General features: G+C 62.7%; 59 protein-coding genes (1 of these 59 only partly in view). 37 read left to right on the top strand and 22 right to left on the bottom strand.

Going from position 1 to position 54,876, the window contains the following annotated elements:
- The 7 genes from RGQ15_RS00295 to cysE all read left to right on the top strand — a co-directional run.
- Positions 1-236 carry the 3' end of a phage tail tape measure protein gene (locus RGQ15_RS00295; RefSeq protein WP_311158212.1) on the top strand. The gene continues 427 nt to the left of window position 1, outside the view, so the window shows 236 of its 663 coding nt (coding positions 428-663); its start codon lies beyond the left edge, outside the window; its stop codon occupies positions 234-236.
- Positions 237-239: 3 nt separating this feature from the next.
- Positions 240-872 carry a DUF2460 domain-containing protein gene (locus RGQ15_RS00290; protein ID WP_311158211.1) on the top strand — a complete coding sequence of 211 codons (633 nt, stop codon included), beginning with the start codon at positions 240-242 and terminating at the stop codon, positions 870-872.
- On the top strand, positions 869-1,693 hold the full coding sequence (locus RGQ15_RS00285; protein WP_311158210.1) for a DUF2163 domain-containing protein: 825 nt from the start codon (positions 869-871) through the stop codon (positions 1,691-1,693). The genes RGQ15_RS00290 and RGQ15_RS00285 overlap by 4 nt, the downstream gene beginning before the upstream one ends.
- Complete coding sequence (locus RGQ15_RS00280) at positions 1,690-2,118, top strand: NlpC/P60 family protein (protein ID WP_311158209.1); 429 nt, start codon at positions 1,690-1,692, stop codon at positions 2,116-2,118. The genes RGQ15_RS00285 and RGQ15_RS00280 overlap by 4 nt, the downstream gene beginning before the upstream one ends.
- 12 nt (positions 2,119-2,130) lie before the next feature.
- A complete protein-coding gene (locus tag RGQ15_RS00275) occupies positions 2,131-6,021 on the top strand; it encodes a baseplate multidomain protein megatron (RefSeq protein ID WP_311158208.1) in 3,891 nt (1,296 codons plus the stop codon).
- Positions 6,014-6,727 (top strand): DUF2793 domain-containing protein, encoded by a 714-nt coding sequence (locus RGQ15_RS00270; RefSeq protein WP_311158207.1) that lies wholly within the window; start codon positions 6,014-6,016, stop codon positions 6,725-6,727. Before RGQ15_RS00275 ends, RGQ15_RS00270 begins: the two co-directional genes overlap by 8 nt.
- Positions 6,728-6,837: 110 nt before the next feature.
- On the top strand, positions 6,838-7,638 hold the full coding sequence (gene cysE / locus RGQ15_RS00265) for a serine O-acetyltransferase (protein ID WP_311161000.1): 801 nt from the start codon (positions 6,838-6,840) through the stop codon (positions 7,636-7,638).
- Positions 7,639-7,649: 11 nt separating this feature from the next.
- Here cysE and RGQ15_RS00260 read toward each other — a convergent pair whose 3' ends face one another.
- Positions 7,650-8,720, bottom strand: coding sequence for a quinone-dependent dihydroorotate dehydrogenase (locus tag RGQ15_RS00260; protein WP_311158206.1), 1,071 nt, complete (start codon positions 8,718-8,720; stop codon positions 7,650-7,652).
- Positions 8,717-9,073 (bottom strand): DUF952 domain-containing protein, encoded by a 357-nt coding sequence (locus tag RGQ15_RS00255; protein WP_311158204.1) that lies wholly within the window; start codon positions 9,071-9,073, stop codon positions 8,717-8,719. Before RGQ15_RS00255 ends, RGQ15_RS00260 begins: the two co-directional genes overlap by 4 nt.
- A gap of 110 nt (positions 9,074-9,183) precedes the next feature.
- Between RGQ15_RS00255 and RGQ15_RS00250 the strand changes: the two genes are divergently transcribed.
- A complete protein-coding gene (locus RGQ15_RS00250; protein WP_311158203.1) occupies positions 9,184-10,785 on the top strand; it encodes a bifunctional metallophosphatase/5'-nucleotidase in 1,602 nt (533 codons plus the stop codon).
- A 105-nt stretch (positions 10,786-10,890) separates the two neighbouring features.
- Here the strand turns inward: RGQ15_RS00250 and RGQ15_RS00245 are convergent, their stop codons facing one another.
- Entirely contained in the window at positions 10,891-11,250 is a 360-nt protein-coding gene (locus RGQ15_RS00245; RefSeq protein WP_311158202.1) for an ArsR/SmtB family transcription factor, read from the bottom strand.
- Between the two features lie 187 nt (positions 11,251-11,437).
- On the opposite strand from RGQ15_RS00245, the gene RGQ15_RS00240 reads away from it, so the two are divergent.
- The 5 genes from RGQ15_RS00240 to RGQ15_RS00220 all read left to right on the top strand — a co-directional run bounded on the left by RGQ15_RS00240 (position 11,438) and on the right by RGQ15_RS00220 (position 14,094).
- Positions 11,438-11,782, top strand: coding sequence for an AtpZ/AtpI family protein (locus RGQ15_RS00240; protein ID WP_311158201.1), 345 nt, complete (start codon positions 11,438-11,440; stop codon positions 11,780-11,782).
- A gap of 2 nt (positions 11,783-11,784) precedes the next feature.
- Positions 11,785-12,534 carry a F0F1 ATP synthase subunit A gene (locus RGQ15_RS00235; RefSeq protein WP_311160999.1) on the top strand — a complete coding sequence of 250 codons (750 nt, stop codon included), beginning with the start codon at positions 11,785-11,787 and terminating at the stop codon, positions 12,532-12,534.
- Positions 12,535-12,593: 59 nt separating this feature from the next.
- Entirely contained in the window at positions 12,594-12,827 is a 234-nt protein-coding gene (locus tag RGQ15_RS00230) for a F0F1 ATP synthase subunit C (protein WP_114348568.1), read from the top strand.
- Positions 12,828-12,904: 77 nt separating this feature from the next.
- Positions 12,905-13,543 (top strand): F0F1 ATP synthase subunit B', encoded by a 639-nt coding sequence (locus RGQ15_RS00225; protein ID WP_311158200.1) that lies wholly within the window; start codon positions 12,905-12,907, stop codon positions 13,541-13,543.
- On the top strand, positions 13,540-14,094 hold the full coding sequence (locus RGQ15_RS00220) for a F0F1 ATP synthase subunit B (protein WP_311158199.1): 555 nt from the start codon (positions 13,540-13,542) through the stop codon (positions 14,092-14,094). Before RGQ15_RS00225 ends, RGQ15_RS00220 begins: the two co-directional genes overlap by 4 nt.
- 143 nt (positions 14,095-14,237) lie before the next feature.
- Here the strand turns inward: RGQ15_RS00220 and RGQ15_RS00215 are convergent, their stop codons facing one another.
- Entirely contained in the window at positions 14,238-14,891 is a 654-nt protein-coding gene (locus RGQ15_RS00215) for an OmpA family protein (protein WP_311158198.1), read from the bottom strand.
- 256 nt (positions 14,892-15,147) lie between these two features.
- On the opposite strand from RGQ15_RS00215, the gene nth reads away from it, so the two are divergent.
- Positions 15,148-15,816 carry an endonuclease III gene (gene nth / locus RGQ15_RS00210; protein WP_311160998.1) on the top strand — a complete coding sequence of 223 codons (669 nt, stop codon included), beginning with the start codon at positions 15,148-15,150 and terminating at the stop codon, positions 15,814-15,816.
- Positions 15,813-16,820, top strand: a complete 1,008-nt coding sequence (locus tag RGQ15_RS00205) for an adenosine kinase (protein WP_311158197.1) — start codon at positions 15,813-15,815, stop codon at positions 16,818-16,820. Before nth ends, RGQ15_RS00205 begins: the two co-directional genes overlap by 4 nt.
- 76 nt (positions 16,821-16,896) lie before the next feature.
- Here RGQ15_RS00205 and RGQ15_RS00200 read toward each other — a convergent pair whose 3' ends face one another.
- The 7 genes from RGQ15_RS00200 to RGQ15_RS00170 form a co-directional block, all read right to left on the bottom strand.
- Positions 16,897-19,080 carry a 3-hydroxyacyl-CoA dehydrogenase NAD-binding domain-containing protein gene (locus RGQ15_RS00200; protein WP_311158196.1) on the bottom strand — a complete coding sequence of 728 codons (2,184 nt, stop codon included), beginning with the start codon at positions 19,078-19,080 and terminating at the stop codon, positions 16,897-16,899.
- Positions 19,077-19,574, bottom strand: a complete 498-nt coding sequence (locus RGQ15_RS00195) for a cupin domain-containing protein (RefSeq protein ID WP_311158195.1) — start codon at positions 19,572-19,574, stop codon at positions 19,077-19,079. The genes RGQ15_RS00200 and RGQ15_RS00195 overlap by 4 nt, the downstream gene beginning before the upstream one ends.
- A gap of 2 nt (positions 19,575-19,576) precedes the next feature.
- Positions 19,577-20,788, bottom strand: a complete 1,212-nt coding sequence (locus tag RGQ15_RS00190; RefSeq protein WP_311158194.1) for an acetyl-CoA C-acetyltransferase — start codon at positions 20,786-20,788, stop codon at positions 19,577-19,579.
- On the bottom strand, positions 20,785-21,426 hold the full coding sequence (locus RGQ15_RS00185; protein WP_311158193.1) for a glutathione S-transferase family protein: 642 nt from the start codon (positions 21,424-21,426) through the stop codon (positions 20,785-20,787). The genes RGQ15_RS00190 and RGQ15_RS00185 overlap by 4 nt, the downstream gene beginning before the upstream one ends.
- A 250-nt stretch (positions 21,427-21,676) precedes the next feature.
- Complete coding sequence (locus RGQ15_RS00180) at positions 21,677-23,455, bottom strand: acyl-CoA dehydrogenase C-terminal domain-containing protein (RefSeq protein WP_311158192.1); 1,779 nt, start codon at positions 23,453-23,455, stop codon at positions 21,677-21,679.
- Positions 23,456-23,470: 15 nt separating this feature from the next.
- On the bottom strand, positions 23,471-23,872 hold the full coding sequence (locus RGQ15_RS00175; protein WP_311158191.1) for a MerR family transcriptional regulator: 402 nt from the start codon (positions 23,870-23,872) through the stop codon (positions 23,471-23,473).
- A 175-nt stretch (positions 23,873-24,047) separates the two neighbouring features.
- Complete coding sequence (locus tag RGQ15_RS00170) at positions 24,048-24,455, bottom strand: MerR family transcriptional regulator (RefSeq protein ID WP_311158190.1); 408 nt, start codon at positions 24,453-24,455, stop codon at positions 24,048-24,050.
- A 135-nt stretch (positions 24,456-24,590) separates the two neighbouring features.
- Between RGQ15_RS00170 and RGQ15_RS00165 the strand changes: the two genes are divergently transcribed.
- From RGQ15_RS00165 to RGQ15_RS00155, 3 genes are read left to right on the top strand one after another with little or no spacing between them, the layout of a single operon-like run.
- Positions 24,591-25,031: a PaaI family thioesterase gene (locus RGQ15_RS00165; RefSeq protein WP_311158189.1), complete on the top strand. Its 441-nt coding sequence runs from the start codon at positions 24,591-24,593 to the stop codon at positions 25,029-25,031.
- Positions 25,032-25,033: 2 nt separating this feature from the next.
- On the top strand, positions 25,034-25,537 hold the full coding sequence (locus RGQ15_RS00160; RefSeq protein ID WP_409201290.1) for a PaaI family thioesterase: 504 nt from the start codon (positions 25,034-25,036) through the stop codon (positions 25,535-25,537).
- Positions 25,530-26,846, top strand: coding sequence for an MATE family efflux transporter (locus RGQ15_RS00155; RefSeq protein ID WP_311158188.1), 1,317 nt, complete (start codon positions 25,530-25,532; stop codon positions 26,844-26,846). Before RGQ15_RS00160 ends, RGQ15_RS00155 begins: the two co-directional genes overlap by 8 nt.
- 57 nt (positions 26,847-26,903) lie before the next feature.
- Here RGQ15_RS00155 and RGQ15_RS00150 read toward each other — a convergent pair whose 3' ends face one another.
- The gene (locus RGQ15_RS00150; RefSeq protein WP_311158187.1) at positions 26,904-27,218 is read right to left on the bottom strand and encodes a DUF1476 domain-containing protein; all 315 of its coding nucleotides are present in this window, start codon (positions 27,216-27,218) and stop codon (positions 26,904-26,906) included.
- A gap of 146 nt (positions 27,219-27,364) precedes the next feature.
- Between RGQ15_RS00150 and purC the strand changes: the two genes are divergently transcribed.
- The 9 genes from purC to rnr all read left to right on the top strand — a co-directional run bounded on the left by purC (position 27,365) and on the right by rnr (position 37,645).
- Positions 27,365-28,129 (top strand): phosphoribosylaminoimidazolesuccinocarboxamide synthase, encoded by a 765-nt coding sequence (purC, locus tag RGQ15_RS00145; RefSeq protein ID WP_311158185.1) that lies wholly within the window; start codon positions 27,365-27,367, stop codon positions 28,127-28,129.
- 11 nt (positions 28,130-28,140) lie between these two features.
- On the top strand, positions 28,141-28,380 hold the full coding sequence (purS, locus tag RGQ15_RS00140; RefSeq protein ID WP_311158184.1) for a phosphoribosylformylglycinamidine synthase subunit PurS: 240 nt from the start codon (positions 28,141-28,143) through the stop codon (positions 28,378-28,380).
- 82 nt (positions 28,381-28,462) lie between these two features.
- The gene (locus RGQ15_RS00135; protein WP_311158183.1) at positions 28,463-29,335 is read left to right on the top strand and encodes a LysR family transcriptional regulator; all 873 of its coding nucleotides are present in this window, start codon (positions 28,463-28,465) and stop codon (positions 29,333-29,335) included.
- 78 nt (positions 29,336-29,413) lie between these two features.
- Positions 29,414-29,893, top strand: a complete 480-nt coding sequence (locus RGQ15_RS00130; protein ID WP_311158182.1) for a formate dehydrogenase subunit gamma — start codon at positions 29,414-29,416, stop codon at positions 29,891-29,893.
- The gene (locus RGQ15_RS00125) at positions 29,890-31,416 is read left to right on the top strand and encodes a formate dehydrogenase beta subunit (protein ID WP_311158181.1); all 1,527 of its coding nucleotides are present in this window, start codon (positions 29,890-29,892) and stop codon (positions 31,414-31,416) included. The genes RGQ15_RS00130 and RGQ15_RS00125 overlap by 4 nt, the downstream gene beginning before the upstream one ends.
- On the top strand, positions 31,413-34,292 hold the full coding sequence (gene fdhF / locus RGQ15_RS00120) for a formate dehydrogenase subunit alpha (RefSeq protein ID WP_311158180.1): 2,880 nt from the start codon (positions 31,413-31,415) through the stop codon (positions 34,290-34,292). The genes RGQ15_RS00125 and fdhF overlap by 4 nt, the downstream gene beginning before the upstream one ends.
- 7 nt (positions 34,293-34,299) lie before the next feature.
- Positions 34,300-35,118: a formate dehydrogenase accessory sulfurtransferase FdhD gene (gene fdhD, locus RGQ15_RS00115; RefSeq protein ID WP_311158179.1), complete on the top strand. Its 819-nt coding sequence runs from the start codon at positions 34,300-34,302 to the stop codon at positions 35,116-35,118.
- Positions 35,108-35,332 carry a formate dehydrogenase subunit delta gene (locus RGQ15_RS00110; protein ID WP_311158178.1) on the top strand — a complete coding sequence of 75 codons (225 nt, stop codon included), beginning with the start codon at positions 35,108-35,110 and terminating at the stop codon, positions 35,330-35,332. Before fdhD ends, RGQ15_RS00110 begins: the two co-directional genes overlap by 11 nt.
- A gap of 51 nt (positions 35,333-35,383) precedes the next feature.
- Positions 35,384-37,645, top strand: a complete 2,262-nt coding sequence (gene rnr / locus RGQ15_RS00105; protein WP_311158177.1) for a ribonuclease R — start codon at positions 35,384-35,386, stop codon at positions 37,643-37,645.
- A gap of 117 nt (positions 37,646-37,762) precedes the next feature.
- Here rnr and RGQ15_RS00100 read toward each other — a convergent pair whose 3' ends face one another.
- Positions 37,763-39,361: a phosphoenolpyruvate carboxykinase gene (locus RGQ15_RS00100; RefSeq protein WP_311158176.1), complete on the bottom strand. Its 1,599-nt coding sequence runs from the start codon at positions 39,359-39,361 to the stop codon at positions 37,763-37,765.
- Positions 39,362-39,578: 217 nt separating this feature from the next.
- Between RGQ15_RS00100 and RGQ15_RS00095 the strand changes: the two genes are divergently transcribed.
- The 7 genes from RGQ15_RS00095 (at position 39,579) to RGQ15_RS00065 (ending at position 43,232) form a co-directional block, all read left to right on the top strand.
- On the top strand, positions 39,579-40,001 hold the full coding sequence (locus tag RGQ15_RS00095) for an HPr kinase/phosphorylase (RefSeq protein ID WP_311158175.1): 423 nt from the start codon (positions 39,579-39,581) through the stop codon (positions 39,999-40,001).
- 51 nt (positions 40,002-40,052) lie between these two features.
- Positions 40,053-41,000 (top strand): RNase adapter RapZ, encoded by a 948-nt coding sequence (rapZ, locus tag RGQ15_RS00090; protein WP_311158174.1) that lies wholly within the window; start codon positions 40,053-40,055, stop codon positions 40,998-41,000.
- Positions 41,001-41,025: 25 nt separating this feature from the next.
- Positions 41,026-41,451, top strand: coding sequence for a PTS sugar transporter subunit IIA (locus RGQ15_RS00085; protein WP_311158173.1), 426 nt, complete (start codon positions 41,026-41,028; stop codon positions 41,449-41,451).
- Positions 41,448-41,738, top strand: coding sequence for an HPr family phosphocarrier protein (locus RGQ15_RS00080; protein WP_311158172.1), 291 nt, complete (start codon positions 41,448-41,450; stop codon positions 41,736-41,738). The genes RGQ15_RS00085 and RGQ15_RS00080 overlap by 4 nt, the downstream gene beginning before the upstream one ends.
- A 10-nt stretch (positions 41,739-41,748) precedes the next feature.
- On the top strand, positions 41,749-42,357 hold the full coding sequence (locus tag RGQ15_RS00075; protein WP_311158171.1) for a TetR/AcrR family transcriptional regulator: 609 nt from the start codon (positions 41,749-41,751) through the stop codon (positions 42,355-42,357).
- 86 nt (positions 42,358-42,443) lie between these two features.
- Positions 42,444-42,869 carry a DUF2852 domain-containing protein gene (locus RGQ15_RS00070; RefSeq protein WP_311158170.1) on the top strand — a complete coding sequence of 142 codons (426 nt, stop codon included), beginning with the start codon at positions 42,444-42,446 and terminating at the stop codon, positions 42,867-42,869.
- A gap of 135 nt (positions 42,870-43,004) precedes the next feature.
- Positions 43,005-43,232 carry a hypothetical protein gene (locus tag RGQ15_RS00065; protein ID WP_311158169.1) on the top strand — a complete coding sequence of 76 codons (228 nt, stop codon included), beginning with the start codon at positions 43,005-43,007 and terminating at the stop codon, positions 43,230-43,232.
- Positions 43,233-43,278: 46 nt separating this feature from the next.
- Here the strand turns inward: RGQ15_RS00065 and RGQ15_RS00060 are convergent, their stop codons facing one another.
- From RGQ15_RS00060 to RGQ15_RS00040, 5 genes are read right to left on the bottom strand one after another with little or no spacing between them, the layout of a single operon-like run.
- The gene (locus RGQ15_RS00060) at positions 43,279-44,658 is read right to left on the bottom strand and encodes a glutamate--cysteine ligase (RefSeq protein ID WP_311158168.1); all 1,380 of its coding nucleotides are present in this window, start codon (positions 44,656-44,658) and stop codon (positions 43,279-43,281) included.
- Between the two features lie 48 nt (positions 44,659-44,706).
- A complete protein-coding gene (locus RGQ15_RS00055) occupies positions 44,707-45,222 on the bottom strand; it encodes a hypothetical protein (RefSeq protein WP_311158167.1) in 516 nt (171 codons plus the stop codon).
- Entirely contained in the window at positions 45,223-45,639 is a 417-nt protein-coding gene (locus RGQ15_RS00050; RefSeq protein ID WP_311158165.1) for a GNAT family N-acetyltransferase, read from the bottom strand. It lies immediately after the preceding gene.
- Entirely contained in the window at positions 45,636-46,784 is a 1,149-nt protein-coding gene (gene dapE, locus RGQ15_RS00045) for a succinyl-diaminopimelate desuccinylase (RefSeq protein WP_311158164.1), read from the bottom strand. The genes RGQ15_RS00050 and dapE overlap by 4 nt, the downstream gene beginning before the upstream one ends.
- A gap of 26 nt (positions 46,785-46,810) precedes the next feature.
- Entirely contained in the window at positions 46,811-47,584 is a 774-nt protein-coding gene (locus RGQ15_RS00040) for a sulfite exporter TauE/SafE family protein (protein ID WP_311158163.1), read from the bottom strand.
- 302 nt (positions 47,585-47,886) lie between these two features.
- Here RGQ15_RS00040 and RGQ15_RS00035 point away from each other — a divergent pair, with 302 nt between their 5' ends.
- Together RGQ15_RS00035 and RGQ15_RS00030 are read left to right on the top strand one after the other, a co-directional pair.
- Positions 47,887-48,306, top strand: coding sequence for an META domain-containing protein (locus RGQ15_RS00035; protein WP_311158162.1), 420 nt, complete (start codon positions 47,887-47,889; stop codon positions 48,304-48,306).
- 3 nt (positions 48,307-48,309) lie between these two features.
- The gene (locus RGQ15_RS00030) at positions 48,310-48,690 is read left to right on the top strand and encodes an META domain-containing protein (protein ID WP_311158161.1); all 381 of its coding nucleotides are present in this window, start codon (positions 48,310-48,312) and stop codon (positions 48,688-48,690) included.
- Here RGQ15_RS00030 and recO read toward each other — a convergent pair.
- Positions 48,662-49,387, bottom strand: a complete 726-nt coding sequence (gene recO / locus RGQ15_RS00025) for a DNA repair protein RecO (protein WP_311160996.1) — start codon at positions 49,385-49,387, stop codon at positions 48,662-48,664. The two genes, RGQ15_RS00030 and recO, sit on opposite strands and share 29 nt — an antisense overlap.
- A 63-nt stretch (positions 49,388-49,450) precedes the next feature.
- Between recO and RGQ15_RS00020 the strand changes: the two genes are divergently transcribed.
- Entirely contained in the window at positions 49,451-51,226 is a 1,776-nt protein-coding gene (locus RGQ15_RS00020; protein ID WP_311158160.1) for an adenine deaminase, read from the top strand.
- Here the strand turns inward: RGQ15_RS00020 and recF are convergent.
- The 3 genes from recF to dnaA form a co-directional block, all read right to left on the bottom strand.
- Positions 51,223-52,293 carry a DNA replication/repair protein RecF gene (gene recF / locus RGQ15_RS00015; RefSeq protein ID WP_311158159.1) on the bottom strand — a complete coding sequence of 357 codons (1,071 nt, stop codon included), beginning with the start codon at positions 52,291-52,293 and terminating at the stop codon, positions 51,223-51,225. The genes RGQ15_RS00020 and recF overlap by 4 nt on opposite strands.
- The gene (dnaN, locus tag RGQ15_RS00010; protein ID WP_311158158.1) at positions 52,290-53,408 is read right to left on the bottom strand and encodes a DNA polymerase III subunit beta; all 1,119 of its coding nucleotides are present in this window, start codon (positions 53,406-53,408) and stop codon (positions 52,290-52,292) included. The genes recF and dnaN overlap by 4 nt, the downstream gene beginning before the upstream one ends.
- A gap of 106 nt (positions 53,409-53,514) precedes the next feature.
- A complete protein-coding gene (gene dnaA, locus RGQ15_RS00005; protein WP_311158157.1) occupies positions 53,515-54,876 on the bottom strand; it encodes a chromosomal replication initiator protein DnaA in 1,362 nt (453 codons plus the stop codon).

Raw genomic sequence — 54,876 nt, 5'->3', positions numbered from 1 at the left:
CGCATTTTCCCATGCGCGGCGCGACCGGGCTGATGGGGGAGGCCGGGCCAGAGGCAATCATGCCGCTGACCCGTGGTGCCGATGGCAGGTTAGGGGTCGCCGCCTCGGGCGGAGCAAGGCCCGTCAACGTGACCTTCAATGTTTCGACCCCCGATGTGGCCGGATTCCAGCGGTCGCAAGGACAGATCGCTGCGCAACTGGGGCGGGTCATCGCGCGCGGCGACAGGAACGGGTGAATTATGGCGTTTCACGAGATTAGATTTCCCACCAACCTTTCCTTCGGTTCGGTCGGCGGGCCCGAGCGGCGGACCGAAATCGTTGCCCTGACGAGTGGTCACGAAGAGCGGCGGACGCCATGGCAGCATTCCCGCCGCCGCTACGATGCCGGAATGGGGCTTCGCTCGCTGGACGACATCGCAGCCCTGATCGCTTTCTTCGAAGCCCGTGCAGGCCAGCTTCACGGCTTCCGATGGAAGGATTGGGCCGATTACAAATCCTGCTTTCCTGGCGGGACAATCAGTTCGGCCGATCAGATCATTGGGACCGGAGATGGCGTGAGAAAGGCTTTCGCGCTGAGAAAATCCTATCAGTCCGGGCCTGCACGTTATTGGAGGCCTGTCGTCAAACCCGTGGCGGGCACTGTCCGCGCTGCAGTGGGAAAGGTGGAGCAGCATGAAGCAAGGGATTTCACGCTAGATTCAACGCAAGGCACCATCTCCTTCGAAGTTCCACCCCCGGTTGGCGCAGAGGTGACCGCAGGCTTCGAGTTCGATGTACCGGTTCGGTTCGACACGGATCGGATTGCCGTTTCGGTTGCCTCCTTCCAGGCAGGTGACCTGCCACAAATCCCCGTCATCGAGGTCAGGTTATGATCAGCGAAACAGTAGCCCGGGCCTGGGCTGTCACACGCAGGGACGGTCTTGTTCTGGGGTTCACCGATCATGACCAGAGCATGGTTTTCGAGACTATCTCGTTCAGGCCGGAAAACGGTCTGAGCGCCAGTGCATTGGTGCAATCATCAGGGCTCGCGGTCGACAACTCTGAGGCGACAGGTGCCCTTTCTGACGACGCCATCACCGAGGTTGACATCATGGCGGGCCGTTGGGACGGGGCCGATGTGCGGCTTTGGGACGTGGATTGGACGGACCCACAGCGACGTCATCTGATTTTTCGGGGGTCGTTGGGTGAGATTTCGCACGAGGGGGGTGCGTTCCGCGCCGAGCTGCGCGGCCTATCCGTGCCATTGGGCAGAAGCTTTGGAAGAGTCTTTCACCCACGATGCTCGGCCAATCTGGGGGATGCTAAGTGCACGTTCGACCTTTCGCGGCTTGGCTACACGGCAGAAGGCAAGATCCTGCAAGAGCGCGAAGGTCAGTTTTTTTCGATTTCCGATATTTCAGACAGTGAGACTGGTTGGTTCGAACATGGCAGCTTCATCGTGGTGGCCGGCAAGGCCACCGGATTACAGGGCGTGATCAAATTTGACCGGCGAGACGAAGGCAGATCGCGCGAGGTCGAACTCTGGACGGCTTTGGGTCAGCGACCTGCGATCGGCGATCTCGTGCAGCTTGTGGCAGGCTGCGACAAACGGATGCAAACCTGCCGTGGAAAGTTTGTCAATTCTCTCAATTTCCGTGGCTTTCCACATCTTCCATCGGAAGACTGGCTGCTTTCGCCAGCGGTGAAAAGATGAGCTTGCCAATCGTAGAGTCGGCCCGATCCTGGATCGGAACCCCGTATGTCCATCAGGCTTCGTGCAAAGGGGCAGGGACAGATTGTCTCGGTCTGGTGCGCGGAATCTGGAGAGAGCTTTTCGGGACCGAGCCGGCCATGCTTCCCCATTACACGGCCGATTGGGGGGAGCTTGGAGGCGATGAGCTTTTGCTGAATGCAGCGCGGACGTTCCTGTGGTCTTCCCCTGTCGAGGCGGCGGGGGATGTTCTCGTTTTCAGGATGAAGGTCGGCTGCGTCGCCAAGCACATGGGGATAGTCGCCGCAGCCGGTCCCGAGCCGAGCTTTGTTCACGCCTATGAGCGCCACGGGGTCGTGGAAAGTCCTCTTTCAGGGCCATGGCGTGCGCGGATTGCCGGGCGTTTCCGGTTTCCTCCACTCAACTGACAAGGATGCATCATGGCGACGATCTTGCTCGCGGCTGCCGGCGCGTCACTGGGAGCCGGGTTCGGCGGCACGGTGATGGGCCTTTCGGGTGCCGTCATTGGCCGTGCAATCGGCGCGACTGTCGGAAATGCGCTGGACCAACGCCTTTTGGGGGGCGGATCCAAAGCGGTCGCAACGGGGCGGATCGACCGGCTGCGAATTCAGTCGGCAGGAGAAGGAACCCCTATCCCGCAGATTTGGGGGCAGATGCGGGTTTCTGGACATGTGATCTGGGCTGGAGAGCTGATCGAGACGAGCGAGCGCCGAGGCGGAGGCAAGGGAACCGCGCCAAGTGTGACGGAATACGGCTATCGCCTGAGCTTTGCCTTGGCCTTGTGCGAAGGGCCGATCCTGGGAATAGGTCGGGTCTGGGCGGACGGCGAAGAAGTGTCGCCAGACGATCTGAACTTGCGCGTCTACCTGGGTCGCGAAGACCAGCTTCCTGATCCGGTGATCGTTGCGGAAGAGGGTGACGACGCGCCCGCCTATCGCGGCATCGCGTATGTCGTTTTGGAGAACCTGTTGCTTGAACGTTGGGGCAATCGCGTTCCGCAATTGTCCTTCGAGGTCACACGTGCGGCGGATCAGGGGCGGGGATTGTCTCGACAGGTCGAAGCGGTGGCAATGATACCTGGCACGGGAGAGTATTCTTTGGCGACCACTCCGGTGACCTATGACTTCGGTCTGGGAGAGACCCGCGTCGTCAACCGAAACACGCCATCCGCGAAGACAGACTTCAGCGCATCGATGCGTACGCTGGCCTGCGAATTGCCAAATGTGAGATCCATTTCTTTGGTCGTGTCATGGTTCGGCGATGACCTTCGAGCGGGCGATTGCTCGATCAAGCCAAAGGTCGAGGACAGATCTCGTGACGGAGACGAGATGCCCTGGCGGGCAGGAGGCATCGGCAGGGACCAGGCGGAGGAAGTCGCGAGGTCGCAAGAGCGTCCGATATACGGTGGAACGCCAGCGGATGGATCGGTAATTGAGGCAATCCGAGAAATCGCGGCAAGTGGTCGAAGGGCCGTCTTCTATCCGTTCATCCTCATGGAACAGCAACAGGGGAATGGCAAAGCTGACCCCTGGACCGGGGCGAAAGATCAACCTGTCATGCCTTGGCGCGGGAGAATTACCTCGAACATTGCAGCGGGGCGGGAAGGCAGCTCCGCCGGCACCCAATCGGCGACGGAAGAGGTCGCGAGGTTTTTTGGAGCGGCCGAGGTCGATGATTTCGTACAAGCTGGTGACACCATCAGTTTTGTCGGCGCCGAGGAGTGGTCATATCGCCGCTTTATCCTGCATTACGCTCATCTTTGCGCCATTGCCGGAGGAATTGACGCATTTCTGATCGGTTCGGAAATGGTCGGACTGACACAGATCCGGGGTGAGGGACTGTCCTTTCCTGCGGTCGTGGCGTTGAGAAAGCTGGCAGCAGATGTCCGTCATATCCTGGGGGACGATGTGAAGATCGGCTATGCCGCCGATTGGTCCGAGTACTTCGGCTATCATCCGGGCAATGGCGACGTCTATTTTCATCTGGACCCGCTCTGGGCCGATGAGAACATCGATTTCATCGGCATCGACAATTACATGCCGCTTTCGGATTGGCGGGACGGAGATACGCATTTGGACGCACATTGGCGGCGTCCCGACAATCCCGACTATCTGCGAGCCAATGTCGCAGGTGGGGAAGGGTATGACTGGTATTATGCGCGGGAAGTCGACCGGCAAGAGCAGATCAGGCTGCCGATCCGCGACGGGCTTTTCGACGAGCATTGGATATGGCGATACAAGGATATCAGGAACTGGTGGCTGAACGAACATCACGACCGCATTGCAGGCATTCGTCAAGCCAAGCCTAGCCCGTGGGTGCCTAGATCCAAACCGATCTGGTTTACCGAGATGGGCTGCGCATCCCTCGATAAGGGTACCAATCAACCCAACAAGTTCCTGGATGCCGCAAGCTCTGAATCAGCGCTGCCCTATTTTTCGAATGGCGGGCGCGACGATGCGATACAGGCTGCCTACATTCGCGCGGTGACCGAGCATTGGGGCAACCCCAAGAACAACCCTCCGCGAGACGAATACGGTCGCATGGCGGCCGGGCGAATGATCGACATGAGCCGTGCCCATGTCTGGTGCTGGGATGCACGGCCTTTCCCGGCTTTTCCCTCGCTGACCGAACTATGGTCGGACGGACCGGCTTGGCAGCGGGGCCATTGGCTGAACGGGCGGGCGGGTGCCGTTCCTTTGGCGGACGTTGTGGCCGAGATCTGCCGAGGAACGGGTGTTGCTTCCTTTGATGCCGAGGGCCTTTCCGGTCTGGTGCGAGGTTATTCGATCTTGGGGTCTGATAGCGGAAGGTCGGCCCTGCAGCCACTGATGCTGGCCCATGGCTTCGATGCGGTGGAAAGAGACGGGGTTCTGCAGTTTCGAATGCGCGACGGCTATGTCGATTTCGTTGTGCAGCGGGAAAACATGGCAGTTGATGAGGATATCTCGGGGCTTGAGGTTGCCCGGGCAGGAGACGCCGATTTCGCCGGTCGGATCCGGCTGACGCATATAGAATCTGGTGGAGACTATTCCGTTCGAACCGCGGAGACGGTTCTTCCTGGCGGTGAGTTTCGAGCTTCGTCGGATAGTGAACTGCCGATGCTTTTGACCAAGCCAGAGGCCCGCGCCATCGCCGAACGCTGGATGGGCGAGACCGTCATCGCCAAGGACACGGTTCGTTTTGCCTTGCCTGCTTCCATGTCGGCGCTCGGTCCTGGGGATATCGTGCAGGTGACAGAGGGTTCAGGGGATCCTAAACGCTGGCGGGTCGACAGGGTCGAGAAGGCTGGAGCGATTCAGATCGATGCCGTCCGTGTGGAGCCCGGGGTTTACAGATCCCCGCGCTTGCTCGAGGACGAGACAGTTGCGCGAGCATACGCGCCTCCAACTCCTTTGTGGTCGACCTTTCTGGACCTTCCCTTGCTTCGTGGCGATGAAAGGCCACATGCGCCCCATATCGCGGTATCAGCGACCCCATGGCCAGGATCGGCTACCGTCTGGGGATCCGCCCAGATCGACGCAGGTTATTCGCGCAATGTCGTCGTGCCATCACGATCTGTCATTGGGACGACGCTCACGCCTCTCGCAAAGGCGAGATCGGGGGTTTGGGATTTGGGTCCTGCGCTGCGGATGCGTGTCAAAGGCGGAAACCTTGAGTCCGTTTCCGCAACAGCCCTGCTTGAAGGCAAGAACTTACTGGCGATCGGTGACGGCTCTGCCGAGGGTTGGGAGCTTGTTCAGTTCCGAGACGCAAAGCTCGTTTCGTCGGGTGTCTGGGAGGTGAGTGTCAGGTTGCGCGGATTGGCAGGCACCGAGGCAATGATGCCTGATGTCTGGCCGGCGGGAAGTTTGGTGGTTCTGATGGATGGCGCTGCCGTCCAGCTAGATATTCCGCCTAGTGCGCGAAATCAGCAGCGACATTGGCGCGTCGGGCCGGGCACGCATGGCCCCGATGATCCCAGTTACCGCACCTTGACCGCGGCTTTTCGGGGCGCGGGGCTAAGGCCCTTCTCGCCTTGTCATATTGCAGTGAATGGCTCGACCATAACTTGGATTCGCAGAACTCGCATTCAAGGAGATGGATGGGAGGGTCTCGACGTTCCTCTCGGCGAAACTCGAGAGGAATACCTTGCCCGCCTTGTCCAGAACGGTTCCATCATTGAACAAGCGATCGTCTCGGAACCGAGATGGGATGTGCCCATCCAGGTCTGGTCCCAGCTGCGCGCGGCGGGAGCATTCGAAGTCGAAATTGCCCAAATGTCCGATGAGTTCGGCGCGGGCCCGTTTGCAAGGAAGGTGATCAATGTCTGACAGCGCGACCGCCAATCTGGAATTGCCGCTGCTTCTTCCAGCCCAGGCGCAGAAGCACGTGACCGTCAATGATGCGATGATGCGTCTCGACGGAGCTATCGATCTTGTCTTGCAGAGCCTCTCTCGCGCGATGCCCCCAGATACGGTCGAAGACGGTCAGTGCTGGGGGGTGCCCATGGGGGCGAGCAACGCATGGGAAGGTCAGGGCGGCAAGATCGCCATCGGATCAAACGGAGGATGGATCTTCGCGCGACCGAAACTTGGCCGTCGGGCGCTGGTCGCGGATCGGGGTGTCCAGGCGATCCATGACGGATCGCAATGGGTGCTCGGGGCTGTCACGCTCGGATCGCACGGGTCTGGTCTGTTGACGGGGCAGGCGACAGAGGATGTCGTGCTCGGACCGGGCAGTTCAGCGACCACGTCACTTGTGATTCCGTCCGGCGTGATGGTCATTGGCGTCACCGCCCGGGTTTTGACGGCGATCAACGGCACGTTGGCTTCGTGGTCCCTGGGGCATTCCGATGCGACGAACCGCTTCGGCGAAGGGTTGGGAAAAGGCGCGGGATCGTGGTCTCGCGGCCTTCTTGGAACCCCCATGAGCTACTGGGAGCCGACGCCGCTGCAACTTACGGCAACTGGCGGCCAGTTCGGTGGCGGAAAAGTGCGTGTCGTGGCGCATTGGCTTGAACTGCGACTGCCGGACTAGACTGCCCTTTCGGTCGTAACCGGTTTGGGATAATAATCGGGTAAATGAACCAACAAAGCTTCGGTGCCATGAACCTGAGCAAGGACATCGTCGAACCGCTGCCACAGGAAATGCGCGACGAAACGCGCATTTCTGTCTGGTCGCGAATTCAGAGAGAGGCCCGCATTGCCGTGCGGGACGAGCCATTGCTGGGCGCGCTGATCCATGCGGGCCTGCTGCATCATGCGACATTTGAGGCGGCTCTTGCCTACCGGTTTTCGCTGAAGCTCGCTTCAAGGGAAATGAGCGAACAGATCCTCCGCGAAATCGCGGATGACGCATTCGCGCGTTCTCCGGAACTTGCACTGGCAGGGCAAGCCGACCTCATTGCCGTTTACGACCGTGACCCCGCGACGCACAGGCTCATGCAGCCCATCCTGTTCTTCAAAGGTTATCAGGCGCTTCAATCCTATAGGATCGGGCATTGGTTGTGGGAGCAGGGCCGCCACGACATGGCCTATTTCGTGCAGATGCGTTGCTCGGAAGTGTTCGGTGTCGACATTCATCCCGCCGCGCGCATCGGTACCGGCGTCATGATCGACCACGCCCATTCGATCGTCATTGGCGAAACGGCAGTGGTCGGCAATGACGTCTCGATGCTGCATTCGGTTACCCTTGGCGGCACCGGCAAGGAAGACGGAGATAGGCATCCCAAGATTGGCAACGGGGTGATGATCGGGGCGGGCGCAAAGGTCCTTGGCAATATCAAGGTGGGCCATCATTCGCGCATCGCAGCAGGATCGGTCGTGCTGAGCGAGGTGCCGCCCTGCAAGACCGTAGCCGGGGTGCCCGCGCGGATTGTCGGCGATGCGGGGTGCAGCGATCCGTCAAGTGCCATGAACCAGCTCTTGGGGCACGAGGGCCCCTTTTAGATCCTTCTAGATCAGAGCCATTCCTCGCGTCCGCTGCCTGTCAGCTCGGCCAAGGAAACCTTCTCGCGCTCGAGTCTTTGATCGAGTTCTTGGACGATCTGGTCCGCGAAAGAAAAGCCCTTGTAGATCAGGGCGGAATAGATCTGGACGGCAGAGGCCCCCGCGCGGATTTTCTGCCACGCATCCTCGGTCGAGGAAATTCCGCCGACACCAATGATCGGAAGCCTGCCGTCGATGAGTTGGCTGAGCTTGGCAAGGATGCGTGTCGATCTTTGCATGATCGGGGTACCGGAAAGCCCGCCCGTTTCGCTTGCACGAGGCGACGAAAGACCGTCGCGAGATAGTGTGGTGTTCGTCGCAATGATTCCGTCGACGGATGCCGAGACTGCGACCGAAGCGATGTCGGCGAGACCGGCGTCGTCGAGGTCGGGTGCAATCTTGACAAAAACTGGGGGGCGGCTTGCGAGGCCGTCGCGGGTTGTAATGACGCCGTCGAGCAATGCGGCGAGCGCATCCGGCCCCTGAAGGTCTCTCAGTTTCTCGGTATTGGGCGACGAGACATTGACCGTCAGGAAATCCGCGGCCTCGCCCGCGACACGCACGACCTGTGAAAAATCCGCGCTCTTGTCCTGACTGTCCTTGTTCGCTCCGATGTTCAGCCCAACCGGGATGCCCTTCGGGTAGCCGGAAGGGCGGCGAGCCAGGCGCTCGGCGATTGCCTCTGCACCTTCATTGTTGAAGCCAAAGCGATTGATGATTGCTTGGTCCTCGGTAAGGCGGAACAGTCGGGGCTTCGGATTTCCGGGCTGAGGACGCGGAGTAGCCGCGCCCACTTCGATGAACCCAAAGCCCGCGCGCATAAGGGACGGGACCACCCGCGCATTCTTGTCGAAGCCGGCAGCCAGTCCGACGGGATTGGGGAGATCGAGCCCGGCAATCGAAACGCGCAGCCGGCTGGACGTCCTGATTGCTTTCGGCATTGGTACAAGGCCGCGCTCGAGCGCGAAGATCGAAAGATCATGAGCGCGCTCTGGATCGAACGAGTGAAGCGCTGCAAGCCCAAGGCGTTCGATCAGGTTCATTCCAGTTCTCCTGTGATATGCCCGTCGGGACCGATGCCGATGTCACGAGTCCAGACGATATCCGCAACGCGCAGTACACGGTAGAGATGTGGAAAGAGATCTCCTCCACGGGATGGCTCCCATTTCAGAGGGGCAAGCAATTCCGTTTCGACCGCGAGCAATCTTAGTCCCGTCTCGCCGGCAAAGTGCTTGGTGAGCGTACCGGCAAGCTGCGATGCCGTGGACAGATGGATATACCCGTCCGCGAGATCGACGGGCGAACCAGCGCTTTCACCATCGCGCAGCAACTGTTCGTATTCCGGGGCTCTGAAGATCTTATAGGCACGCATGGTCAGGTTCTTGCGCTGCGCCATTGGGCGCGTCAAGGCAGAACCACCCGATGCGGCCCGATCCCCGGTTGACGCATACCCAAGCATCTCCGAAGCTGCCTTCCAGTCCCATCACCGGTGACGAGAGGAAACGGATGAAACGCTTGTTTTTGGTGTCTGCGGCGACTGCCGTGATTGGGGCGGGTGCCGCCCAGGCCGACTTCACCCTGCATATTCTCCACATCAACGACTTTCATAGCCGCATCGAGCCGATCAACAAGTACGACGCCACTTGCGACGCCGAAACCGAGGCCAAGAACGAATGTTTCGGAGGGGTGGCGCGGCTGACCACCAAGATCAGGGAACTGCGAGACGAGTTCAGGGCCAATGGCGAGAATGTCGTCGTGCTCGACGCCGGAGATCAATACCAGGGAAGCCTTTTCTACACGACCTACAAGGGCAAAGACACGGTCGAGTTCATGAACGAGATCGGATTCGATGCCATGGCCGTCGGAAACCACGAATTCGATGATGGGCCGGGGGGGCTTCAGACCTTGGCTGACGGCGTCTCGTTCCCGGTCATTTCGGGCAATCTTGATCTGTCCCAGTCTCCAGAGCTCAAAGGCAAGGTGGCGGATTTTGTGACCCTGGACGTAGGCGGAGAAAAACTGGGTATTGTTTCGGCGCTTGCGATGGATACGCCCGAAACCTCTTCTCCGGGCGATAAGGTCATTTTCCAGGACGATCTGGAAAGCCTGAAGGCAGATGTCCAGGAGCTGACTGCTGCCGGTGTAAACAAGATAGTCGCGCTGACTCATGAAGGTTACAGGCGCGACCAGGAAATCGCGGCCGAGGTTGCCGGCATAGATGCGGTGATAGGCGGACATAGTCATACGCTTCTGGGGGAGATGGACGGGGCCGAAGGACCTTATCCCACGATGGTCGCGTCTGCCGATGAGGCCGATGTGCCCGTCGTTACCGCCTATGCTTATGGCAAGTATCTCGGCCATCTGAAGCTGACCTGGAATGAGGACGGTCAGATCATCAAGGCGGAGGGATCACCCATCCTTCTCGATTCATCCGTTGCGCCCGACGAGGCAATCGCGGCCCGTGTCAAGGAAATGGCGGCTCCAATCCAGGAGCTGAAGGAAAAGCTGGTGGCGGAGACCAAGGCTCCGATCGATGGCAGCCGCGACAACTGCCGTCAGCGGGAATGCGAGATGGGTGTCGTCGTGGCTGACGCCATGCTCGATCGGGTCAAGGCGCAAGGGATCACCATCGCAGTTGCGAATGGCGGCGGATTGCGGACCTCGATCGATGCCGGCCCAGTCACGATGGGCGAGGTGCTGTCGGTCCTTCCGTTCCAGAACACCCTTTCTACCTTCAAGCTGAAGGGCGAAGATCTCGTGAAGGCACTGGAAAACGGTGCAAGTCAGTATGAGGAAAAGGCAGGGCGCTTCGCACAGGTCGCGGGCCTGAAATATACCGTCGACCCGACGGCCGAACCCGGAACGCGGATATCCGATGTGCAGGTCCGCGAGGGTGGAACCTGGGCGCCGATCGACCCATCAAAACTTTACGGTGTGGTGTCGAACAATTACATGCGTGCCGGAGGGGACGGGTACAAGATCTTTGCGACGAACGCGAAGGATGCCTATGATTTCGGCCCGGATCTGGCGGACGTGCTGGCCGAATACCTCATTCGGCAGGGGCCGGGCTTCAAGCCCGCTCTCGATGGGCGCATCACCGTCAAGTAGGGTTATCATCGTACGTCGTCGGGTCATGTCCCTGTCATGACCCGATCGCTTCGCTCAGCATCGTCAACGCAAAATGACTCGATACAGACAGGCTGGTCGCGCCGATCAGGCTGGCTCGTCCTTCTGAGAACCGCCGCCTTCGAGTTCGGACTGCAGGAACCGTTCGAAATCGTCAAGATCGACCGGCTCGAATTGGCCGAAGCCCTGCATCCAAACCGAGGCGCTGCGTAGCCCTTCGGGTTCGAGCTTGCACCAGATGATCCGCCCCCTGCGTTCCTGTCTGATCAGGCCGGCACCGACCAGCACTGCAAGGTGTTTCGAGATCGCGGCCAGGCTGACTTCGAAGGGGGCGGCCACGTCGGTCACCGCCATGTCGTCTTCAAGCAGCATGGCAAGAATGGCCCGCCGCGTTGGATCCGCGAGTGCAGCGAAAATCGTGTCGAGGCTTGGGTTCTGGAGGGCCATGCGAGTTTACTTAACTGACGGGTTGAATATTGCCCATCGGGCAGCTGCGCCGCAAGTGCTGCGCCGTAGCAAATTCGGATTGATTTAAAGCGAACTATTACAAGTTCTTAGCAATTCCTCCTGCTTGCTTGACTTGCAGCGCCGCAGCACCTATCACCGCCCCAACCGATAACGGGGGTGTGAAGGCGTGGCCGATAAGCAGGACCATGATGCCGCGCGTGCCCGGGACGCGGAGCGGTTGCGCGAACTGGAAGCCCGATTGGGCCAGAAGACGGCGCAAGTACCGGGCTCACGCGGGGAAGAGCATTTCAGTCAGGCCAATATGGCCTGGCGCATGGTGACCGAACTTGTGGCCGGATTGGGCATCGGGTTCGGGATCGGATTTGGGCTGGACTATTTGTTCGGCACGACGCCGCTCCTGATGGTCGTCTTCGTGCTTCTGGGCCTTGCGGCCGGAGTGAAGACGATGATGAGAACGGCGAAGGAAATAGGCAAGGCACCGGAGCAACCCGGCGACGACGAGGGTAAATGACGATGGCGACAGAAGAACACAGTGAAGGTCTGGTTTTCCACCCGATGGACCAGTTCATCGTCAAGCCGCTGTTTGGCGGAACCGAGGTGCACTGGTACACGCCGACCAACGCCACACTGTGGATGGGTCTGGCCGCTCTGTGCATCATCGGTCTGCTGGTCTTTGGAACCCGGGGTCGCGCGATCATTCCCAATCGGCTTCAGTCGATCGCCGAACTGCTTTACGGCATGGTTCGCAAGATGGTCGAGGACGTGACCGGCAAGGACGGTCTGAAATACTTCCCCTATGTGATGACGCTGTTCTGCTTCATCCTGTTTGCGAACTTCCTGGGCCTGCTTCCGAAGTCCTTCTCGCCGACCTCGCATATTGCCGTCACTGCGGTTCTTGCCCTGTTGGTCTTCGTCGGCGTAACAGTCCTTGGCTTCGTCAAGAACGGCACCCATTTTCTTGGTCTGTTCTGGGTCAGTTCCGCGCCGCTGGCGCTGCGCCCGGTTCTCGCCATCATCGAGTTGATCTCGTATTTCGTGCGCCCGGTCAGCCATTCGATCCGACTTGCGGGCAACGTCATGGCCGGTCACGCGGTGATCAAGGTCTTTGCCGCCTTCGCCGCCGTCGCTGCCATCGCCCCGATTTCGATCCTTGCGATCACCGCCATGTATGGTCTCGAAGTGCTCGTCGCGCTGATCCAGGCCTACGTCTTCACCATCCTGACCTGCGTCTATCTGAAAGACGCCCTGCATCCGTCGCACTAAGCGACGGACCGCAGATCAGGTAATTCAAAACCCTTTCCAAAGCCTCAAGGAGCATGAATATGGAAAATCTGGGTCAACTGGGACAGTACCTCGGCGCCGGTCTGGCTTGCATCGGTATGGCCGGCGCTGCCATGGGTGTGGGCAATGTTGCTGGCAACTACCTCGCCGGCGCTCTGCGCAACCCCTCGGCCGCTGCCTCGCAAACCGCCACGCTGTTCATCGGCATGGCCTTCGCCGAAGCCCTGGGCATCTTCTCGTTCCTGGTCGCTCTGCTTCTGCTGTTCGCAGTCTGATCCTTTTGCCATCCTTGCGGTTGGGTGGGGGCACCATGCGCCCACCCGATTGTGAAACGACCGGCATGGGGTAGGAAATGTTCAGCCTGTTGCAACAGACCGCGCCTGTCGTGGTCGAACACTCAGAAACGGTGACCCACACCGAGACCGCCCAGGCGGCGGCGCACGGTGCTGATGCAGCCCATGCCGCAGCCGATGCGGCTCATGGCGCAAGCAGCGTCGGGATGCCGCAACTGGATATCAGCACCTTCGGCAACCAGATCTTCTGGCTGCTGGTCGTGCTGGCCGTGATCTACTGGGTCCTGTCTCGCGTGGCTCTGCCGCGCATCGGCGGGGTCATCAGCGATCGTCAGGGCGCCATTACGGGCGATCTGATGGCGGCCGAGGAGTTCAAGCAGAAAGCCAAGGACGCAGAAGCAGCCTATGAAAAGGCTCTTGCCGACGCCCGGGCCGAAGCGAACAAGATCATCGCCGCCAACAAGGCCGAGATGCAGAAGGAACTCGACGCAGCCATCGCTCATGCGGATGCCGAGATTTCCGCGCGTTCGGCCGAGTCTGAAAAGCGCATCGGTGAAATCCGTGCGTCGGCTGTCGAGGATGCACGCAATGTCGCCCGCGAGGTGACTTCCGCGCTCGTCGAGAATTTTGGCGGTCGTGCAGATCAGAACCTGATCGACGAAGCTGTCGACGAGCGACTGAAGGGGGCGCTGCAATGAAACGTCTGAGCCTTCTTTTCGTTGTCATGGCAAGCCCTGCATTCGCGGCTACGGGTCCGTTCTTCTCGCTGCGGAACACCGACTTCATCGTGACGCTGGCCTTCCTGCTTTTCGTCGCGATCCTGGTCTATTACCGGGTCCCGCAACTTGTCGGCGGCATGCTCGACAAGCGGGCCGAAGGCATCCGCAATGATCTGGCCGAGGCCCGTCGCCTGCGCGAGGAAGCCCAGGAGATCTATGCGAGCTATGAGCGCCGCCAGCGCGAGGTGAAGTCGCAGGCGGCGGATATCGTCGCCAATGCGAAGCGTGAAGCCACGATCGAAGCTGAAAAGGCCAAGAAGGCGCTTCAGGTATCGATCGAGCGTCGTCTCAAGGCCGCCGAAGAGCAAATTTCGGGCGCCGAGGCGGATGCGGTTCGTGCCGTGCGTGACCGTGCGATCCAGACGGCCATCGCGGCGGCGAGCGAGATTCTCGGCAAGCAGGCTTCGGCCTCCGAACGCAGCGCGGGCATCGACAACGCGATCGATGACGTCGCGCGTCGTTTGAACTGATCAGATAAGGAAAGGGCCGAAGACAATCGGCCCGCTGGGACTGTGATCTGACCCCGGGTGGCAACATCCGGGGTCTTCATTTTGCACTTGCGGAAACGAAAAAGGGCCGGCAATCGCCGGCCCTTCGCATCGATAAGCAGGGATCAGCCGTTCGGGATGATCAGGATCTCGACGCGGCGGTTCTGCGCACGGCCCGCAGTCGTATCGTTCGACGCAACAGGCGCCGACGCGCCGCGGCCCGTTGTCGTGATGCGCGAGGTCGACACGCCACCGGCCGAAAGAAGTCCCGAGACCGAGCGAGCACGGCGCTCGGACAGATCCTGATTATAGGCTGCCGAACCGGTGCTGTCGGTATGGCCGATGACCTGGACACGGCTGTTCGGGTATTGGTTGAGGTTGCGCGCGATCGTGTAGAGATCGTTTTGGCCTTGCGCACCCACGGCCGCCGAATCCGTTGCGAACAGGGTCGATTCCGGCATCACCACGGTCAGGTACTTGCCGTTGTTGACGATGCGGATGTTCGGGTTGTTCAGGGATTGCTGCAGGGCTTGCTGCTGCTGGTCAAGGATCGAACCTCCGACGGCGCCGGCGGTCGCGCCGATCACCGCGCCCTTCAGGGCATTTTCGCGGCTTTCGCCCGCGCCGATCAGTCCGCCGACCACGGCACCTGCGATTGCGCCTTGCTGGGTCTTGCTCATTCCCGAACTGGTATTGCCATATTGATCGGTCGTCGGAGCGCAGGCGCTGACTGCCAGTGCGCCTGTCGTCGCGAGCAGCAGCGAGATACGGGTTTTCATTTTCTTGTACCTTTCCTTCTGGGGCGATCCGACGTCGCCTGTCCTAACGACGCGGCCGACCCCAAATTCCAAGGTCGGCGCTGATGCCCAAACGTTGGCAACATCGCACGGGTTCCTGCGCAACTCCACAGGAATGCGTGAGAATCCGGGCGTTTCGGGATCACGAGCAGGACATTGCGCAGTGATTGCCTGGTGCGGGGCCCGGATCGGCCTCTTCGCGCTTGCACTGCAGGGCCGGTCGGGGCATCTCATCGGCATGGCCCGTTCACCCGCTTTCCGTGTTCCCCCGGCGCTGCCCTATGGCACCCAGGTGCAGATCTTTTCCCGCTTCCGCGAGGCGAATCCCGCTCCGGTAACCGAGCTTGAATTCGTCAATGCGTTCACGTTGCTGGTGGCGGTGGCGCTCTCGGCGCAGGCGACCGATGTCGGGGTGAACAAGGCGACGAAGAACCTGTTCCGGATGGTGTCGACGCCCCAGCAGATGCTCGATCTGGGCATCGAGGCGCTGACCGAGGAAATCAAGACCATCGGTCTGTTTCGGCAAAAGGCCAAGAACGTCATCGCTCTGTCGAAACGATTGGTCGACGAATATGGCGGCGAGGTGCCCCAGTCCCGCGCCGCGTTGATGAGCTTGCCCGGCGTCGGTCGCAAGACCGCGAATGTCGTGCTGAACAGCGTGTTCAACTTCCCGGCTCAGGCCGTGGATACCCATATATTTCGCGTTGGAAACCGGACGCGCCTCGCGCCCGGTCGCGATGTCGATCAGGTCGAGCGCGCGATCGAGGACAATGTCCCGGTCGAGTTCCAGCAAAACGCACATCATTGGCTGATCCTGCATGGCCGTTACGTCTGCCAGGCGCGCAGGCCGCGCTGCAAGATCTGTCCCATCGAAGATCTCTGCCCCTATGAGGAGAAGACCGAATGACGACCCCCTATGTGATCGGGATCGGCAATGCGATCATGGACGTGATCGCCCCGACCTCAGATGCGAGCCTTGCCAGGCTCGGGATCGAAAAGGGGATCATGCAGTTGATCGACCGTGACCGCGCCGAGGTTCTGACGGCGGCGCAAGCCGAGGACAACGCGGTCGAAAAGGCCCGTCTGGTTCCCGGCGGGTCGGTCGCGAACACGCTGGCCGGTCTGGGGATGATGGGGCTGCGCACGGCCTTCATCGGCCGCGTCGCGGGCGATGCGCTGGGGCTTTCCTATGCCGAACAGACCGAGGCTGCGGGCACGGTCTTTGTGAACCCTCCGATTGCCGGCAAGGTGCTGCCCACGTCGCGTTCGATCATTTTCGTCACCCCCGATGGCGAGCGGTCGATGAACACCTATCTGGGCATCTCGGCGGAACTGGGGACAGAGGACGTGAACCCAGCCACCTTCAGCGGCGCGGAATGGCTGTTCCTCGAAGGTTATCTCTTTGACAAGGACGCGGGAAAGGCGGCGTTCCTCAAGGCCGCCGATGCCTGCCACAAGGCGGGCGGGCAAGCTGGCATTGCCCTTTCAGACCCGTTCTGCGTCGATCGTCATCGCGCCGATTTCCGTCGTCTTGTGGCCGGGCCTATGGATTACGTGATCGGCAATGTCCATGAATGGACCTCACTCTACCAGGTCACCGATCTCGAAGAGGCGCTGCGCCTTGCCGCTGCCGATTGCGGCACGGTGATCTGCACCCGCTCGGGCGAGGATGCGATCCTGATCCGGGGAAATGAGCGTGTCACGGCGCCGGTTCACCGGATCGTTCCGGTGGATGCGACCGGGGCAGGGGACCAGTTCGCGGCGGGCTTGATCTACGGCCTGGCGACCAGGGCCCCCCTGGCCGTTGCGGGCCGGATGGGCTGCATCGCGGCGGCCGAGGTCATCAGCCATATCGGAGCGCGCCCCGAAGCCGATCTGCGCGCGGCCTTCCGTGCTGAAGGTCTTGTCTGAACCATCCCAGGCCGCAATGACTGAAGAAGGGGCAGAGGAGCGATCCTCTGCCCCCTTTCATTTTCAGGATGCACGATCAGGCGGCGCGTCTTTCCGAACCGAAGCGGGCATAGAAACTTTCGCCCTTTGCGGCCATGTCACGCAGCAGTTCGGGGGTGGAAAAGCGCGCGCCAAACCGCTCGGTCAGATCGTCCGCGATCGCCGCCGCGCGGGGCGCGCCCAGCATGTCGAGCCAGCTGAAGGGGCCGCCCGACCAGGGCGCAAAGCCCCATCCCAGGATCGCGCCGACATCACCTTCGCGGATGTCTTCCAGAACGCCTTCTTCCAGCGCGCGGACAGCTTCCAGCGATTGCACGAACATCAGGCGGTGCTGAATGTCCGTCAGTTCGGGCTGGTTCTCGGACTCGGGCCATTCCTGTTCCAACTCGGACCAGAAGCCTTGTCGCTTGCCGGCATCGTCATAGTCATAGAACCCGGCCTTTGCCTTGCGCCCCAGGCGCCCCTTGTCTGCCATCTTGAAAATCACCTCGTCCACGGCCCCGTCGGGATAGGCATCGCCCATCGCCGCGCGGGTCGCCTTGGCGATCTTCACACCGAGGTCGATCGAGGTTTCATCCACCAGTTGCAGCGGTCCAAGCGGCATCCCCATCATCTTGGCGGCATTCTCGATCAGCACCGGGCTGACGCCCTCGGCCACCATACGAATGCCCTCGTTGATATAGGGGATGATGCAGCGATTGGCGTAGAAGAAGCGCGCATCATTGACGACGATGGGGGTCTTGCGGATCTGGCGCACGAAATCCAGCGCCTTGGCGACGGCGCGGGGACCGGTCTCCTTGCCCTTGATGATCTCGACCAGCAGCATCTTGTCCACCGGGCTGAAGAAATGGATGCCGATGAATTGCTCGGGGCGGGCGCTGGCCCTGGCGAGGCCCGAGATCGGCAGGGTCGAGGTATTGGTGGCGAAGATCGCATCCTGCGGGATCACCGCCTCGGCGCGCTTGGTGACCTCGGCCTTGACGGCGGGATCTTCGAACACGGCTTCGACGATCAGGTCGCAGCCTTGCAGCGCGGCATAATCGGTCGTCGGCGTGATCCGGGCCAGAACCTCGACCTTTTTCTCTTCAGTGGATTTGCGGCGGCTGATTGCCTTGTCCAGAAGCCCGGTCGAATAGGACTTGCCGCGATCGGCGGCCTCCTGGCTGTTGTCGATCAGCACGACCTCGATGCCGGCCATGGCCGAGACATAGGCGATGCCTGCTCCCATCATGCCCGCCCCCAGTATGCCGACCTTTTTCACCGTCTGGTCGGGCGCCTCGGGCCGGTTCGCGCCTTTTTCAAGCGCTTCCTTGTTGATGAAAAGCGAACGGATCATCGCGGTCGAGCTGGGATTCATCAGGATGTTGGTGAACCAGCGCGCCTCGATCTTGAGGGCGGTGTCGAAGGGCACCAGTGCGCCTTCATAGACCGCCGAAAGCAGCGCCTTGGCGGCGGGATAGACGCCCAGCGTCTTGCCATGCACCATTGCGGACGCACCGACGAAGGTCATGAAGCCCGCCGGGTGATAGGGCTCGCCGCCGGGCATCTTGTAGCCCTTGGCGTCCCAAGGCTTGACCAGGTCGCCATCCGTGGCCTGCAGCACCCAGTCGCGGGCGGCGGCGACCGGATCGGCCACGACCTCGTCGATCAGCCCGGCCGATTTGGCCTTGGCGGGATCGGACAGCTTGCCTTCCAGCAGGAAAGGGGCCGCTGCCAGCGCGCCCATCTTGCGGGTCAGGCGGCTTGTGCCGCCCGCGCCAGGAAAGATCCCGACCATGATTTCCGGCAGGCCAATCTTGGCCTTGGCATTGTCGGCGGCGAAAATGCGATGCGTCGCCAGCGGCAGTTCCAGCCCGATCCCCAGCGCGGTGCCGGGCAGGGCGGCCGCGATGGGCTTTCCGCCCTTCTTCGTCTTCGGGTCCATGCCGGCAAGCTCGATCTTGCGCAGCAGCTTGTGCAGGCTCATCACACCTTCGAAGACCCCCTGCGCGCCGCCCGCCTTCATTCCGGCGATGACGTTCAGGTCCATGCCCCCGGCAAAGTCCTTCTTGCCCGAGGTGATGACCACGCCCTTGACCGCCTCATCGGCCAGCGCGTCGTCGATCAGCCCGCCCAGCGTGGCCGCACCGTCCAGCGACAGCACGTTCATCGACTTACCCGGCACGTCCCATGTGATGATCGCGACGCCATCGGCGTCCTTCTGCATCGTGAAATCGGTCATTCATTTTCTCCCTTGGGCGCGAGGTCACGCGGGCCGGTCCATTCGCTGCCGTCGTGATAGGTGAAGCGGGGCGTGCCGCCCTCTTGGTGAAGGATCATGTCCACGTCGCCATAGGTGACGACCTCACCCGGCATCTTGGAGCCCACGACAAGAAAGCGCGCGGGCGCTGTCGAGCGGTTGACAAAGCGATGGGCGTTGGCGTCTCCGGCTTTCCATGCCGCGAATTCGCCGGGATGCATGGGGGTTTCGCCTTCGTCCTCGATCAGGATCAGGTCCCCTTCCAGCACCATTGCGAATTCGTCTTCCTTCAGGTGCCAGTGACGTAGCGAGGCGACCGCACCGGGCTCAAGCGTGACGAGATTGACGCCGAATTGCGTCAAACCGGCCAGTTCGCCCAGGCGCAGCGCCGATCTGCCGGCCATCATCTCGGCATAGGGTGGCGGGTAGATCGAGCCCGTCCTTAGCGGGGCGCGTTCGGTTTCCAGTTTGGGCATTGTCAGACCCTTTCGATGATGGTGGCCGCACCCATCCCCGAGGCAATGCAGAGCGTGGCGAGGCCGACATTCTTGTCCTGCCGCTCGAGTTCGTCGAGCAGCGTGCCGATGATGATAGCACCGGTCGCGCCCAGCGGGTGGCCCATCGCGATCGAGCCGCCATTCACGTTCACGATGCCGGGATCGACCTGGAAGGCCTGCTGGAAGCGCAGCACCACCGAGGCGAAGGCCTCGTTGACCTCGAAGAGGTCGATGTCGGCAATCGACATGCCGCTGTCCTTCAGGATCTTCTCGGTCACCGGAACCGGGCCGGTCAGCATGATGGTCGGGTCGGTGCCGATCTTTGCGGTTGAACGGATGCGGGCGCGGGGCTTGAGGCCATGGGCCTTGCCGAATTCCTCGTTCCCGATCAGCACGGCCGCCGCGCCATCGACGATGCCCGAGGAGTTCCCGGCATGGTGGATATGCTCGATATGGTCGAGATGCGGATATTTCAGCATCGCCACCTTGTCGAAGCCGGGCATCATCTCGCCCATTTCCTTGAAGCTGGCCTTGAGCTTGGCAAGATCCTCGATGCTGGTGCCGGGACGCATGTATTCGTCGCGGTCGAGGATGGTCAGGCCGTTCTGGTCAAGCACCGGGACGATGGATTTCGCGAAGCGGTTCTCGGCCCAGGCCGCGGCGGCGCGGCGCTGGGATTCGACGGCCAGCGCATCGGCCTCTTCGCGGGTAAAGCCGTATTCGGTGGCGATGATGTCGGCCGAGATGCCCTGAGGCACGAAATAGCTGCCGAAGGTCAGGGCGGGATCGACGGCGATGGCGGCGCCGTCGCTGCCCATGGCGACGCGGCCCATCATCTCGACGCCGCCGGCGATATAGGCCTGGCCCGCGCCGCCCTTGACCTGGTTGGCGGCGAGGTTCACCGCCTCCATGCCGCTCGCGCAGAAGCGGTTGATGGCGAGGCCGGGGATCGACTGGTCCAGCTCCGAGGCCAGCACCGCCGAGCGCGCGAGGCAGCCGCCCTGTTCCTTGACCTGGGTGACATTGCCCCAGATCACGTCCTCGACGGCATGGCCTTCAAGCCCGTTGCGTTCCTTGACGGCGTTCAGCAACCGAGCGGACAGGGCGACCGAGGTGACCTCGTGCAGGCTACCATCGGGGCGGCCCTTGCCGCGCGGTGTCCTGGCTGCGTCGTAGATATATGCGTCGGTCATGCGTCCTCCTTCGCGGCCCGGTCGGCAGGGTTGCCGGGCATCAGGTCATAGGGGTGTTTCCAACCGGGCAGCGCTTCGATGCGCGTGAGCCAGGCGTCGATATGTGGCCATTCGGCTCGCTCGAAGCCGAAGGGTTCGGGATAGAAGAGATAGCCGCAGCACGAGAGGTCGGCGATGGTCGGAGCATCGCCGGCCAGCCAGTCGCGGCCGTCAAGATGTGCGTTCAGGGTCTTGAGCGCGGCCTTGGCGCGGCCCTGTAGCCAGGCGATGACTTCGGCCGGTTGCTTTTCCGGTGGCAGGAAGTTCATCAGAAAGCGCAGCGCGCCGAATTGCGAAGAGCCCTTGTGATTGTCCCAAAAGAGCCAGCGCAAGATCTCTTTGCGGTCGCCGTCGATAAACTTCCCGGTCTTTTCAGCCAGATGAAGCAGGATGACCGCCGATTGCGTCAGCTTGTCGCCGTCTTCGACAAAGACTGGCGCCTCGGCCATGTCGTTCAGCATGCGATATTCGGCGCTGCGGGTTTCACCGCCGAAAAAGTCGATGAAAACCGGTTTCCAGGGATAGGAAGTCAACTGCATCAGCAGCGCCACCTTGTAGGAATGTCCCGATTCTCCGAAACAATGAAGCTCAGCCGTCATCTTGATGTTCTCCCGCCATGCTGGGCTGTCCGTGCGCGTGGCCGGGAAAGGCCCCCGCGTTAACTCTTTCTTAGCGACCAGGGCCTAGCCTGTATCGGCGGAGCGGGGCCGCAGCCGCTTCGCATCTAGGAAGGCAGTGCGCGCCCCGGGCGCCGGAACTTTTTGTCCCTCAGGCAAGCCCGTTTCCCGGGGTGCGCAATTCTGATCGTCCGGAATCCGTCAGGAAGACTGGTGGATTCCGGATGCGGCATCAGAACTGATCTTCCGCCAGCGCCATGACCGGATCGGCGCCGGTTCGGACCCGCCCAAGATGCGCTGCGGTCAAGGGCAGTTGCCGGGTCATGTAGAACCGCCCGGTCGCGATCTTGCTTTCGTAGTATTCGCGATCCGAGGTGCCGTCTGCCAGCGCCTTGCGCGCCGCCGCCGCCATGCGGGTCCACATCAGACCCAGTGCGACATGGCCGAACAGGTGCATGAAGTCATATGATCCGGCCAACGCGGCATTCGGGTTCTTCATGCCCTGTTCCATGAAGAACATCACCGCCGCCTGCAGGTCCTTCGAGGCGGCCTTCAGCGGGTCAAGGAAGCTTGCCTTGAGATCGGCATCGTCCTCGTGTTGCTTGATGGTCTGCTTGATCTCTTCGAAGAAGGCCATCATCGGCTTGCCGCCCTCGGCCGCCAGCTTGCGCCCGACCAGGTCAAGCGCCTGTACACCGTTCGCGCCTTCGTAAATCATCGTGATCCGGGCGTCGCGGACGAACTGCGACATGCCATGTTCCTCGATATAGCCATGCCCGCCATAGACCTGCTGCGCCTGGACTGTCGACGCAAAGCCCATGTCGGTCAGGAAGCCCTTGACCACGGGGGTCAGCAGTGAAACCAGCCCTTCGGCCGCGGCGTCGTCCAGCCGGTGGCTGCGGTCGACCAGATATGCGCTCCAGGCGGCCAGAGCGCGCGCGCCTTCGACGAAGCTCTTCTGCTCCATCAGGTTGCGGCGGATGTCGGGATGGACGATCAGCGGATCGGCCGGGCCGGTGGGGTTTTCGGCGCCGGTCACGGCACGGCCCTGAACCCGGTCGCGGGCATAGGCGACCGCGTTCTGATAGGCGGCTTCGGCGACGGCATAGCCTTGCAGGCCCACGCCGATCCGCGCCTCGTTCATCATCGTGAACATGGCGCGCATGCCTTTGTGAAGGTCGCCCAGCAGCCAGCCTTTCGCCCCGTCATAGTTCATGACGCAGGTCGAGTTGCCGTGGATGCCCATCTTTTCTTCGATATTTCCGACGCTGACGCCATTTCGCTCGCCCAGCGAGCCATCCGCGTTCACGAGGAATTTCGGAACGATGAACAGCGAGATGCCCTTGGTCCCCTCGCCGCCGCCAGGTGCCTTGGCAAGGACGAGGTGGATGATGTTTTCGGCAAGGTCGTGATCGCCGGCCGAGATGAAGATCTTCTGGCCCGTGATCAGGTAGCTTCCGTCGTCCTGTGGTTCGGCCTTCGTGCGCAGCATGCCCAGATCGGTGCCCGCATGGGGCTCGGTCAGGTTCATCGTGCCGGTCCATTCGCAGTTGACCAGCTTGGGCAGGTAGGTCGCCTTCTGCTCGGCCGAGCCGTGGACATGGATCGCCGAATAGGCGCCGTGGGTCAGGCCCTGATACATGTTGAAGGCCATGTTGGCGGCAACGAACATCTCGTTGGTCGCAAGGCTCATGATGTAGGGCATGCCCTGTCCGCCGAAATCCGGATCGCAATCAAGGGCCGTCCAGCCCCCTTCGCGCATCTGTTCGAAAGCGTCCTTGAAGCCTTCCGGGGTCCGCACCACGCCATTTTCCAGATGGCAGCCCTGACGGTCGCCAACCGCATTCAGGGGTGCGATGATTTCAGAGGCAAGCTTGCCCGCGGCCTCGAGCACCGCCTCGGTGAATTCGGCTTCCAGATCCGAATAGCCCGGCACGTCCTGACGGGAGATATCGAGCAAGTCGTGCAGGACGAACTGGATGTCACGCACGGGGGCAGCAAAGATAGGCATTGGTCCTCCAGGGATTCAGGCCGAATGGCGGGAATCTGATTTCAGGCTGGCAAGCCAGTCCTCACCTTGGGTGATCAACTGGCGAAGTTCGATGATGGCCGCAGCAAGCTCGGCCTGCTGTCGCTCCATGTCCTGCAACCTGTCCCGCGCCGTCGACAGAGTCGCTTCGGTCTGTGTCAGGTTACGTTCGGATGGATCGTAAAGTTCCAGCAGTTGACGGATCTGTTCCAGCGAAAAGCCAAACCGCTTGCCGCGCAGGATCAGGATCAGACGCGCCCGATCCGAGCGGCCATATAGCCGGTGCTGGCCTCGTCTTTCTGGGAAAATCAGTTCCCGCGCCTCGTAGAAGCGAAGGGTCCGCGGCGTCACCTGATAGGCTTCACACATTTCGCGGATGGTCATCAACTGCTCGCTCATGGCCGCCCTCCCAGCTTTCAATCGCATCGGGTCGACTATAGGCCAAGTTGACGTTCGCGTAAGGGGCGACGTGGCGTCAGAGGTTTTGACGCCCATCGGCGGGAAAAGAAAACGCCCGGCAACAGATGCGCCGGGCGAGTAAAAAACGAGAGAGTCGAGATGGTTCGGTCGCCGCTCAGGAGCGCTGTGCGACCGGCTTGTCCTCGTCCATCTGGGCGAGAATTCTTGCGGTTTCATCGCGCAGGTCGCGCAGATCCTCGATCGCGGCGAGCACTTCGTCGCGCTGCTGGGTCAGGACCTCAAGCTGGCGATCGGCAAGGTCGATCCAGACCTTGTACTGTTCTTCGCTGCCCTTTTCGCCATAGATCAGCAACCACTGCCGGATATCCTCAAGCGAAAAGCCGAAGCGGCGGCCACGCAGGATCAGCTTCATCCGCGCGATTTCGCGCGCGCCGTAGAAGCGCGATCGGCCCTCCTTACGGGGGCTGAGCAGTTCGATATACTCGTAGTAGCGTAATGTGCGCGGGGTCACGTCGAATCTCGCGCACATCTCCTTGAAACTGATGAACTCGCTGTCTGTCATGCTGTGACCTGTCAGAATAGTCGCGAGACTAGACCAGCACGGGTGCAAACTCAACTATCTGCAACCTTGCAGACTTGTGACATCTTGACCCGGCAGATAAGCCTCATCCCGACCACCCCTCCGCAGGAAAGACAAATGTCCGAGTCCGAGGCAACTTTCACCGAACAGCGCCAAAGGATCGCGCGCCAGTTCATCGAGGCCATCCCCCATGCGCGGGCGCTTGGGATGAGGCTGGAAGAACTGACACTTGGCGGCGCCGTGATCTCGCTGCCCTGGAACGCCGATCTGGTGGGCGATCCGCGCAGCGGCGTGATCCACGGAGGTGTCATCTCGGCCTTGATGGATACCTGCTGCGGCGCCGCGGTCATGGCCCATCCCGATGGACCAAGGGTCACCGCGACCATCGACCTGCGCATCGACTACATGCGCGCGGCAACGCCGCTTCAGGGCATCAAGGCACGCGCTGAATGCTATCACGCCACCCGCTCGGTCGCGTTCGTCCGGGCCTGGGCGATGGATGAGGACGAAACCCGCCCCGTGGCCTCGGCCACCGGGGCCTTTACCTTCGAGCGTTGATCATGGTCGATCGCAACGAACCCCTGGCGGCGATCAAGTCCCGCCGGAACAGCACGCTGAACGCGCTTGTCGCCAGCGTTCCCTATATCCGCTGGCTGGGCATCCAGTTCGATCGGCGCGGGGACGAGTTGACAGCAATCCTGCCCTTTGACGAAAAGCTCATCGGTAACCCGATGCTGCCTGCGATCCATGGCGGGGTGACGGCGGCCTTTCTCGAGGTTGCGGCGATCGTCGAACTGACCTGGAGCGCGATCTGGGAAGACATGGAGCATGGCCGCATCGCCCCTGATGCGGCCGTGCCGGAAAGCCTGCCGCGCCTGCCGAAAACCATTGATTTCACGGTGGATTACCTGCGTTCTGGCCTGCCGCGTGACGCCTATGCCCGCGCGCGCGTTGTCCGGTCGGGGCGGCGCTATGCAAGCGTTCAGGTCGAGGCATGGCAGGATCAGCGCACACGCCTTTTCGCGCAGGCAACGGGCCATTTCCTGATGCCACAGAATGCATGAGCCTGACGCGGCGCGGCCCCTGACCAGCGGCCGCGTCCTTTCGATCGCGTTGCCCATCGTGATTTCGAATGCGACCGTGCCATTGCTGGGCATGGTCGATACCGGGGTCGTGGGGCAGATGGGCGAGGCCGCACCGATCGGCGCGGTCGGCATCGGCGCGGTGATCCTGTCCTCGATCTACTGGATCTTCGGCTTCCTGCGGATGGGAACATCGGGACTTGTCGCGCAGTCGCATGGCGCCGGTGACGGGGCCGAGACCGGGGCGCATCTGCTCCGCGCGCTCGTGATCGCGATTCTCGCCGGGCTGAGTTTCATTGTGCTGCAAGCGCCGCTTTTCCGGCTTGCCTTCTGGCTTGCTCCGGCCTCGGACGGGGTCGAGACCCTCGCCCGCCAATATCTGCAACTGAGGATCTGGGGCGCGCCCGCCACGATTGCCCTTTATGCGGTGACGGGGTGGCTGATCGCGCTTGAACGGACCCGCAGCGTGCTGGTCCTGCAACTGCTGATGAACGGGCTGAACGTGCTGCTCGACCTGTGGTTCGTTCTTGGTCTTGGCTGGTCGGTGCGCGGGGTCGCGCTGGCGACGCTGATTTCGGAGTGGTCGGGGATCACGCTGGGGCTCTGGTTTGCCCGCGACGCGATTCGGGGCGCCCTGCGGGTGGCGGGCCTGTTTGCGGCGGATCGGCTTAAGCGGCTTTTGCAGGTCAACGGCGACATCATGATCCGTTCGGTTCTGCTGCAGGGATCGTTTACCAGCTTCATGTTCCTGGCTGCGGGGCAGGGCGATGTCACGCTGGCTGCCAACCAGGTGCTGCTGCAATTCCTGTCCATCGTCGCCTTCGCGCTGGACGGGTTCGCCTTCGCCGCCGAATCGCTTGTCGGGCAGGCGGTCGGCGCGCGCCGGCCCGAGCGTCTGCGCCGGGCGGCCTGGCTGACGTCACAATGGGGCGTCGGGGGCTCCGTCGGGCTGGCTTTCCTGTTTGCCACGGCCGGTCCCGCGATCATCGACCTGCTGACCACTGCGCCCGAGGTCAGATCGGTCGCACGCGCATATCTACCCTGGCTGATCGCCGCACCGGTGTTGGGCATCGCGGCCTGGATGCTGGACGGCATCTTCATCGGGGCCACCCGCACACGGGAAATGCGGAACGCGATGCTGGTTTCCGTCGCGCTTTATGTGCCGGTTCTGGTGCTTCTGCCGCAGCTTTTCGGCAATCACGGCCTCTGGGCGGCCCTGATGGTCCTGAGCCTTCTTCGGGGGCTTACCCTGTGGTGGCTTTATCCGCAGGTTGAAGCCGCCGCCCGCTGATACGAGAAACGCCCCGTTGAAACGGAGCGTTTCCAATGCGTTGCGCGAGACGAAAGGTCAGATTTCCTTCACGATCTGCTCACGGGCGGTCAGCCGCAGTTCGATCATCTTGGCGCGGATGGTTTCTTCGTCGGCAAGTTCGGCCAGATCCGTTGACAGCTTGCGAAACACATCCTCATCGCCCGGCTCGTCGAAATCCGATGTCACGACCGTCAGCGCGTACGAGCGCGCATCATCGCCGGTCTTGCCCAAAAGCGCGGCTGCCCATTCGCCAAGAAGACGGTTGCGGCGTGCCTCGGCCTTGAAATTCAATTCGGCATCAAGGGCGAACTTCGCCTCATAAGACCGTTCGCGATCGTCGAAAGTTGTCATGGCGCCTCCCGGTCGCATGTCCGATACCATGATTTCACGGTATGCCCGAGCGCGGTCGGATCGCAAGCCCGTATTGCCCCTGACCCCGTTTCTGCCCTATAGCGCCAGAAGAATATCACACACCTTGCGGACGGGAGACGCGCAGCATGGCACCAAGGCGCAAGAAAATCTACGAAGGCAAGGCGAAGATCCTTTACGAAGGCACCGAGCCGGGCACGCTGATCCAATACTTCAAGGATGATGCGACCGCCTTCAACGCGCAGAAGAAGGCGACGATCGAGGGCAAGGGCGTCCTGAACAACCGCCTGTCCGAGTTCTTCATGACCGGCCTGACCAATATCGGCGTGCCGAACCACTTCATCCGTCGCATCAACATGCGCGAGCAGCTCGTCCGCCAGGTCGAGATCATTCCGCTGGAAGTGATCGTGCGCAACTTCGCCGCCGGTTCGATCGCCAAGCGTCTGGGCATGGAAGAGGGCACTGCCCTGCCGCGCCCGATCGTCGAGTACAGCTTCAAGAACGATGAGCTGGGCGACCCCTTCGTGTCGGAAGAATACATCATCGCCTTCGGCTGGGCCTCGCAGCAGGATCTCGACGATATCGTCAGCCTCGCGCTGCGGGTGAACGACTTCCTGTCGGGCGTGTTCTTCGGCGCGGGTATCAAGCTGATCGACTTCAAGATCGAGATCGGCCGCATCTGGGACGGTGATTTCATGCGTCTTGTCGTCGCAGACGAGATCAGTCCCGACAGCTGCCGGCTGTGGGACGTCAAGACCGGGCAGAAGCTCGACAAGGACGTGTTCCGCCGCGATCTTGGCAGCCTGACCGATGCCTATACCGAGGTGGCGCGTCGGCTGGGGCTCATGCCCGCCAACACGACCAGCCTGTCCAAGCCTACCCTGATCAACTGAAAGGCCTGCCGATGAAAGCCCGTGTCACCATCATGCTCAAGGATGGCGTTCTTGACCCCCAGGGCGAGGCGATCCGTCATGCCCTTGGCGGTCTCGGTTTTCAGGGTGTCGAAGGCGTGCGTCAGGGCAAGGTGATCGAACTTGATCTGGTCTCGGCCGATGCCGAGGCCGCCAAGGCCGAAGTCGCCCGGATGTGCGAAGGTCTGCTGGCCAATACCGTGATCGAGAAATACGCCGTCGAGATCGTCTGATCCGTGGGGCCGGGGGCTTTGCTCCCGGACTTCCCGTTCTGCCGGCGATCTCTGAGCGCGAGTGCCGGGAGGAGGGCATCTTGTGATCGACAAGCTGTCCATGTTCATGGTTTTGGCGCGCGAGGCCCATTTCGGCCGCGCGGCCGAAGCGCTTGGAATTACCCAGCCGACATTGTCATCCGCCATCAAGTCCCTCGAGGACCAGTTGGGCGTGCAGCTTGTCCGGCGCGGCTCGCGCTATCAGGGACTGACCCCGGAAGGCGAGCGCGTCCTGGTCTGGGCCCGGCGCATCGTCGGCGACGCGCGCACCATGCAGGCCGAGATGCAGGCCAGTCGCAAGGGTGTCACCGGGCTTCTGCGCCTGGGCGTGATTCCGACCGCCATGCCGCGCGTCGCCGAACTCACCGGACCTTTCCTGCGTCGCCATCCCAATGCACGGGTCTCGATCCTGTCGCGCTCCTCGGATGAGATCCGCGACCAGATCGAGGCGCTGGAGCTGGATGCCGGCGTCACCTATCTCGACAGCGAGCCGTTGGGCCGGGTGCATAGCCAGCCCCTGTATCGCGAAACCTATTGCCTGATCGCGCGGGGCGAGATGCCGGGCCCAGTCGGCTGGTCCGACGCGGCGGCCCTGCCGCTTTGCCTGCTGACGCCCGATATGCAGAACCGCCGCATCGTGACCCGGCACCTGCTGGATGCCGGATCCGAGGCCATGCCGCGGGTCGAATCGACCTCGATGCTGGCGATCCTGTCGCATGTCGTGACCGGCGACTGGGCCGCGATCCTGCCGCGCAGCGTCGCCCGCGCGCTGCCCTTGCCTCAGGGGGTCGCAGCACATGACCTCGCCGGCGAGGGGCATCTGGTGGGCCTGGTGACAGGGCGCAGCGAGCCGCATCCTCCGCTGGTCGAGGCGTTGCTGAAAACGGTCGAATTGATAGAAGAGTTCAATCAATAGACGGGACATCGTGATTGTTATGGCTATTGCCGGGTTTTAAACTGGTTTCGATAGAATAGAGCCCGGATCGACCCAGCTATGACGACAAGTGCGATTTCCGCTGATTTTTCAGCACGCCTTTCCGCGATCATCGACTGCCACAAGGATCGCGAAGGACCGCTGCTGCCGATCCTGCACGATATTCAGTCGGAATGGGGATATGTCCCCGAAGAGGCGCAGCCCGTCATCGCCGCCGCACTGAGTCTGACCCGCGCCGAGGTGCATGGCGTGGTCAGCTTCTACCATGATTTCCGCGACCATCCTTCGGGACGGCATGTGCTGCGCCTGTGCCGGGCCGAGGCCTGCCAGTCGATGGGGGCTGATGCCTTGGCCGAACAGGTCCGCGCAGCGTTGGGGATCGATTTCCACGAAACGACTCCTGACGGGCGGCTGACGCTTGAACCGGTCTTCTGCCTTGGGCTTTGCGCCTGCGGACCGTCCGCGCAGATGGGCGACAGGCTGGTGGGGCGCGCCAGTTTTGCGAAGGTCCAGAGGCTGGTGACGGAGGCGGGGGCATGAGGATCTGGGTTCCACTTGATGCTGCGGCCAAGGCCCTTGGTGCCGATGAGGTTGCCGAAGCCCTTGCGCAGGAATTCGAAGTCACGCGGAACGGTACGCGGGGCATGATCTGGCTGGAACCGCTGGTCGAGGTCGAGCGTGACGGTGTTCGTCATGGCTATGGGCCGGTCGAGGTCGACGACGTGGCCGGGCTGATCAGTGCGATCCGCGACGGGTCGGATCATGCGCTTGCCTTGGGGCCGGTTGACGAACTGCCCTGGATGAAGGCGCAGAAGCGGCTGACCTTTGAACGCGTCGGCGTGATCGACCCGCTGTCAGTGTTGGAATATGAGGCGAATGGCGGGCTGGTTGGATTGCGTCGTGCCATCGGGATGGGGCCCGAAGCCATCGTCGAGGAAGTAACCCAATCCGGTCTGCGCGGCCGTGGTGGCGCGGGTTTCCCGACCGGCATCAAGTGGAAGACCGTCGCGGGCGCGAAGGCTGATCAGAAATATATCGTTTGCAATGCCGATGAGGGCGACAGCGGCAGCTTTGCCGACCGCATGCTGATGGAAGGCGATCCACTGACCCTGATCGAGGGCATGGCGATCGCCGGCATCGCGGTCGGGGCGACGCGCGGCTATTGCTATATCCGCAGCGAATATCCCGATGCGATCCGCATCACCGAAGCCGCGATCGACCTGGCGCGTGAAGCGGGGATTCTGGGTGCCTCGGTGCTTGGCTCTGGCTATGCCTTCGACATGGAGGTCCGCGTCGGCGCCGGGGCCTATGTCTGTGGCGAGGAAACTAGCCTTCTGAACAGCCTTGAAGGCAAGCGCGGCACGGTCCGCGCCAAGCCCCCGATCCCGGCGCTGGAGGGTTTTCTGGGCAAGCCCACGGTCGTCAACAACCTGATCTCGCTGGGAACGATCCCTTGGATCATGGCGCATGGCGGGGCGGAATATGCGAGGCTGGGCATAGGTCGTTCGAAGGGGACGATCCCGATCCAGATCGCGGGCAACGTCAAGCATGGCGGGCTGTTCGAAGCAGCCTTCGGCCTGACGCTGGGCCAGATCATCAACGAGATTGGTGGTGGCTCGGCCTCGGGGCGGCCGGTCAAGGCGGCGCAGGTCGGCGGGCCTCTGGGGGCCTATATCCCGGCCAAGGATTTCGACGTGCCCTTCGGATATGAGGAACTTGCCGGGCGCGAGGGGCTCTTGGGCCATGCCGGTATCACCGTCTTCGATGACAGCGCCGACATGCTGAAGCTTGCCCGGTTCGCGATGGAATTCTGCGCGGTGGAAAGCTGCGGGAAATGCACGCCCTGCCGGATCGGCTCGGTCCGGGGCGTCGAGACGATCGACCGAATTGCCGCTGGCGATGACGAGGGCGTCCCGATCCTCAAGGATCTTTGCAACACGATGAAATGGGGCTCGCTTTGCGCGCTGGGGGGCTTCGCGCCATTCCCCGTCCTGTCCGCCTTGACCCATTTCCCAGAAGAATTCAGCGGGCGGGGCACGCCCCGCAAGGAGGCCGCAGAATGAAGGATTTCATCATTCCCGATCGCGATTTCGGCACACCTGCCGCGAAATCCGACGTCACCGTGAACCTGCTGGTGGACGGCATCGCCGTCAGCGTTCCGGCGGGCACCAGCGTCATGCGCGCGGCGGCGGTCGCCGGGATCACGGTTCCGAAGCTTTGCGCGACCGATCATGTCACGGCCTTCGGTTCCTGCCGGCTTTGCGTCGTGCAGATCGACGGCATGCGCGGCACGCCAGCCTCTTGCACGACGCCCGTGGCCGAGGGCATGGTCGTCCACACCCAGACCGAGGATGTCGCCCGGATCCGCAAGGGCGTGATGGAGCTTTACATCTCGGACCACCCGCTGGACTGCCTGACCTGCGCCGCCAATGGCGATTGCGAATTGCAGGACATGGCCGGCGCCGTGGGCCTGCGCGAGGTCCGCTATGAGCCGGGCGCGAACCATTTCGCCCGCCGCGATGCCGAGGGCCCGAACCCGGAATATCGGCCCAAGGACCAGTCGAACCCCTATTTCACCTTCGATCCGGCGAAATGCATCGTCTGCTCGCGCTGCGTGCGGGCTTGCGAAGAAGTGCAGGGCACTTTCGCGCTGACCATCGAGGGGCGGGGCTTCGACAGCCGCGTCTCGGCCGGGATGGAATCGGACAGCTTCCTCAGCTCCGATTGCGTCAGTTGCGGGGCTTGCGTGCAGGTCTGCCCGACCGCGACCCTGATCGAGAACAAGGTGATCGAGATCGGCACGCCTGAACGGATCGTCAAGACGACCTGCGCCTATTGCGGGGTCGGATGTTCGTTCGATGCGCATATGCGCGGCGAGGAGGTCGTGCGCATGGTGCCGTCGAAAGACGGCAAGGCCAACCGGGGCCATAGCTGCGTCAAGGGCCGCTTTGCCTGGGGTTACGCCACGCATCAGGACCGTCAGCTTAACCCGATGGTCCGCCAAAACATCACCGATCCCTGGCGGGTCGTGAGCTGGGACGAGGCGCTGGACTTCGCTGCCGAGCGCATGATGAAGGCGCAGGCCGAGCACGGTCGCGATTCCGTCGGGGTCATCACCTCGTCGCGCTGCACGAACGAGGAAACCTATCTCGTGCAGAAGCTGGCCCGTGCCGTTCTGCACACGAACAACACCGATACCTGTGCGCGCGTCTGTCATTCGCCAACGGGTTACGGGCTGCGCACGACCTTCGGCACCTCGGCGGGGACGCATGATTTCGACTCGGTCGAGGATACCGACCTTGCGCTGGTGATCGGGGCGAACCCGACCGACGGGCACCCGGTCTTTGCCAGCCGCCTGCGCAAGCGGCTGCGCGAGGGGGCGGGGCTGATCGTCCTTGACCCGCGCGAGATCGACCTTCTGAAAACGCCACACATGGGCGAGGGCCTGCACCTGCCACTGCGGCCGGGCACGAACGTCGCCGTTCTGACCGCCATCGCCCATGTCATCGTGGCCGAGAAGCTCTATGACGAGGCGTTCATCCGCGAGCGCTGCGATTGGGACGAGTTCCTCGCCTATTCCGAGTTCCTGCTGGACCCGCGCCATTCCCCGGAAGAGGTCGAGAAGCTCTCGAAGGTGCCGGCCGACCGCATTCGCGCTGCCGCCCGCGCCTATGCGGCCGCACCGCGTGCCAGTATCTATTACGGCCTCGGGGTGACCGAGCATTCGCAAGGCTCGACCACTGTCATGGCAATCGCGAACCTTGCGATGATGACCGGCAATATCGGCGTGCCGGGAACCGGCGTGAACCCGCTGCGGGGCCAGAACAACGTGCAGGGTTCCTGCGACATGGGTTCCTTCCCGCATGAATATCCGGGATATCGCCACGTTTCGGACGATGCCACGCGCGAACTTTATGAACGTGTCTGGGGTGTGCCCCTGTCTTCCGAGCCGGGCCTGCGCATCCCGAACATGTTCGATGAGGCATTGGCCGGCCGGTTCCGCGGGCTCTATTGCCAGGGCGAGGATATCGTTCAGTCCGACCCGGACACGCGGCACGTCACCTCGGCGCTCTCGGCGATGGACATCGTGATCGTGCAGGACCTGTTCCTGAACGAGACCTCGAACTACGCCCATGTCTTCCTGCCGGGGTCGAGCTTCCTTGAAAAGGACGGCACCTTCACCAATGCCGAGCGCCGCATCAACATGGTTCGCCGTGCGATGACGCCCAAGAACGGCTATGAGGATTGGCAGATCACCCAGATGCTGGCCAATCGGCTTGGCGGCAACTGGGGCTATGACCACCCGCGCGAGATCATGGCCGAGATCGCCCTGACGACGCCCAGCTTCGCCGGCGTGAGCTATGATCTGCTCGATCGCGAAGGCTCGGTGCAATGGCCCTGCAACGAGGCGGCGCCGCTGGGCACTCCGCTGATGCATGTCGACGGCTTCGTGCGCGGCAAGGGACATTTCATCCATACCGAATACGTGGCCACCGAAGAGCGCACCGGAGCCCGATTCCCGCTGTTGCTGACGACCGGGCGCATCCTGTCGCAATACAATGTGGGCGCGCAGACCCGGCGCACGGACAACGTCGCCTGGCACCCCGAGGACATTCTGGAAATCCACCCCTCGGATGCGGAGAACCGTGGCGTGCGGGACGGGGACTGGGTGCGCGTGGCATCACGTTCGGGGGCGACATCGCTTCGGGCGCTGCTGACGGAACGGGTCGCGCCGGGCGTGGTCTATACCACCTTCCATCACCCGGCGACTCAGGCCAATGTGGTGACCACGGACAATTCCGACTGGGCCACGAACTGCCCTGAATTCAAGGTGACGGCCGTGCAGGTCAGCCCTTCGAACGGCCCTTCGGACTGGCAAGAGGAGTATCGCAGCCATTCCGAACTTTCCCGCCGCATCCTGCCCGCCGCCGCCGAGTGACAATGGCATGAAGGACCAGTATCCTGGCCCGCTCCGCTGGGATGGCGGCTGGCTTTCGGCAGACCCGCCACCCAGCCCGCGGGAATGTCCCGTCGCGATCGTCATCGACGGCATGTCGCAGGCGGTTTTGATGGCGACGCCTTCGGATTTGCACGATTTCGCCATCGGCTTCGCGCTGACCGAGGGGCTGATCGCAACGCCCGAAGACGTGACCGACTTCGAAGAAGCCGAGGTCGAGACAGACGGATTTCCCGCGCGTGAGGCCCGGCTCTGGTTGCGACCGGGCCTTGCCGCCGGTCTTGCCGAGCGCCGTCGCAGCATGGTCGGGCCAGTCGGCTGCGGGCTTTGCGGGGTGGACAGCATCGCGGCGGCCTTGCCCCCGGTGTTGCAGGTTTCCTCGGAATGGGACATGCCACCGCAATCGGTGATACGGGCGATGGATGCGCTTGCCGCGGGCCAGGTCCTGCGGTCCGAAACGCCTGCGATCCATGGCGCGGCATTCTGGGACGGCCGATCCGCGACCGTGCGCGAGGATGTGGGGCGCCACAATGCGCTCGACAAGCTGGCGGGGGCCTTGGCGCGCGGCGGGGTCGCTTCGGGGCAGGGGGCGATCGTCATGTCATCGCGCCTGTCGGTCGATCTGGTCCAGAAGGCGGCGCGCATCGGCGCCCCCATCCTCATCGGAGCCAGCGCCCCGACAGCACTTGCATTGTCCTGGGCAGAGCGCGCCGGAATTACGCTTATCGCCCGCGCCAGAGGCGAGAGCTTCGATCTTTACACCCACCCCCGGCGCATCGCCGGAAGCCGAGGCCAAGATGTCCCATAGTTCCGACAAGCTCATTCGCATGGCTGGCCAGATGGCGGATTTCTTCCGCAGCCAGCCCAATCAGGCGCCGGCAAAGGCGGTGGCAGAACATATCAATGCTTTCTGGTCGCCGCGCATGCGGCAGGACCTCGCCGACCATATCGCGGCAGGGGCCGAAGCCGATCCGATCGTGCGGGAATGCATTGCATTCGTGCGGCTTCCGGCCGGAACCTGAGCGCTGATTTTGCCTCTGCCGCACACTCTGGCGGCGTGATAGCTTGGCCGCATGGCACAGCTACCTTCCCGACAAGAGATTCTCGACTGGGTGCACGCGCATCCGGACGCCACCGCGAAACGCGACATTGCAAAGGCCTTTGGCATCAAGGGCGCTGCCCGGATTGAGCTCAAGCGCCTGTTGAAGGAGCTTGAGGCGGAAGGGCTGCTGGAACGTCGCCGGCGCCACTACCATGATGCCGAGCGCCTGCCGCCCGTCACTGTCATCCAGCTACTGCCGCCCGACAAGGACGGCGATATCTTCGCCAAGCCGATGGAATGGCAGGGCGATGGGCCGATGCCGCGCATTCTTTACGCGCCGCTGAAATCCGATCCGGCGACGGCACCGGGCGAGCGCATCCTTGCCCGCCTGATCGAGGTCCAAAATGACGATCACCAGTATCAGGCCCGCCTGATCCGCCGCATCGGAACGACCCAGCACAAGATCGTCGGCATCTTCCGCCGCGATTCCGGAAAGCCCGATGCGGGCGGGCGCATCCTGCCGATCGACAAGGGTTCGGACAAGGAATGGCAGGTTCCGGCGCATGAGGTGCACGGGGCCCAGAATGGCGAGCTGGTCGAGGCGGAGCAGATCGGCCCGCGCGGCCGTCTTGGCCTGCCGATTGCCCGCGTTCTCGAAAGGCTGGGCGATCCGTCGGCGCCGCGCGCGGTCAGTCTGATCGCCATCCATCAGCACGGCATTCCCGACGACTTCCCTGACGAAGTCGTGGCCGAGGCCGATGCCGCGAAGCCGGCGACGATGAAGGGGCGCGAAGATCTGCGCCACCTTCCTCTGGTCACGATCGACCCGTCGGATGCGCGCGACCATGACGATGCGGTGGCGGCAGAAATTCTCGAGGATGGCGGCGCGGCAGTCTGGGTCGCGATTGCCGATGTCGCCCATTACGTCCGCCCGAATTCGGCACTGGACCGCGAGGCGAGAAAGCGCGGCAACTCGACCTATTTCCCGGATCGGGTCGTGCCGATGCTCCCTGATATCCTGTCGGGAGATCTCTGTTCGCTGCATGAAGGCGTGGATCGCCCGGTCATCGCCGTGCGCATGCGACTTGATGCCGAAGGCAACAAGGTCAGCCATACGTTCCACCGGGGCATGATGCATTCGCAGGCCAGCCTCAGCTATGAACAGGCGCAGGCGGGTGCCGATGGCAGCCCTGATGACCAGACCGCGCCCTTGATGGATTCGGTCATCAAGCCGCTCTGGCATGCTTACGGGCTTCTCAAATCCGCCCGCGCCCGTCGCCAGCCGCTTGAACTGGATCTGCCCGAGCGCCGGATCATCCTGACCGCTGACGGTCGGGTCAAGTCGGTGAATTTCCGCGAGCGTTACGATGCCCACAAGCTGATCGAAGAGTTCATGGTGCTGGCCAACGTTGCCGCCGCCGAGGAACTCGAACGCCTGCGCCGCCCGCTTCTCTACCGCGTCCATGAAGAACCGACGGTCGAAAAGCTTGATGCGCTGCGCGAAGTGGCCGAGGCCTCGGGCTTTACGCTTGCCAAGGGGCAGGTGCTGCAGACCCGGCACCTGAACCGGCTGCTGGAACAGGCGGAGGGGTCGGATTTCGACGAACTGATCAACATGACCGCGCTGCGGTCGATGCAGCAGGCCTATTACCACCCCGAGAATTACGGCCATTTCGGCTTGGCGCTCCGGTCATACGCGCATTTCACCTCGCCCATCCGCCGCTATTCCGATCTGGTCGTGCACCGCGCCCTGATCATGGGACACAAATGGGGCGATGACGGGCTGTCGCAATGGGATGTGGACAATCTTAGCGAGACGGCAAAGCAGATCTCGGATACCGAGCGGCGCTCAATGGCGGCAGAGCGGGATACCACTGACCGCTATCTGGCAGCCTATCTGTCAGATCGCGTGGGTGCCGAGTTTGCCGGAAGGGTCAGTGGCGTCCAAAAGTTCGGTGCCTTCATCCGGCTTGATGAAACCGGGGCCGACGGGCTTCTGCCGATCCGCGAAATCGGGCGGGAATATTTCCACTATGACCCCGATGCACAGGTGCTGCTGGGTTCGGAAACCGGGCTGGAGATCGGCATCGGCCAGCGCGTTACCGTGCGCCTGTCCGAGGCGGTTCCATTGACCGGTGGGCTGATGCTGGAACTGCTTGAGGTCGAAGGCAAGGCACTGCCCCAAGGTGGTTCCCGTCGCAGCAAGGGGCCGATCCGCAAGCGCGCGACGCAATCACGCCTGGCCGAGATCAAGCGCGCACAGAAACGCCGGCGGGTGCGCCGAAGCAGCTGAAGCTTTGCAAAAGCTGCTGAACAGGAAAAGTCGGGCCGCCCATTCGGACGGCCCGTTTTCATGTCAGATCCTGGAACGGTTGGGATTGCGGGGGGCAAGGCCCCGCAATCCGTGCGATCAGCCGATTGCGGCTGCGCGAACGTCGTCGTCGATCTTGTCGGCGTATTGGGCGAAGTTGTCGCTGAACATGGCGACAAGCTTGGCCGCCTGCGCGTCATAAGCCTCGGCATCTTCCCAGGTCTGGCGCGGGTCAAGCAGTTTGTCCTCGACGCCCGGAACCGAAACCGGAACCTCGAAGCCGAAATTCGGGTCCTTGCGGAACTGCACGTCGTTCAGCGATCCGTCCAGCGCGGCAGTCAGAAGCGCGCGCGTGGCCTTGATCGGCATGCGCTTGCCGGTCCCGAAGGCGCCGCCGGTCCAGCCGGTATTGACCAGCCAGCAATGCGCGCCGGTCGAGTTGATCTTTTCCTGCAGGAGCTTGCCATAGACTTCCGGGCGCCGTGGCATGAAGGGGGCGCCGAAGCAGGTCGAGAAGGTGGGGGTTGGCTCGACAACCCCCACCTCGGTTCCCGGAGTCTTCGAGGTGAAGCCCGACAGGAAGTGATACATGGCCTGGGCCGGGGTCAGGCGCGCGATCGGCGGCAGGACGCCGTAAGCGTCGCAGGTCAGCATGATCACGTTTTTCGGCATGCCGCCCAGCGAGGTCTCGGACGCGTTCGAGATCTGCTCGAGCGGGTAGGCGCAGCGCATGTTGTCGGTGATCGAGTTGTCGTTGAAGTCCAGCTCCAGCGTGTCCTCGTCAAAGACCATGTTCTCGATCACGGTGCCGAATTTCGAGCAGGTCGCGTAGATCTCCGGCTCAGCCTCGGCCGAGAGGTTGATCGTTTTCGCGTAGCAGCCACCTTCGAAGTTGAAGATGCCGTGATCCGACCAGCCATGCTCGTCATCGCCGATCAGCGTGCGCGAGGGATCGGCCGAGAGCGTGGTCTTGCCGGTGCCCGACAGGCCGAAGAAGATCGCGCTGTCATCGGGATTGCCGATGGCGTGGTTGGCCGAGCAATGCATCGGCATCACGCCTTTTTCCGGCAGGATGTAGTTCAAAAGCGTGAAGACCGATTTCTTGTTTTCGCCGGCATAGGCGGTGTTGCCGATCAGGATCAGCTTCTTGTCGAAGTTGAGCGCGATCACGGTCTCGCTGCGGCAGCCGTGGCGGGCCGGGTCGGCCTTGAAGCTGGGGCAGTTGATGATGGTGAATTCGGGCACGAAGCTTGCCAGTTCCGACGCCTCGGGACGGCGCAGCAGGTGGCGGATGAAAAGGTTGTGCCAGGCCAGCTCGGTCACGACGCGGACGTCGAGGCGCAGCGCCGCGTCAGCGCCGCCGAACAGGTCCTGGACGAAATAGTCCTTGCCCTTCATGTGCTCGAGCATGTCGGCATGAAGCAGGTCGAAGGCCTCGGGGGACATCGGCTTGTTGTTCTCCCACCAGATCGAATCTTCGACTGCGGGGGTGCGGACAACGAACTTGTCCTTGGGCGAGCGGCCGGTATGCGCGCCGGTCGACACGAGGAAGGTGCCGCCCTGGCCAAGCTTGCCTTCGCCGCGCGCAATGGCCGCGTTCATCAGGGCAGGTTCGATCAGGTTGTAATAGACGTTGCCGAGGCCGGTGATCCCCTGATCTTCGAGACGGCAGTTCGGATTAACGCGCGGTTCGGACATGTCCTGAAAGCTCCTGATGATCGTCTGACCCTGTAACGGGTCTTCACGAGTGCTATATCATGGCAGCAGGATGACGGAACCGCAGAACGGGTCAGGTTTAGCGCAACCAGACAGTGTTCGCGCCAACATTTCCGCGATCCGGAACAGTTTTGAAAGAGAAGCGCGGGATTTTCATCAGGATGAGAAGGAAGTTTCAAGTGTGGGCGGGGAGTCGCTTGTGATCGTCCATGCCTCCTGCGTCGCCTTGGGTGACAGGGCGCTGCTGATTCTTGGCGGCTCCGGATCGGGTAAGTCGAGCCTCGCGCTTCAGCTCATGGCGATGGGATGCGGGCTGGTCTCGGATGATCGGACGAGCCTTGCCGTCGAGAATGCGCGTCTGGTTGCGGACTGCCCGGCGCCGATCCGTGGCCGGATCGAGGCTCGGGGCGTCGGGATACTCAATGCCGAACCGGTCGGGCCGGTCGGCCTGGTGCTGGCGGTCGATCTGGACCAACCCGAACCGGCCCGATTGCCACCGCACCGCAAGGTTGAGCTGCTCGGTATCTGCCTGCCTCTTGTGCTGGGGGGCGGACGGGCGCATCTTGCGCCCGCATTGCTGCAATATCTTGTTGCGGGCCGTTGGGATCAGGACGAGACTTGAGCCCAATTTCCGCTCCGCACTCATTCTGACTCGTAGGCTTTCCGAAAGCGCATGACGAAGAACGAAACATCAGGCGATCAAACCCAGCGCGTGGTGCTGGTTACCGGCCCGTCGGGGGCGGGGCGTTCGACGGCGATCAACGTGCTCGAGGATCTGGGCTACGAGGCAATCGACAACCTTCCGCTTTCCCTCGTGCCGCGGCTCCTGGACGGGCCGGCGAGAGGGGTGCCGCTGGCCCTGGGGCTGGATATCAGGAATCGTGACTTCTCGGCGACAAACCTGATTGAACTAATTGATCGTCTGACAAGACTGCCGGATTACGAACCCGAGGTGCTGTATCTGGATTGCAGCACCGAGCAGCTTTTGCGACGGTTCAATGAAACTCGGCGGCGCCATCCGCTGCGCAGCGAGGGCGCGCCGCTGGATGCGATCCTGACCGAAGGCGACATGCTGTCTGCCGTGCGGGCAAGGGCCGATGTGCTGGTCGATACGTCCGAGCTGTCGCCCCATGACCTGAAGGCCGAGTTGGCGCGCTGGTTCGATGTCGAGCCGGGCAGGCGGCTGACCGTTTCGGTCCAATCTTTCTCATATAAACGTGGGGTTCCGCGTGGGGTCGACATGATGTTCGACTGCCGCTTCCTGTCCAATCCGCATTGGGAACCGAAGCTGCGCCCGCTGGATGGGCGCGATCGCGCCGTACAGGATTACGTTGCGTCCGATACCCGGTTCGCGGAATTCTTCGACAAGGTAAGGGATCTTGTGCTTTTCGCGCTTCCCGCCCATCTAGAAGAAGGTAAGGCCCATCTCGTCATCGGATTCGGATGTACAGGGGGGCAACATCGATCCGTCACATTGGCGGAAATTATGGCAGACGCGCTTGCGAAAGCCGGCTGGCAAGTGTCAATTAGACACAGGGAACTTGAACGCCGTGAAAAGGCGCCGGCACCTGCAGATGACGGTTCTATGTCAGGACCTCTCGCGGTGTCCGCGTCCATTTGACGGCAGACCTTTCGTGGTGGGAAACTTGATCGGAATTGTCATCGTGGCGCATGGGGGGCTCGCTAGGGAATATCTCTCGGCAGTCGAACACGTGGTTGGGCCACAATCGGGAATTCGGGCCGTTACAATCGAAGAGAATCATGACCGCGGTGAAAAGCAGGCCGAAATCTGCGCCGCAGCCGATTCCGTCGATACCGGCGATGGTGTGGTTGTGGTAACCGATCTGTTCGGTGGATCGCCATCGAACCTGTCGCTTCTGGCCTGTCATGCACGCAATCGCTCGATTCTGTACGGCGCGAACCTGCCGATGCTTGTGAAACTGGCAAAGTCGCGAAAGCTGCCGGTGGCCGATGCGGTCACACTGGCCAAGGATGCCGGGCGGAAATACATCAACAGCTACGACGTCCTGCCCGCCGATATCATTCCCGTGCCGAACCGCGCAGTTTCATGAACGACATGAGAAACGGGTCAGTCACCCGCGAACTGACCATCATCAACGAAAAGGGCCTGCATGCGCGGGCCAGTGCCAAATTCGTCGAGACCGTCGAGAAATTCGACGCCCAGGCCACCGTCGAGAAAGACGGGATGAGCGTTTCAGGCGATTCGATCATGGGTCTTTTGATGCTGACTGCCCCGCGTGGCAGCATGATCCGCGTCACGACGCGGGGCGCGCAGGCCGGCGAATTGGCCGAGGCGTTGACAGCCCTCGTCGGGGATTATTTCGGCGAAGGCATGTAAGGGCCGGAATGTGGTCCGCGAATCCTACCACCATGGCAACCTGCGTCAGGCGCTCGTCGAGGCGACCGTTCGCCTGATCGAGGAAAAGGGGCCGCAAGGCTTCACCCTTGCCGAGGCCGCGCGCCTTGTCGGGGTCAGTGCGGCTGCGCCCTACCGGCATTTTTCGGGCCGGGACGAGTTGATCGAAGAAATCGCAAGACAGGGGTTCGAGGAATTTGCCGATCGGCTGGGCGCGGCGCTGGCGCTGGGTCGCACGCCTCTTGCGGCCTTTCTGGGCATGGGTCAGGCTTACCTGGCCTTCGCGGCCGAGCGGCGCGGTTTCTATATCGCGATGTTCGAATCGGGTATCTCGATCACCGGAAATTCGGGTCTGACCCAGGCCGCTGATCGTGCGCGAGGCACGCTGGTCAGTGCAGCCGAGGAACTGTTCCGGCATGTTCCCACCAATGCCCGTCCGCCCGCAGGCATGGCGGCCGATCACATCTGGGCCCTGAGCCATGGTGTGGTCGAACTCTTCAGTCGCGGCAAGCCGGGTGGGCGTTCGCCCATCTCGCCTGCGGATATGCTGGAAAGTGGCACGTTGATCTATCTGCGGGGCCTCGGCGTCATCACCAACTGATTTTTTGTTGCAATGATCTTGAAGCCGGTCCGCTGCACTTCCATTTATGTAAATGTGATTAACATTCACATTGAAAGGGACCGTCTATGAACACCACCACCGCCCCGCGTTCGTCCGTCATGGAGCGGATCGGCTCGGCCCTAGCCGGCATCCGGGACTGGCTGGACGAACGCGGCAAGGCAGCCTGGATCATGGCGATGATCCTGGGCTTCGTCGCCGCCTGGCCCGTCGGCCTGGCAATCCTTGGTTACATGATCTGGAGCAAACGCATGTTTTCTTGCCGTCACCGCCATGAACGTCATGCCTTCCGCAACGGGCGTGGTTATGCGGGCTTTTCGGCCCCAACCGGAAACGCCGCATTCGACGCCTATCGCGACGAAACCCTGAAACGGCTCGAGGACGAGCATCGCGAGTTTCTCGACTTCCTGCAGAAGCTGCGCGAGGCGAAGGACAAGGCCGAATTCGACCAGTTCATGCAGGGTCGCAAGGAACCGCGCGAACTGTCGAACTGATTGCAGTTGCGGGCGGTTCGGAACCGCCCGGTCGCAGCGGCGATATCCTTTCGCGCATGCGGAGGGGTATCGGGCGTGGCGCGTGCTTGGAACAAGCACCCCCTCCGACCGTTTGCTTTCCAGGAGGACTTATCAATGACCCGAGAACAGCCCACCGCGAAAGACAATCCCGCCACCGATCCCCCGCGCGAAAATGGCCAGGGCAAGCATGACGGGACACCGCATTCACCCGATGAATTCCTGGATGCGGACCCTGACAGAAAAAAGGATTGGCCGGCCAAGCCAGGTGGAGCCAAGCCCAGCAGCGCCATGTGCGAGGACCGCAGCAAGCCGGGCCTTGTCGACAAAAGCGAAGATTGCTGAGAAATCGGCCCTGACCGAAGATGCGGTCAGGGCCGATCCGTCTACATCAATAGGAATATTCGCCGTAGACCCGGCTGATGTCCGCATTCCAAGCGCCACGATATTTTTCCAGCAGCTCATCTGCAGGCGTCTTGCCCGAATCGACGCTTTCCTTGAGCGCGTTCAGGAAATGCGTCTCGTCCGGGACCAGCCCGCCTGCGCCGGCGCGGGCGCGCAGTTTGAGCCCGTGTTCGGCGATCTCCAGCACTTCGCGGGCGATGTCATGCAGGCGCAGCCCGTCGAATTCGCCCTGCAACCCGTCGCGCGAGGCAGCAACGCGCAGACCTTCGCGCTGCTCGGCCGACCAGCCGCGGCACAGGTCCCAGGCCGCATCCAGCGTGGTCTGTTCATAGATCAGGCCGACCCAAAGCGCGGGAAGCGCGCAGAGCCGACGCCACGGGCCGCCATCCGCACCGCGCATCTCGATGAACTTCTTGACGCGCGCTTCGGGGAAAACTGTCGTCAGGTGATCCGCCCAGTCCGACAGCGTCGGGATTTCGCCCGGCAGCGCCGGAAGCTGGCCCTTCATGAAGTCGCGGAAGCTTTGCCCCAGGGCGTTGATGTATTTGCCGTCGCGATAGACGAAATACATCGGCACATCGAGCACGTAATCCACCCATGCCTCATAGCCCATGCCGTCTTCGAAAACGAAGGGCAGAAGGCCCGTGCGCGCACCGTCGAGATTCTGCCAGATATGCGAGCGCCAGCTTTTCATCCCGTTCGGCTTGCCGTCGAGGAAGGGCGAGTTGGCGAAAAGCGCGGTCGCAACGGGTTGCAGCGCCAGCGCGACGCGCAGTTTCTGAACCATGTCGGCTTCCGAGCCGAAATCCAGGTTCACCTGCACGGTGCAGGTGCGATACATCATCTGCGTGCCCAATTCGCCCACGCGACCCATGTAATCGGTCATCAGCCGGTAGCGCCCCTTGGGCATCATCGGCATCTGGTCCTGGGTCCAGATCGGGGCCGCGCCAAGGCCGATGAAACCGGCGCCCAATTCGTCCGCCACGGATTTTACCTCGGCCAGGTGCAGGTTCACCTCGTCGCAGGTCTGGTGGATCGTTTCCACCGGCGCGCCGGAAAGCTCAAGCTGGCCGCCCGGCTCAAGGCTGACATTCGCCCCGTCGCGTTCCAGCCCAATGATGTTTTCGCCTTCGCGCACGGGATTCCAGCCGAAGCGTTGGCCGATGCCTTCCAGCATGGCCTTGACGGTCGGCGAGCCTTCCGGCCCGTCATAGGGCAGGGGCAACAGGTCCGAGTGGCGGTAGCCGAATTTTTCATGCTCGGTCCCGATTCGCCAATGATCCTTCGGCTTCTCGCCGGAGGCGATGTATTCAGCCAGCTGTTGGGGATGTTCGATCGGGCCGCCGCCCTGTTGAGGAATGGACATCGGTGGCCTTTCAATTGCCTGAGCGCCACAGGTGGCAATCTGCGCGGCTCAAGTCAAGCGGGCGTGCTCATGCCTCGTCCAAAGGGTCTGGATTGCGGGTCCATCTTCGGCAAGGGCCGCCGAAAGCCTTCCCATGTCCAGACCGGGCAGCGACGCGAAGGCGCTGGCCAGAAGCTCGGCCCCCTTGGCATCAACCGGAATCAGAAGCGCCTGGCCATCGACGCTTTTCAGCCGCCAGTTCAGGCGGGCGTTCAGGCGCAGCAAGCGAATTTCGGAAAGGTCGCGCAGGGCGATTTCGCCGCCCAGCACGCGGTCCGGCGAAAGGTAGCGAATCGCGCCCTCATCCAGTTCGACGACGCCGGGCGCGGTCGCCTTGCTGCGAAAGCGCATCCGGCGGCGCGCATCCAGCGCCCAGATTGCCGCGACGACCGCAATGACGCTGCCCAACGGCTGGAAGACCCAACCGCCAAGCGATACGACCCACAGCCCAAAGGCCACGATGCCCGCAGCCGTGGCCGTCTCGGCCCAGGGGCGTACGCGTTCGGCAAGCTCGGGGCGGATCAATCAAAGCTCCAGGATCATGTCGCGATGCGGGATGCCCGCATCGTCATATTCTGGTCCGAAGACCTTGAAGCCAAGCTTTTCATAAAAGCCTATCGCATGGGTCTGCGCACCAAGCTTCACTCGTCGGATTTCGGGCAGGGCGCGCAACTCGTCCAGCGCGGCGCGGATCAGGGCTGCACCCGTGCCAGTTCCACGGGCCGCCTGCAGTACCGCCACGCGACCGATCTTGCCGGTTTCGGCATCGAAAAGAATGCGCGCAGTGCCGATCGCGCGCCCCAGGGGATCACGGGCAAGCAGGTGGATCGCCTCGTCGTCCCGGCCGTCCCATTCCTCCGCTTCCGAGACATTCTGCTCGATGATGAAGACCTCGCGGCGGATTGCCCGGCAGGTCTCGATATCGTCGGTCTTCTCGATCATGCGAAGTAACGCTCCAGGATACGGCGATAGATCCGCGACAGTTGGCGCACCTGTTCCGCCGGGACGCGTTCGTCCACCTGATGCATGAAATGACCCACGAGGCCGAATTCAAGGACCGGGCAGTGATCCTTGACGAAACGCGCATCCGAGGTTCCGCCCGAGGTCGAAAGCACCGGTTCAAGTCCGGTTTCGTCCCGCACGATGTCGCGCACCATCTCGACGAAGGGGCCCGGCCGGGTCAGGAAGCTTTCGCCCGAGACATCGGTTTCGATATCGAAGCTTACGCCCGTCTCGGCCTCGATCCCTGCCGCCTTGTCGCGGATCATGCGGTCGAGCGTGTGCGAGGTGTGGGCGTCGTTGAAGCGGATGTTGACCGTGGCGCGAGCCCGTTCCGGGATGACGTTCGAGGCCGGGTTGCCGCAGTCGACCGTTGTGACCTGGAGGCCGGACGGGTCGAAATGCTCGGTCCCGTGGTCGAGCGGCTCGGCGGTCAGTTCGTTCAGAAGCCGGACCAGTGCGTGAAGCGGGTTTTTTGCGCGATGCGGATAGGCCGCATGGCCCTGCACGCCCTTGGCAGAAATCTGCAATGTCATCGAGCCGCGCCGGCCGATCTTGATCATCTCGCCCATGCGGTCGGGGTTCGAGGGCTCACCAACGATGCAGACATCCATCCGCTCGCCTTCTGCATCCATCCAGTCAAGCAGCGCACGGGTGCCATCCTTGCCGGGTCCTTCCTCGTCGCCGGTGATGGTCAGGATGACGGCCCCGTCGGGTGCGCGTTCTTGCACGAAGGCGATGGCCGCAGCGGCAAAGGCCGCGACCCCGGATTTCATGTCGGTGGCACCACGCCCCCAGATCCAGCCGTCCTCCTCATGCCCCGAGAAGGGCGGATGGGTCCAGCTTGTCGAGTCTCCCGGCGGGACAACATCGGTGTGACCGTTGAAGCCGAAGCTGCGCTTGGCCCCCTTGGCACCCCAGCGCGCGAACAGGTTCGGCACGCCGTTGCGGTCGACGCGGTGGCACGCGAAACCGGCCTCGCTCAGCGCCTTGGCCAGCAGGTCCAGCGCGCCGCCTTCCTCGGGCGTGACCGAGGGGCAGCGTATCAATCGGGCCGTCAGATCGGCGGGGTCAGGGAAAGAAGTCATCTTGGTCTCCTGTCTTCGGCGCCCGGTTACACTGCCAGCCCGTGCAGTTCCAGCGCCCGTCGCACCAGGTTGACGCCTGTCAGGACAAGCAGCATCAGCGTCCAGCGACGGAACTGCGCGATGTTCAGCCGATCATGGGCAAGAGAGCCCAGTGCCATCCCGATCGCGGCAGGGATCACCATCAGCGCGGAAAAGGGCAGGGTCTGGCCGTTCAGAAGCCCCGAGCCGAGATGCGACGCGGTCAGGACCACCGATCCCATGAAGAATACGACCCCCTGCGCCCGCATCTGTTCGTCCTTGGCCGCGCCGATCGACAGCAGGTAGACGATCAGCGGTGGTCCCCAGATCCCCGAAATTCCGCCGTAAAGCCCTCCGATGATGCCTGTCACGATCTCGACCCGACGACGGTGATGGATCGGGATGGCCATGCTGCGCCCGGCCAGCTGCCAGATCGCAAATAGGGTGATCGGCAGGCCCAGCAGCGCATACATGATCCATTGGGGGACGCGTGCGGCGAAAAAGGCGCTGATCGGAATGAACAGGGCCACCATGCCGACATGCCAACGATAGACCCACATGGTTCGCAATGCGGGTCGTATCCCCTGGCGCAGGGACTGACGGATATTGGTGAAAAGCACGGGAAGGATCAGGGCTGCCAGAGCCTGCTGCGCGGTCAGGAACGAGCTCAACGCCGACATCATGATCATCGGCATGGCAAAGCCGATCGCCCCTTTCACGAAACCGGAGAAAAGCGTGATCCCGATGGCAAGCCAGAAATGAAACGGGTCGAGTCCGAACATGCGCGCAGAGTTACCGCCGCAAATCGGTGATGCAAGCGGACTTGTCGTCAGATTGCCTCTGGCTGGGCGCGATCTTGGACAAAAGGCGCGCTGTCCATCGGGCCGTCGAGAATGCCACCGCAATCTGCTGATAAGGCGGTGTTCATGAGAGGTCTGGTGGGCCGCGGCTTCGGCCCGGAAAGCCTGAATTCGCATGAGGTTATTGCAAGAAAGCTACTGGCTCCCCGAGAAATTCCGTGCGGTTCTGGACAGGCTTTCCCGATCGGGCAATATGTCGGCCAGAGCAAAGAACGGAGCTGCCAATGAACCGCTTCCTGACAATCCCGGCAGTGATGGCCGCCGTGACCGCGCTTTCCGCCTGCGAGCCCACTGCCGGCAGCGGGGCGGGCAGCAGCGTCCCGACCGGTCCATATGTTTTGGTCGGCATCGGTTCGGATACCGTGCCGCAGCGGAATGTGGGCCTGACGATCGAAGCGGATGGTTCGATCTCGGGTCAGGCGCCTTGCAACCATTACTCGGCGCCCCAGACGGTCGATCCGCCCGGCTTCAAGATCGGTGAGATCAACACGAGCGGCGGAAGCTGCGGCGGCAATGCCGGTCGCCTCGAAAGCCAATATTTCAACGCGCTGAGGCAGGCGGATGGCATCACCTATCTGGGTGGAGTGCTGAAGATCACCGGTCCGACCTATCTGACCTTCGAGCCGGGCTACCGGAAGGAATAAGACATGCGGGGTTTTGCTTGCGCTGCCTTGCTTGCGCTGACGGCTTGCGGCGTATCGGCGGGGGATGTGCCGATGATTGCGGGCGATTACGAGTTGATCGAAGTCGAGGGCAAGGAAATCTTCGGCAAGCCCACCGCCCGGATCGCCCCCGATGGCGCAATTTCGGGACAGGGGCCCTGCAACGTCTATCGTTCCGAAAACTCGGCGGAGCTTCCTGCGCTTGACTACAAGACCATGGTCACGACGCGCCGCGCCTGCATTCGCGAGGGCGGGGAGACTGATTTTCTTGCCGCGCTTGGTGCGGTTCGCCAGGCAGAGCGTCGAGGCGGCGAACTTGTCATGACCGGCCCCGGCGTCACGATCCGCTGGTATCCGCTGCCCTGAGCCGGGAGACAAGACGGGCCCTTGCCGGTGGCAGGGGCTTTCCCGCATGCGCTTCGGCCAGCCGCGTTTCCAGGAAATGCCCGGTCAGGGCAAGGGCATCCATCACGCCACCATTGCCGCATCCGCCGAGGATCGCGGGCAGGGGCAGCAGCTTCGGGGCCCACTCCCCCGCCGCCTGGGCGCTGACCGCCCGCCCGGTGCGCGGGCTGACATAGGCGAGCCCGCTGCGCTGGCCAGTGACGGCGCATGATCCGAGATCAAGTCCGAAGCCCAATTCGTCGAGCAGGCGCAGTTCCCACAGGATATAGGTCTCGGCCCAATCCGTTCCACTGTCCATCTGGTCGAGCAGGGTTTCGGTCAGGTCGACCAGCCGCGGATGTGGATCGCGCTCGGGCAGTGCAAAGGTCAGAAGCGATGTGACGGCATTCACACCGGCCAATGCGGCGGGGCTTGCGATCAGTCCGGGCCGGGACCGGGCCGGTTCGGCTGAGAACCCGCCCAGTTGATCTTCGAGCCGAGCGCGCCAGCGCAGGCTCAGGCGGCTACCGGGTTGAAGCATCGCGGCGCGCTTGCTGCTGGCGCCGCCCGGAACCATTCCCGAAAGAAGACCGATATCGCGGGAAAGCACGGTCAGGATCACGGCATTCTCGCCGTGCCTGCGCTGCGTCATTACCGTGGCTTCGCCCTGCCATTCCATCGTCATGCCTTTCCTTCGCCGCCACCCTGCCGCAAATTGGCGGGAAGGAACAAGGAGAGTGTGATGCTGAAACCCTGGGTCGAGGCGCAGCCCCGGCTGGTCGAAGTGGCTGCGGGACGGGCGCATGCGGATCTGGTGATCCGTGGCGGGATCTGGGTCAATGTCCATACCCGCGAGCTGATCGAGGCCATGGATGTCGCCGTGGCCGATGGCCGCGTGGCCTATGTCGGGCCCGATGCCACCCCCTCGATCGGGCCGGACACGCAGGTGATCGAGGCCAGGGGCCGCTACATGGTGCCGGGGCTGATCGACGCCCATATGCATGTCGAATCGGGGATGCTGACGCCCGCGGGCTTTGCCGCCGCGGTGATCCCGCATGGCACGACGACGATGTTCCACGACCCGCATGAGATCGCCAACGTGCTGGGCCTCGAGGGCGTGCGGCTGATGCGGGACGAATCGCTGATCCAGCCGGTCAGCATGTTCACCCAGATGCCGAGCTGCGCCCCCTCGGCCCCGGGTCTGGAAACCACCGGCGCGCCGATCACCGAAGGCGAGGTGGCGCAGGCCATGGGCTGGGAGGGTATCATTGGCCTGGGCGAGATGATGAACTTTCCCGGCGTCGCCGCGGGTAATGCTCAGATGCTGGGCGAGATCGCGGCGACCCGGGCGGCGGGCAAGACCGTCGGCGGCCATTATGCCAGCCCCGATCTGGGCCGGCCCTTCCATGCCTATGTCGCGGGCGGTGCGGCCGACGATCACGAGACCACCAGCGAGGCGCAGGGCATCGCCCGCGTCCGCCAGGGCATGGGCTGCATGATGCGGCTGGGCTCGGCCTGGTATGACGTGGAAACGCAGATCACCGCGATCACCGAGAAGGGGCTCGATCCGCGCTTCTTCATCCTCTGCACCGATGATTGCCATTCCGGCACTTTGGTGCATGAGGGCCACATGAACCGCGTCGTGCGCCATGCCATCGCCTGCGGCTGCGACCCGCTGATCGCGATCCAGATGGCGACCATCAACACCGCCAGCCATTTCGGGCAAGAACGCGAATTGGGCTCGATCACGCCCGGCCGCCGGGCCGACGTGATCCTGACCTCGGACCTGCGCGCGCTGCCGATCGAGGCGGTGATCGCGCAGGGGCAGTTGGTGGCCGAGGAGGGCCGCCTGCTGGTCGATTGTCCGCGCATCGACTGGCCCGAGCGGGCGCGGAAATCGGTCCGGCTTGGCAAGGAACTGGCGGGCGCGGATTTCGAGGTTCGGGCGACGGGCGATCAGGCCCGCGTCCGCGTCATCGGCGTGGTCGAGAACCAGGCCCCGACCCGCGCGCTGGAAGCCGATCTGCCGATCCGTGTCGGCGTGGTCGAGGGGCAGGGGGACACCTGCCAGATCGCGCTGGTCGAGCGCCACCAGGGCACCGGCGGCGTGGTGAACGGCTTCGTCTCGGGCTTCGGCTACCAGGGCCGGGTCGCGGTGGCCTCGACCGTCGCGCATGACAGCCATCACATGATCGTCGTCGGCACCTGCCGCGAGACCATGGCGGCGGCGGCCAACCACCTGGGCGCGCTTGGCGGCGGCGTCACCGTCTTCCGCGACGGCGCGGAACTCGCCAGCGTCGCGTTGCCGATCGGGGGCCTCATGTCCGACCGGCCCGCGACCGAAGTGGCCGAGGCCGCGCAGGGCATCGTGCAGGCGATGCAGGATTGCGGCTGCAGCCTGAACAACGCCTACATGCAGCATTCGCTGCTGGCGCTGGTGGTGATCCCGGAACTCAGGATCTCGGATCTGGGCATTGTCGATGTGCGCAGCTTCGAACTGGTCGACCTGATCGTCTAGACAAGCGTCGAGGCGTCGCCTTCGCGGGCGACGCTTAAGAATTGAGCCCGTCCCCGCAACGTCTCGAAGAGCTCGGGGCCGGTGCCGGTCAGGAAGCATTGCGCGGAAAGCGCGGTGATCTCTTCGTAAAGCGCGGCGCGGCGCCCGGAATCGAGATGGGCCGCCACCTCGTCGAGCAGCAGGACCGGCGCTTCCGCGTGAAGCGCACGCGCATTGGCGAGGATCAGCGAGAGCAGCAGCGCCTTCTGCTCGCCGGTCGAGGACAAGGCGGCCGGCATATCCTGCGGCCCCCAATGCGCGCCCAGATCGGCGCGATGCGGGCCGGTGAGTGTGCGGCCTGCGGCCATGTCGCGGGAACGCCCCTCGGCCAGGCGGTGGGCAATGCTTTCCGGTTCGGGATCGTCTGCCGCTCCCTCGCCGGGCAGCAAGTTCAGGGTCGCCGCCGGAAAGGCGGTCTCGGCCCCGTCCTGCGCGGCCATGATCCGCGCGATGGCATCAAGGCGGTTGCGCGTGATTGCCGCCCCCATCTCCGCCATCTGCGATTCCAGCGCCCGATACCAACCCACGTCGCGAACCTCGTCCCTGAGAAGGCGGTTTCGCTCGCGCATGGCCTTGTCATAGGCCAGTGCATTCTCGGCATGGCTGGGTGCGAAGCTGAGCGTCACGCGGTCAAGAAAGCGGCGGCGCTGTTCTGGCGCATCGGCCCAGAGCCTGTCCATCGCCGGAGTGAGCCAGATCACCCGCATCAGGCTACCAAGCGCCACCTGAGTCGCGGGCTTGTCGTCGATCGTGACCTCACGAGATTGGCCGGGCAGGGCGCGGGTCAGGATTTCGCGATCCTCGATCCGGGCGCGGATCTGCCAGCCGACATCCGGCCCCTTGCGGGCCTGATCGCCCGGAGTAGCCCCCCTCATGCCCCGACCTGGCGAGAGCATCGAGACGGCTTCAAGGATATTCGTCTTGCCGGCACCATTCGGCCCGTGGATTGCCACGGGCCGCTGGTCGGTTTCGATCTCGAGACGGGCCCAGCTACGGAACTGGGCCAGGTGCAGGCGTGTAAGCGTCACACGCGCATCGGCATGACGACATAGACGGCGGTGGTGTCGCCACCCTCGCGGATCAGCGCCGCATCGCCCGAGCCGTTGAACAGGAAGACCGCGTTCTCGCGGTCGATCTGGCCCGCGATTTCGTGCAGGTATTTGGCGTTGAAGCCGATTTCCAGCGGCTCGTCGGCATAGGCCACGGGCAGTTCTTCTTCGGCGGCGCCTGCATCGGGGGCATTGACTGACAGCACCAGCCGGTCTTCGTCGAGCGAAAGTTTCACCGCGCGCGAGCGCTCGCTGCTGACGGTGGCGACGCGGTCCACGGCCTTCGCGAAATCGCCGGCATCCACTTCCAGCTTGCGGGCATTGCCCGAGGGGATGACGCGGCTGTAATCGGGGAAGGTGCCGTCGATCACCTTCGAGGTAAGCGTGATGGTCGGCGTGGCGAAGCGCACCTTGGTCTCGCTGACCGAGACGGCGATCTCGGTCGAATCGTCATCAAGCAGCTTGCGCAGCTCGGCTACGGTCTTGCGCGGCACGATCACGCCGGGCATCTCACCCGCGCCAGCGGGCAGGGCCGCGTCGATCCGCGCGAGGCGATGGCCATCGGTCGCGACGCAGCGCAAGGACGGACCCTCCTCGGATTGCGCCACGTGCATGTAGACGCCATTCAGGTAATAGCGGGTTTCCTCGTTCGAGATCGCGAATTTCGACTTGTCGTAAAGCCGGCGCAGCACCGAGGCGGGGGCCGAGAAATTCGCCGAATATTCGGACGAGGACATCACCGGGAAATCCTCGCGCGGCAGGGTCGCGAGGCTGAAGTTCGAACGGCCCGCCTGAACCGACAGGCGTCCCGTTGCACCGTCCAGGTCAAGCTGGACCAGCGCGCCGTCGGGCAGCTTGCGGGCGATGTCATTGAGCATGCTGGCCGAAACGGTCGTGGCGCCCGGACGCTCGACCTGGGCTTGGGTCAGGTAGACGATTTCGGTGTCCAGATCGGTTGCGCGGAAGCTGACGCCATCACTTGTCGTCTCGATCAGCACATTGGCCAGGATCGGGATCGTGTTGCGCCGCTCGACAACGGACTGAGCCTGAGAAACTGCCTTCACCAGATCGGCACGTTCGATCGCAAATTTCATGGTCGGTCCTTATGTCTCATTCGCGGCGGGAAGGCCGACTATAGGGACCAACCCGGTGCCGGGCAATTTCGCAGATTTGCCCGGCTGGTCAAGCGGATCGAAGCGGTCAGGCTTCCAGAAGACGACGAAGAAGGTCGATATCTTCGGCAAGGCTGCGATCGGCCGAGCGCAGTTCCTCGATCTTTCTCACTCCGTGCATGATCGTGGTGTGGTCGCGACCACCGAAACGGCGCCCGATCTCGGGCAGAGAACGCGAGGTCATCTGCTTGGCCAGATACATCGCGATCTGGCGCGGGCGGGCGACGGTGCGCACGCGCTTCGGCCCGATCATGTCGGCGAGACGGATGTTGTAATGCTCGGCCACCTTGCGCTGGATTTCTTCGATGGACACCTTGCGGTCATTGGCGCGCAGGATGTCGGCCAGGCATTCCTGGGTCATGTCGAGCGTAATCTCGCGGCCCATCAGGCTGGCAAAGGCAAAGAGCCGCTGCAGCGCGCCTTCCAGCACGCGGACGTTCGAAGTGATGCGATGGGCCAGGAATTCCAAGACGCCGGGCGCCAGCTGAAGGCCCGGATATTGCAGGCGGAAGCTATCGGTCTTGGATTGCAGGATACCCAGGCGCAGCTCGTAATCAGTCGGATGCAGGTCGACGACCAGGCCGCATTGCAGGCGCGACTTGATGCGTTCTTCCATGTCCTTGATCTCGCCCGGCGCACGGTCGGCCGAGATGACGATCTGCTTGCCTTGGTCCACCAAGGTATTGAACGTGTGGAAGAATTCTTCCTGCGTCGAATCCTTGCCCGCGATGAATTGCACGTCATCGACCATCAGCACCGAAACGGTGCGGAAAAGTTCCTTGAAATCCATCACGGTGCGGTCGCGCAGCGCCTGGACAAAGCGGTACATGAACTGCTCGGCCGAGAGATAGAGGACCTTCGCCTCGGGCTGGCGGGCCTGGATTTCCCGCGCAATGGCGTGCATCAGGTGGGTCTTGCCCAGACCGACGCCGCCATAAAGAAACAGCGGGTTGAAGGTGACAGGCCCACCTTCGGCGACGCGGCGAGCGGCGGCATGGGCAAGCTCGTTCGGCTTGCCGACGACGAAGTTGTCGAAGGTGAAGCGCTGATCAAGCGGCGCGGTCAGTTCCTCTTCTGCCGCTGCGGCAGTGGCAACACGAGGCGCGGGGCGCTTGGGTTCGGAATTTGCAGCGGTCACCTGGCGGCTCGTCTGGCTGCGGGTCTCGAAGCTCAGCCGATGCACCGGCCCTTCGATCCGGTCGAGCACCTTGAGGATTTCGTCGCTGTAGTGACGAGACACCCAGTCCGACAGGAAGCGGGTCGGGCAGGCAATGACCGCCGTGCCTTCGCTCACGCCCGTCAGGCGAAGGGGCTCAATCCAGGTCGCGAAACTGTCGGCTCCGACGATCTTCTGAAGTTCTTCACGCGCCTGCCCCCAAATCTTGTCCAT

The sequence above is a fragment of the Paracoccus sp. MBLB3053 genome (assembly GCF_031822435.1).
GTDB lineage: Bacteria > Pseudomonadota > Alphaproteobacteria > Rhodobacterales > Rhodobacteraceae > Paracoccus > Paracoccus aurantius.
Note: the sequence above shows the minus strand (reverse complement) of the source record. Positions and strands in the feature narration are given on the sequence as shown.

Coding starts and splice junctions, on each gene's coding strand:
- RGQ15_RS00290 (WP_311158211.1), top strand. CDS start 240: ATGGCGTTTCACGAGATTAGATTTCCCACCAACCTTTCCTTCGGTTCG.
- RGQ15_RS00285 (WP_311158210.1), top strand. CDS start 869: ATGATCAGCGAAACAGTAGCCCGGGCCTGGGCTGTCACACGCAGGGAC.
- RGQ15_RS00280 (WP_311158209.1), top strand. CDS start 1,690: ATGAGCTTGCCAATCGTAGAGTCGGCCCGATCCTGGATCGGAACCCCG.
- RGQ15_RS00275 (WP_311158208.1), top strand. CDS start 2,131: ATGGCGACGATCTTGCTCGCGGCTGCCGGCGCGTCACTGGGAGCCGGG.
- RGQ15_RS00270 (WP_311158207.1), top strand. CDS start 6,014: ATGTCTGACAGCGCGACCGCCAATCTGGAATTGCCGCTGCTTCTTCCA.
- cysE (WP_311161000.1), top strand. CDS start 6,838: ATGCGCGACGAAACGCGCATTTCTGTCTGGTCGCGAATTCAGAGAGAG.
- RGQ15_RS00260 (WP_311158206.1), bottom strand. CDS start 8,720: ATGAACCTGATCGAACGCCTTGGGCTTGCAGCGCTTCACTCGTTCGAT.
- RGQ15_RS00255 (WP_311158204.1), bottom strand. CDS start 9,073: ATGGCGCAGCGCAAGAACCTGACCATGCGTGCCTATAAGATCTTCAGA.
- RGQ15_RS00250 (WP_311158203.1), top strand. CDS start 9,184: ATGAAACGCTTGTTTTTGGTGTCTGCGGCGACTGCCGTGATTGGGGCG.
- RGQ15_RS00245 (WP_311158202.1), bottom strand. CDS start 11,250: ATGGCCCTCCAGAACCCAAGCCTCGACACGATTTTCGCTGCACTCGCG.
- RGQ15_RS00235 (WP_311160999.1), top strand. CDS start 11,785: ATGGCGACAGAAGAACACAGTGAAGGTCTGGTTTTCCACCCGATGGAC.
- RGQ15_RS00230 (WP_114348568.1), top strand. CDS start 12,594: ATGGAAAATCTGGGTCAACTGGGACAGTACCTCGGCGCCGGTCTGGCT.
- RGQ15_RS00225 (WP_311158200.1), top strand. CDS start 12,905: ATGTTCAGCCTGTTGCAACAGACCGCGCCTGTCGTGGTCGAACACTCA.
- RGQ15_RS00220 (WP_311158199.1), top strand. CDS start 13,540: ATGAAACGTCTGAGCCTTCTTTTCGTTGTCATGGCAAGCCCTGCATTC.
- RGQ15_RS00215 (WP_311158198.1), bottom strand. CDS start 14,891: ATGAAAACCCGTATCTCGCTGCTGCTCGCGACGACAGGCGCACTGGCA.
- nth (WP_311160998.1), top strand. CDS start 15,148: ATGGCCCGTTCACCCGCTTTCCGTGTTCCCCCGGCGCTGCCCTATGGC.
- RGQ15_RS00205 (WP_311158197.1), top strand. CDS start 15,813: ATGACGACCCCCTATGTGATCGGGATCGGCAATGCGATCATGGACGTG.
- RGQ15_RS00200 (WP_311158196.1), bottom strand. CDS start 19,080: ATGACCGATTTCACGATGCAGAAGGACGCCGATGGCGTCGCGATCATC.
- RGQ15_RS00195 (WP_311158195.1), bottom strand. CDS start 19,574: ATGCCCAAACTGGAAACCGAACGCGCCCCGCTAAGGACGGGCTCGATC.
- RGQ15_RS00190 (WP_311158194.1), bottom strand. CDS start 20,788: ATGACCGACGCATATATCTACGACGCAGCCAGGACACCGCGCGGCAAG.
- RGQ15_RS00185 (WP_311158193.1), bottom strand. CDS start 21,426: ATGACGGCTGAGCTTCATTGTTTCGGAGAATCGGGACATTCCTACAAG.
- RGQ15_RS00180 (WP_311158192.1), bottom strand. CDS start 23,455: ATGCCTATCTTTGCTGCCCCCGTGCGTGACATCCAGTTCGTCCTGCAC.
- RGQ15_RS00175 (WP_311158191.1), bottom strand. CDS start 23,872: ATGAGCGAGCAGTTGATGACCATCCGCGAAATGTGTGAAGCCTATCAG.
- RGQ15_RS00170 (WP_311158190.1), bottom strand. CDS start 24,455: ATGACAGACAGCGAGTTCATCAGTTTCAAGGAGATGTGCGCGAGATTC.
- RGQ15_RS00165 (WP_311158189.1), top strand. CDS start 24,591: ATGTCCGAGTCCGAGGCAACTTTCACCGAACAGCGCCAAAGGATCGCG.
- RGQ15_RS00160 (WP_409201290.1), top strand. CDS start 25,034: ATGGTCGATCGCAACGAACCCCTGGCGGCGATCAAGTCCCGCCGGAAC.
- RGQ15_RS00155 (WP_311158188.1), top strand. CDS start 25,530: ATGCATGAGCCTGACGCGGCGCGGCCCCTGACCAGCGGCCGCGTCCTT.
- RGQ15_RS00150 (WP_311158187.1), bottom strand. CDS start 27,218: ATGACAACTTTCGACGATCGCGAACGGTCTTATGAGGCGAAGTTCGCC.
- purC (WP_311158185.1), top strand. CDS start 27,365: ATGGCACCAAGGCGCAAGAAAATCTACGAAGGCAAGGCGAAGATCCTT.
- purS (WP_311158184.1), top strand. CDS start 28,141: ATGAAAGCCCGTGTCACCATCATGCTCAAGGATGGCGTTCTTGACCCC.
- RGQ15_RS00130 (WP_311158182.1), top strand. CDS start 29,414: ATGACGACAAGTGCGATTTCCGCTGATTTTTCAGCACGCCTTTCCGCG.
- RGQ15_RS00125 (WP_311158181.1), top strand. CDS start 29,890: ATGAGGATCTGGGTTCCACTTGATGCTGCGGCCAAGGCCCTTGGTGCC.
- fdhF (WP_311158180.1), top strand. CDS start 31,413: ATGAAGGATTTCATCATTCCCGATCGCGATTTCGGCACACCTGCCGCG.
- fdhD (WP_311158179.1), top strand. CDS start 34,300: ATGAAGGACCAGTATCCTGGCCCGCTCCGCTGGGATGGCGGCTGGCTT.
- RGQ15_RS00110 (WP_311158178.1), top strand. CDS start 35,108: ATGTCCCATAGTTCCGACAAGCTCATTCGCATGGCTGGCCAGATGGCG.
- rnr (WP_311158177.1), top strand. CDS start 35,384: ATGGCACAGCTACCTTCCCGACAAGAGATTCTCGACTGGGTGCACGCG.
- RGQ15_RS00100 (WP_311158176.1), bottom strand. CDS start 39,361: ATGTCCGAACCGCGCGTTAATCCGAACTGCCGTCTCGAAGATCAGGGG.
- rapZ (WP_311158174.1), top strand. CDS start 40,053: ATGACGAAGAACGAAACATCAGGCGATCAAACCCAGCGCGTGGTGCTG.
- RGQ15_RS00080 (WP_311158172.1), top strand. CDS start 41,448: ATGAACGACATGAGAAACGGGTCAGTCACCCGCGAACTGACCATCATC.
- RGQ15_RS00070 (WP_311158170.1), top strand. CDS start 42,444: ATGAACACCACCACCGCCCCGCGTTCGTCCGTCATGGAGCGGATCGGC.
- RGQ15_RS00065 (WP_311158169.1), top strand. CDS start 43,005: ATGACCCGAGAACAGCCCACCGCGAAAGACAATCCCGCCACCGATCCC.
- RGQ15_RS00060 (WP_311158168.1), bottom strand. CDS start 44,658: ATGTCCATTCCTCAACAGGGCGGCGGCCCGATCGAACATCCCCAACAG.
- RGQ15_RS00050 (WP_311158165.1), bottom strand. CDS start 45,639: ATGATCGAGAAGACCGACGATATCGAGACCTGCCGGGCAATCCGCCGC.
- dapE (WP_311158164.1), bottom strand. CDS start 46,784: ATGACTTCTTTCCCTGACCCCGCCGATCTGACGGCCCGATTGATACGC.
- RGQ15_RS00040 (WP_311158163.1), bottom strand. CDS start 47,584: ATGTTCGGACTCGACCCGTTTCATTTCTGGCTTGCCATCGGGATCACG.
- RGQ15_RS00035 (WP_311158162.1), top strand. CDS start 47,887: ATGAACCGCTTCCTGACAATCCCGGCAGTGATGGCCGCCGTGACCGCG.
- RGQ15_RS00030 (WP_311158161.1), top strand. CDS start 48,310: ATGCGGGGTTTTGCTTGCGCTGCCTTGCTTGCGCTGACGGCTTGCGGC.
- recO (WP_311160996.1), bottom strand. CDS start 49,387: ATGGAATGGCAGGGCGAAGCCACGGTAATGACGCAGCGCAGGCACGGC.
- RGQ15_RS00020 (WP_311158160.1), top strand. CDS start 49,451: ATGCTGAAACCCTGGGTCGAGGCGCAGCCCCGGCTGGTCGAAGTGGCT.
- dnaN (WP_311158158.1), bottom strand. CDS start 53,408: ATGAAATTTGCGATCGAACGTGCCGATCTGGTGAAGGCAGTTTCTCAG.
- dnaA (WP_311158157.1), bottom strand. CDS start 54,876: ATGGACAAGATTTGGGGGCAGGCGCGTGAAGAACTTCAGAAGATCGTC.